This window comes from Microbispora sp. NPDC004025 (assembly GCF_053604425.1).
Genome location: NZ_JBSGHN010000001.1, coordinates 715,225 through 770,744 on the forward strand (window position 1 = coordinate 715,225; position 55,520 = coordinate 770,744).

Annotated in this window: 54 protein-coding genes and 1 riboswitch (2 of these 55 only partly in view); of the genes, 33 read left to right on the plus strand and 21 right to left on the minus strand. The window is 72.8% G+C overall.

Annotated elements, in window-relative coordinates; all coding sequences use genetic code 11:
• The 3 genes in view from qcrA to ctaE are tightly spaced (at most 17 nt apart) and all read right to left on the minus strand, a layout consistent with a single transcriptional unit that may run on beyond the window.
• Positions 1-200, minus strand: partial view of a cytochrome bc1 complex Rieske iron-sulfur subunit gene (gene qcrA / locus ACWEQG_RS03525; RefSeq protein WP_363470716.1) — the 5' portion only. It extends 880 nt beyond the left edge of the window; only the first 200 of its 1,080 coding nucleotides appear in the window; it begins with the start codon at positions 198-200; its stop codon lies beyond the left edge, outside the window.
• Positions 197-1,006, minus strand: coding sequence for a cytochrome bc1 complex diheme cytochrome c subunit (qcrC, locus tag ACWEQG_RS03530; RefSeq protein ID WP_452281391.1), 810 nt, complete (start codon positions 1,004-1,006; stop codon positions 197-199). The genes qcrA and qcrC overlap by 4 nt, the downstream gene beginning before the upstream one ends.
• Before the next feature lie 17 nt (positions 1,007-1,023).
• A complete protein-coding gene (ctaE, locus tag ACWEQG_RS03535; RefSeq protein WP_169978711.1) occupies positions 1,024-1,641 on the minus strand; it encodes an aa3-type cytochrome oxidase subunit III in 618 nt (205 codons plus the stop codon).
• Positions 1,642-1,803: 162 nt separating this feature from the next.
• Here ctaE and ACWEQG_RS03540 point away from each other — a divergent pair, with 162 nt between their 5' ends.
• The 3 genes from ACWEQG_RS03540 to ACWEQG_RS03550 all read left to right on the plus strand — a co-directional run bounded on the left by ACWEQG_RS03540 (position 1,804) and on the right by ACWEQG_RS03550 (position 4,596).
• A complete protein-coding gene (locus tag ACWEQG_RS03540; protein WP_169978709.1) occupies positions 1,804-2,199 on the plus strand; it encodes a response regulator transcription factor in 396 nt (131 codons plus the stop codon).
• Positions 2,200-2,638: 439 nt separating this feature from the next.
• The gene (trpD, locus tag ACWEQG_RS03545; RefSeq protein ID WP_363470721.1) at positions 2,639-3,688 is read left to right on the plus strand and encodes an anthranilate phosphoribosyltransferase; all 1,050 of its coding nucleotides are present in this window, start codon (positions 2,639-2,641) and stop codon (positions 3,686-3,688) included.
• Positions 3,689-3,786: 98 nt separating this feature from the next.
• The gene (locus ACWEQG_RS03550; protein WP_452281393.1) at positions 3,787-4,596 is read left to right on the plus strand and encodes a sensor histidine kinase; all 810 of its coding nucleotides are present in this window, start codon (positions 3,787-3,789) and stop codon (positions 4,594-4,596) included.
• Positions 4,597-4,604: 8 nt separating this feature from the next.
• Here the strand turns inward: ACWEQG_RS03550 and ACWEQG_RS03555 are convergent, their stop codons facing one another.
• The 3 genes from ACWEQG_RS03555 to ACWEQG_RS03565 form a co-directional block, all read right to left on the minus strand.
• Complete coding sequence (locus tag ACWEQG_RS03555) at positions 4,605-4,892, minus strand: Lrp/AsnC family transcriptional regulator (RefSeq protein WP_346225710.1); 288 nt, start codon at positions 4,890-4,892, stop codon at positions 4,605-4,607.
• A gap of 52 nt (positions 4,893-4,944) precedes the next feature.
• On the minus strand, positions 4,945-6,666 hold the full coding sequence (locus ACWEQG_RS03560; RefSeq protein WP_363470726.1) for a DEDD exonuclease domain-containing protein: 1,722 nt from the start codon (positions 6,664-6,666) through the stop codon (positions 4,945-4,947).
• Between the two features lie 78 nt (positions 6,667-6,744).
• Positions 6,745-7,314, minus strand: a complete 570-nt coding sequence (locus tag ACWEQG_RS03565; protein WP_452281395.1) for a GNAT family N-acetyltransferase — start codon at positions 7,312-7,314, stop codon at positions 6,745-6,747.
• A 322-nt stretch (positions 7,315-7,636) separates the two neighbouring features.
• Between ACWEQG_RS03565 and ACWEQG_RS03570 the strand changes: the two genes are divergently transcribed.
• From ACWEQG_RS03570 to ACWEQG_RS03590, 5 genes are all read left to right on the plus strand, one after another.
• A complete protein-coding gene (locus ACWEQG_RS03570; RefSeq protein WP_452281397.1) occupies positions 7,637-8,953 on the plus strand; it encodes an NYN domain-containing protein in 1,317 nt (438 codons plus the stop codon).
• Between the two features lie 135 nt (positions 8,954-9,088).
• On the plus strand, positions 9,089-10,051 hold the full coding sequence (locus ACWEQG_RS03575; protein ID WP_452281399.1) for an NlpC/P60 family protein: 963 nt from the start codon (positions 9,089-9,091) through the stop codon (positions 10,049-10,051).
• A 296-nt stretch (positions 10,052-10,347) separates the two neighbouring features.
• A riboswitch (cyclic di-AMP (ydaO/yuaA leader) is annotated at positions 10,348-10,506 on the plus strand.
• 121 nt (positions 10,507-10,627) lie between these two features.
• Entirely contained in the window at positions 10,628-11,152 is a 525-nt protein-coding gene (locus tag ACWEQG_RS03580; RefSeq protein WP_452281401.1) for a C40 family peptidase, read from the plus strand.
• A 103-nt stretch (positions 11,153-11,255) separates the two neighbouring features.
• A complete protein-coding gene (locus tag ACWEQG_RS03585) occupies positions 11,256-12,170 on the plus strand; it encodes a hypothetical protein (protein WP_452281403.1) in 915 nt (304 codons plus the stop codon).
• Positions 12,171-12,258: 88 nt separating this feature from the next.
• The gene (locus tag ACWEQG_RS03590) at positions 12,259-13,368 is read left to right on the plus strand and encodes a glycosyltransferase family 4 protein (protein ID WP_452281405.1); all 1,110 of its coding nucleotides are present in this window, start codon (positions 12,259-12,261) and stop codon (positions 13,366-13,368) included.
• 12 nt (positions 13,369-13,380) lie between these two features.
• On the opposite strand, the gene ACWEQG_RS03595 is transcribed toward ACWEQG_RS03590, so the two are convergent.
• From ACWEQG_RS03595 to ACWEQG_RS03610, 4 genes are all read right to left on the minus strand, one after another.
• Positions 13,381-14,676 carry an Nramp family divalent metal transporter gene (locus tag ACWEQG_RS03595; RefSeq protein WP_452281407.1) on the minus strand — a complete coding sequence of 432 codons (1,296 nt, stop codon included), beginning with the start codon at positions 14,674-14,676 and terminating at the stop codon, positions 13,381-13,383.
• 189 nt (positions 14,677-14,865) lie between these two features.
• Complete coding sequence (locus tag ACWEQG_RS03600; RefSeq protein WP_452281408.1) at positions 14,866-15,765, minus strand: manganese catalase family protein; 900 nt, start codon at positions 15,763-15,765, stop codon at positions 14,866-14,868.
• 251 nt (positions 15,766-16,016) lie between these two features.
• Entirely contained in the window at positions 16,017-16,850 is an 834-nt protein-coding gene (locus tag ACWEQG_RS03605; protein WP_452281410.1) for an SAM-dependent methyltransferase, read from the minus strand.
• Between the two features lie 303 nt (positions 16,851-17,153).
• The gene (locus ACWEQG_RS03610) at positions 17,154-18,953 is read right to left on the minus strand and encodes an AMP-dependent synthetase/ligase (RefSeq protein ID WP_452281412.1); all 1,800 of its coding nucleotides are present in this window, start codon (positions 18,951-18,953) and stop codon (positions 17,154-17,156) included.
• A gap of 237 nt (positions 18,954-19,190) precedes the next feature.
• Between ACWEQG_RS03610 and ACWEQG_RS03615 the strand changes: the two genes are divergently transcribed.
• The 7 genes from ACWEQG_RS03615 to ACWEQG_RS03645 all read left to right on the plus strand — a co-directional run bounded on the left by ACWEQG_RS03615 (position 19,191) and on the right by ACWEQG_RS03645 (position 25,112).
• The gene (locus ACWEQG_RS03615) at positions 19,191-19,958 is read left to right on the plus strand and encodes a metallophosphoesterase family protein (protein WP_363469408.1); all 768 of its coding nucleotides are present in this window, start codon (positions 19,191-19,193) and stop codon (positions 19,956-19,958) included.
• Positions 19,959-19,972: 14 nt separating this feature from the next.
• The gene (locus ACWEQG_RS03620; RefSeq protein WP_363469406.1) at positions 19,973-20,410 is read left to right on the plus strand and encodes an SRPBCC family protein; all 438 of its coding nucleotides are present in this window, start codon (positions 19,973-19,975) and stop codon (positions 20,408-20,410) included.
• Positions 20,407-21,567 carry an ArsA family ATPase gene (locus tag ACWEQG_RS03625; protein WP_452281414.1) on the plus strand — a complete coding sequence of 387 codons (1,161 nt, stop codon included), beginning with the start codon at positions 20,407-20,409 and terminating at the stop codon, positions 21,565-21,567. Before ACWEQG_RS03620 ends, ACWEQG_RS03625 begins: the two co-directional genes overlap by 4 nt.
• On the plus strand, positions 21,564-21,998 hold the full coding sequence (locus ACWEQG_RS03630; protein WP_452281415.1) for a hypothetical protein: 435 nt from the start codon (positions 21,564-21,566) through the stop codon (positions 21,996-21,998). Before ACWEQG_RS03625 ends, ACWEQG_RS03630 begins: the two co-directional genes overlap by 4 nt.
• Before the next feature lie 109 nt (positions 21,999-22,107).
• Positions 22,108-23,049, plus strand: coding sequence for an ROK family glucokinase (locus tag ACWEQG_RS03635; protein ID WP_452281416.1), 942 nt, complete (start codon positions 22,108-22,110; stop codon positions 23,047-23,049).
• 4 nt (positions 23,050-23,053) lie between these two features.
• Positions 23,054-23,782 carry an endonuclease/exonuclease/phosphatase family protein gene (locus ACWEQG_RS03640; RefSeq protein ID WP_452281418.1) on the plus strand — a complete coding sequence of 243 codons (729 nt, stop codon included), beginning with the start codon at positions 23,054-23,056 and terminating at the stop codon, positions 23,780-23,782.
• Positions 23,783-23,912: 130 nt separating this feature from the next.
• A complete protein-coding gene (locus tag ACWEQG_RS03645; protein WP_452281420.1) occupies positions 23,913-25,112 on the plus strand; it encodes a hypothetical protein in 1,200 nt (399 codons plus the stop codon).
• A gap of 15 nt (positions 25,113-25,127) precedes the next feature.
• On the opposite strand, the gene ACWEQG_RS03650 is transcribed toward ACWEQG_RS03645, so the two are convergent.
• Entirely contained in the window at positions 25,128-25,646 is a 519-nt protein-coding gene (locus tag ACWEQG_RS03650; protein ID WP_363469394.1) for a hypothetical protein, read from the minus strand.
• Between the two features lie 12 nt (positions 25,647-25,658).
• Positions 25,659-26,423, minus strand: coding sequence for an alpha/beta hydrolase (locus ACWEQG_RS03655; RefSeq protein WP_452281422.1), 765 nt, complete (start codon positions 26,421-26,423; stop codon positions 25,659-25,661).
• A gap of 119 nt (positions 26,424-26,542) precedes the next feature.
• Between ACWEQG_RS03655 and ACWEQG_RS03660 the strand changes: the two genes are divergently transcribed.
• Positions 26,543-27,241 (plus strand): lysophospholipid acyltransferase family protein, encoded by a 699-nt coding sequence (locus ACWEQG_RS03660; RefSeq protein WP_346225689.1) that lies wholly within the window; start codon positions 26,543-26,545, stop codon positions 27,239-27,241.
• Positions 27,242-27,520: 279 nt separating this feature from the next.
• On the plus strand, positions 27,521-29,059 hold the full coding sequence (locus tag ACWEQG_RS03665) for an MDR family MFS transporter (RefSeq protein ID WP_452281424.1): 1,539 nt from the start codon (positions 27,521-27,523) through the stop codon (positions 29,057-29,059).
• Positions 29,060-29,200: 141 nt separating this feature from the next.
• On the opposite strand, the gene mmuM is transcribed toward ACWEQG_RS03665, so the two are convergent.
• From mmuM to ACWEQG_RS03680, 3 genes are all read right to left on the minus strand, one after another.
• The gene (gene mmuM, locus ACWEQG_RS03670) at positions 29,201-30,055 is read right to left on the minus strand and encodes a homocysteine S-methyltransferase (RefSeq protein ID WP_452281425.1); all 855 of its coding nucleotides are present in this window, start codon (positions 30,053-30,055) and stop codon (positions 29,201-29,203) included.
• Positions 30,056-30,594: 539 nt separating this feature from the next.
• Positions 30,595-33,240: a VIT domain-containing protein gene (locus tag ACWEQG_RS03675; RefSeq protein ID WP_452281427.1), complete on the minus strand. Its 2,646-nt coding sequence runs from the start codon at positions 33,238-33,240 to the stop codon at positions 30,595-30,597.
• A gap of 4 nt (positions 33,241-33,244) precedes the next feature.
• Positions 33,245-34,354, minus strand: a complete 1,110-nt coding sequence (locus ACWEQG_RS03680) for a MerR family transcriptional regulator (protein ID WP_452281429.1) — start codon at positions 34,352-34,354, stop codon at positions 33,245-33,247.
• 371 nt (positions 34,355-34,725) lie between these two features.
• Here ACWEQG_RS03680 and ACWEQG_RS03685 point away from each other — a divergent pair, with 371 nt between their 5' ends.
• Positions 34,726-35,856: an alkaline phosphatase PhoX gene (locus tag ACWEQG_RS03685; RefSeq protein ID WP_452281431.1), complete on the plus strand. Its 1,131-nt coding sequence runs from the start codon at positions 34,726-34,728 to the stop codon at positions 35,854-35,856.
• A 184-nt stretch (positions 35,857-36,040) separates the two neighbouring features.
• On the opposite strand, the gene ACWEQG_RS03690 is transcribed toward ACWEQG_RS03685, so the two are convergent.
• Together ACWEQG_RS03690 and ACWEQG_RS03695 are read right to left on the minus strand one after the other, a co-directional pair.
• Positions 36,041-36,808: a trypsin-like peptidase domain-containing protein gene (locus ACWEQG_RS03690; RefSeq protein WP_452281433.1), complete on the minus strand. Its 768-nt coding sequence runs from the start codon at positions 36,806-36,808 to the stop codon at positions 36,041-36,043.
• A 30-nt stretch (positions 36,809-36,838) separates the two neighbouring features.
• The gene (locus ACWEQG_RS03695; protein WP_452281435.1) at positions 36,839-37,747 is read right to left on the minus strand and encodes a bifunctional helix-turn-helix transcriptional regulator/GNAT family N-acetyltransferase; all 909 of its coding nucleotides are present in this window, start codon (positions 37,745-37,747) and stop codon (positions 36,839-36,841) included.
• A gap of 261 nt (positions 37,748-38,008) precedes the next feature.
• Here ACWEQG_RS03695 and ACWEQG_RS03700 point away from each other — a divergent pair, with 261 nt between their 5' ends.
• From ACWEQG_RS03700 to thiI, 4 genes are all read left to right on the plus strand, one after another.
• The gene (locus ACWEQG_RS03700) at positions 38,009-39,034 is read left to right on the plus strand and encodes a 6-phosphofructokinase (protein ID WP_452281437.1); all 1,026 of its coding nucleotides are present in this window, start codon (positions 38,009-38,011) and stop codon (positions 39,032-39,034) included.
• Between the two features lie 288 nt (positions 39,035-39,322).
• Positions 39,323-40,585, plus strand: coding sequence for a MacS family sensor histidine kinase (gene macS / locus ACWEQG_RS03705; RefSeq protein ID WP_452281439.1), 1,263 nt, complete (start codon positions 39,323-39,325; stop codon positions 40,583-40,585).
• Between the two features lie 29 nt (positions 40,586-40,614).
• Complete coding sequence (locus tag ACWEQG_RS03710; RefSeq protein ID WP_363470610.1) at positions 40,615-41,271, plus strand: response regulator transcription factor; 657 nt, start codon at positions 40,615-40,617, stop codon at positions 41,269-41,271.
• A gap of 135 nt (positions 41,272-41,406) precedes the next feature.
• On the plus strand, positions 41,407-42,603 hold the full coding sequence (gene thiI / locus ACWEQG_RS03715; RefSeq protein ID WP_452281441.1) for a tRNA uracil 4-sulfurtransferase ThiI: 1,197 nt from the start codon (positions 41,407-41,409) through the stop codon (positions 42,601-42,603).
• 54 nt (positions 42,604-42,657) lie between these two features.
• Here the strand turns inward: thiI and aroF are convergent, their stop codons facing one another.
• Positions 42,658-43,698 (minus strand): 3-deoxy-7-phosphoheptulonate synthase, encoded by a 1,041-nt coding sequence (gene aroF, locus ACWEQG_RS03720; protein WP_363470583.1) that lies wholly within the window; start codon positions 43,696-43,698, stop codon positions 42,658-42,660.
• Positions 43,699-43,946: 248 nt separating this feature from the next.
• Here aroF and ACWEQG_RS03725 point away from each other — a divergent pair, with 248 nt between their 5' ends.
• Together ACWEQG_RS03725 and ACWEQG_RS03730 are read left to right on the plus strand one after the other, a co-directional pair.
• Entirely contained in the window at positions 43,947-44,567 is a 621-nt protein-coding gene (locus ACWEQG_RS03725; RefSeq protein ID WP_363470586.1) for a molybdopterin-dependent oxidoreductase, read from the plus strand.
• 27 nt (positions 44,568-44,594) lie between these two features.
• Positions 44,595-45,737, plus strand: coding sequence for a sensor histidine kinase (locus ACWEQG_RS03730; RefSeq protein ID WP_363470589.1), 1,143 nt, complete (start codon positions 44,595-44,597; stop codon positions 45,735-45,737).
• Between the two features lie 32 nt (positions 45,738-45,769).
• Here the strand turns inward: ACWEQG_RS03730 and ACWEQG_RS03735 are convergent, their stop codons facing one another.
• Positions 45,770-47,137, minus strand: a complete 1,368-nt coding sequence (locus ACWEQG_RS03735; RefSeq protein ID WP_452281442.1) for a sensor histidine kinase — start codon at positions 47,135-47,137, stop codon at positions 45,770-45,772.
• Between the two features lie 203 nt (positions 47,138-47,340).
• Between ACWEQG_RS03735 and ACWEQG_RS03740 the strand changes: the two genes are divergently transcribed.
• Positions 47,341-48,069: a LytR/AlgR family response regulator transcription factor gene (locus tag ACWEQG_RS03740; RefSeq protein WP_363470613.1), complete on the plus strand. Its 729-nt coding sequence runs from the start codon at positions 47,341-47,343 to the stop codon at positions 48,067-48,069.
• Between the two features lie 31 nt (positions 48,070-48,100).
• Here the strand turns inward: ACWEQG_RS03740 and ACWEQG_RS03745 are convergent, their stop codons facing one another.
• Positions 48,101-48,682 (minus strand): TetR/AcrR family transcriptional regulator, encoded by a 582-nt coding sequence (locus ACWEQG_RS03745; protein ID WP_452281444.1) that lies wholly within the window; start codon positions 48,680-48,682, stop codon positions 48,101-48,103.
• Positions 48,683-48,759: 77 nt separating this feature from the next.
• On the opposite strand from ACWEQG_RS03745, the gene ACWEQG_RS03750 reads away from it, so the two are divergent.
• Complete coding sequence (locus ACWEQG_RS03750; RefSeq protein WP_452281446.1) at positions 48,760-49,704, plus strand: ATP-binding cassette domain-containing protein; 945 nt, start codon at positions 48,760-48,762, stop codon at positions 49,702-49,704.
• Complete coding sequence (locus ACWEQG_RS03755; protein WP_452281448.1) at positions 49,701-50,528, plus strand: ABC transporter permease; 828 nt, start codon at positions 49,701-49,703, stop codon at positions 50,526-50,528. Before ACWEQG_RS03750 ends, ACWEQG_RS03755 begins: the two co-directional genes overlap by 4 nt.
• Before the next feature lie 467 nt (positions 50,529-50,995).
• Here ACWEQG_RS03755 and ACWEQG_RS03760 read toward each other — a convergent pair whose 3' ends face one another.
• Positions 50,996-51,835 carry a deoxyribonuclease IV gene (locus ACWEQG_RS03760; protein WP_452281450.1) on the minus strand — a complete coding sequence of 280 codons (840 nt, stop codon included), beginning with the start codon at positions 51,833-51,835 and terminating at the stop codon, positions 50,996-50,998.
• Between the two features lie 123 nt (positions 51,836-51,958).
• On the opposite strand from ACWEQG_RS03760, the gene uraD reads away from it, so the two are divergent.
• From uraD to ACWEQG_RS03790, 6 genes are all read left to right on the plus strand, one after another.
• The gene (gene uraD / locus ACWEQG_RS03765; protein WP_452281452.1) at positions 51,959-52,432 is read left to right on the plus strand and encodes a 2-oxo-4-hydroxy-4-carboxy-5-ureidoimidazoline decarboxylase; all 474 of its coding nucleotides are present in this window, start codon (positions 51,959-51,961) and stop codon (positions 52,430-52,432) included.
• The gene (gene uraH, locus ACWEQG_RS03770) at positions 52,429-52,776 is read left to right on the plus strand and encodes a hydroxyisourate hydrolase (protein ID WP_169944691.1); all 348 of its coding nucleotides are present in this window, start codon (positions 52,429-52,431) and stop codon (positions 52,774-52,776) included. Before uraD ends, uraH begins: the two co-directional genes overlap by 4 nt.
• Before the next feature lies 1 nt (position 52,777).
• A complete protein-coding gene (gene pucL / locus ACWEQG_RS03775) occupies positions 52,778-53,650 on the plus strand; it encodes a factor-independent urate hydroxylase (protein WP_452281454.1) in 873 nt (290 codons plus the stop codon).
• 3 nt (positions 53,651-53,653) lie between these two features.
• On the plus strand, positions 53,654-54,511 hold the full coding sequence (locus tag ACWEQG_RS03780) for an FAD binding domain-containing protein (protein WP_452281456.1): 858 nt from the start codon (positions 53,654-53,656) through the stop codon (positions 54,509-54,511).
• A complete protein-coding gene (locus tag ACWEQG_RS03785) occupies positions 54,511-54,987 on the plus strand; it encodes a (2Fe-2S)-binding protein (protein ID WP_363472922.1) in 477 nt (158 codons plus the stop codon). Before ACWEQG_RS03780 ends, ACWEQG_RS03785 begins: the two co-directional genes overlap by 1 nt.
• A 93-nt stretch (positions 54,988-55,080) precedes the next feature.
• Positions 55,081-55,520, plus strand: partial view of an 8-oxoguanine deaminase gene (locus ACWEQG_RS03790; RefSeq protein WP_452281653.1) — the beginning only. It continues 904 nt past the right edge of the window; the window shows 440 of its 1,344 coding nt (coding positions 1-440); its start codon is at positions 55,081-55,083; the stop codon falls past the right edge of the window.

A 55,520-nucleotide genomic window follows, 5' to 3' on the forward strand; every position in this document is an offset into this window, starting at 1 on the left:
GCCAGGAAGGCGACCAGGAACAGCAGCGCGACGAGGCGCTCGGCCTTGCGGGCCTTGACGGGGTCCTGCGGGATCACGCCGGGAACGCCCTCGGGCGCGCGGATCGGGTCGGTGTCGGCGATCGGCGCGTCGGCGGGCGGCGTGCCGATGACGCGACTCGGCACCCGTCCGCTCTCGGGGTACTCGTTCTGCTCTGTCATGCCGCCCGTCGCTTCTTCGCTGTGATCCAGATGGAGGCCAGGACCAGGAGGCTGATACCCGCGATCCACGCTACAAGGCCCTCGGTGACGGGTCCGATACGGCCCAGACCCGAGCCGCCGGGGTCGACCTGCGACCGCACGTGGGTGATGTAGGCGATCATGTCACGCTTCTGCTCCGGCGTGATCGTGGAGTCGTTGAACACCGGCATCGCCTGCGGGCCGGTGGCCATCGCCTCGTAGATCTGCGTCGGCGTCGCCGGGTTCAGCGACGGCGCGTACTTGCCGTAGGTCAGCGCGCCGCCGGCGCCCACGAAGTTGTGGCACTGGATGCAGTTGGCGCGGAAGAGCTCGCCGCCCTTGGCCGGGTCGCCCTTGGCCGGGTCGACCTGCTCGGCGCTGGGGACCGTCGGACCGCCGCCCAGCGACTGGACGTACGCCGCGAGCTGGTTGACGGCCTCGTCGGTGGCCCACTCGGGGCGCGGCTTGCGCGGAGCCTGGGGACCCGCGTCGGCGGCCGGCATGCGGCCGCTGCTCACCTGGAAGTCCACGGCGGCCGCCCCGACGCCGATGAGCGTCGGAGCCTTCTTGGTGCCCTCGGCGTTCATGCCGTGGCAGCTCGCGCAGTGCGCCACGAACAGGCTCTTGCCCTGCGCCACGTCGTCGGCCTTGCCGGACGCGATCGCGGCGTCCGCGGTGCTGCCGTTCGGCGCCGCGAGCGCGTAGCCGCCGCCGAGCAGGCCCAGCGCGAGTGCCACGACGGCGACACGCGCGAGGGGATGGCGCCGTCGGGCGGTGATGGAGTTCACCGAAATCCCCGTTCCGATCATTTGATGATGTAGATGGTCGCGAAAAGGCCGATCCAGACCACGTCGACGAAGTGCCAGTAGTAGGACACGACGATCGCGCTGGTCTGCTGCTCATACGTCAAGCGCTTCGCGGCGTACGTGCGTCCCAGGATGAACAGGAACGCGATCAGACCACCCGTCACGTGCAAGCCATGGAAGCCCGTGGTCAGGTAGAACACCGAGTCGTACGGGGAGTGCGAGAGGACGTGGCCCTCACGCGCCAGGTTCCCGTACTCGTAAAGCTGTCCGCCCACGAAGAAGGCGCCCATCAGGAAGCTTACGACATACCAGAATCGCAGCTTCTTGACCTGGCCTCGCTCCACAGCCCACACGCCCAGCTGGCACGTGACACTCGACAGGACCAGAACGGTCGTGTTGAAGGTCGCGAACGGGACTTCGAGGTGCGCCTCGGGCCAGTGCGTGCCCTGTCCGAGGCTGACCGACCGGATGGTGAAGTACATCGCGAACAGCGCCGCGAAGAACATGAGCTCAGAGGACAACCACACGATGGTGCCGACCTGAACCAGGTTCGGCCGGCTGGACCCGTGCGGTCTCGTCGTCGTAGTAATTGCGGATGCTGTCGCCACGCCCAGCATTATTGCGGCTCCCCAGGTCGGGTCGCCCCACGACCCCCCGCTAGGGTCCACCCGCGCTCACGAAACGGGCATGTCACGGCAATCGCCCCGGGGCTGCGAGTCCTGCAGCCACGCCGGTAGCATCACGATGACCATACCCCGCGATTCGACAGTGAGCGTGAAATGAGGGTTCTCGTCTACAGCGACGATGCAGGCACCCGGGAGAAGGTGCGGCTGGCCATCGGGCGGCGCCCCGCCGCGGACGTGCCCCTCGTCGAGATCGTCGAGTGCGCGACCCAGCCGGCCGTGATCAAGCATCTCGACTCCGGTGACATCGACGTCGCCGTCCTCGACGGCGAAGCGCAGCCGGCCGGCGGAATGGGGGTCAGCCGGCAGGCCAAGGACGAGGTGCACAACTGCCCCCCGATCCTGCTGCTCATCGCCCGCAGGGATGACCGCTGGCTGGCCAACTGGTCCCGCGCCGACGCCGTCGTCGCGCAGCCCATCGACCCCGTCGTCCTCGCCGAGGCCGTGGCCGACCTCATGCGGCGCCGCCTCAGCCTCACCCAGGCGCACTGAGACCGGGCGCACTGGGACCGGGCGCACTGGGACCGGGCGCACTGGGACCGGGCGCACTGGGACCGGGCGCACTGGGACCGGGCGCACTGGAATCGGGCGCACCGGTACCGGGCACTCGCCGGGCGCCATGGCACCGGGCGTGCGCCGGGTTCCGGCGCCGCGCCCGGCCCTGCGCGCACAGCGGTGCCGGAACCCACAGCGGTACCGGAACCCACAGCGGTGCCGGCGCCCGTCTCGGGCGGGCCCACCGGACGCCGGCTCACCGGACCCCGGTACCCGGGACCCTGGTGACCGGACCCTGGTGACCGGACCCGGTCAGCCGCGCTCCGGCCCGCACGTCACCGGGGCCACCAACGAACGGGGCGTCCGAACCGCCCGGGCGCACACCGCGCCACACCATCCGCCGACCCGACCGCACATCGACCCCGCGGAGCCCACCATGGACACGCGCACCACCTGGCCCTCGACGCTGAACGCCCTGCTCGCGGGGGAGAACCTGACGGCCGACGAGACGGCCTGGGTAATGGGGGAGATCATGTCGGGGGCGGCGACCCCGGCGCAGATCGCCGCCTTCGCCGTCGCCCTGCGGGCCAAGGGCGAGACCGTCGCCGAGGTGACGGGCCTCGTCCGCACCATGTTCGAGCGCGCCACCCCGCTCACGGTGGAGGGGCCGGTGCTCGACATCGTCGGCACCGGCGGCGACCGGGCGCACACCGTCAACGTCTCGACGATGGCCGCTATCGTCGCGGCGGCGGCCGGGGCGCGGGTCGTCAAGCACGGCAACCGGGCGGCCTCCTCGCTGTGCGGCGCGGCCGACGTGCTGGAGCACCTCGGCGTCGCCCTCGACCTCGCGCCGGAGGCCACGGCCAGGGTCGCGGTGGAGGCGGGCATCGCCTTCTGCTTCGCGCCCGTCTACCACCCCGCGCTGCGGTTCACCGGCCCGCCGCGCAAGGAGATCGGCGTGCCGACGGTGTTCAACTTCGTCGGGCCGCTGGCCAACCCGGCGCGCCCCGCCGCCCAGGCCATCGGCGTGTTCGACGCGCGCATGCTGCCGGTCATGGCCGGCGTCTTCGCCGAGCGCGGCGTGTCGGCGCTCGTCTTCCGGGGCGACGACGGCCTGGACGAGCTGTCCACCGCGGCTCCGTCGGCGGTCTTCGTCGTCCGGGACGGCACCGCCACCCAGACGACGGTCGACCCGGCCGACTTCGGCATCCCCCGGTCCCAGCCGGGCGACCTGCGCGGCGGCGACGTCGAGTTCAACGCGGCGGCGGTCCGCGACCTGCTGGGCGGCAAGACCGGGCCGGTGCGCGACGCGGTGCTGCTGAACGCGGCGGCCGGGCTGGTCGCCTACGACGGCCCGGGCGACGACCTGGTCGGCGACCTGCGCGCGGCGTACGCCCGCGCGGCCGAGGCGGTCGACTCGGGCAGGGCGGCGCAGACGCTGGAGCGCTGGGTCGAGATCAGCCGTGCGCTCGGCGGTAAGGCCTGATCGTCTTCCCGGTCCGGTTCGCCTCCACCGCTGGAGGGATCAGGCGTCCTCCTTCATGGGGACGTGCCGGGTTCGGCCCGAGCCGTACCGTTCCCGCCATGATGCGCCTGTCCGCCCTTCGCGTCATCCACCGCTGGGCCGCGTTCGCCCGTGCCGGGATGGCCCTGTTCGCCGCCGGTCTCCGCGGTGTGCCCCACGCCGGTTCCCGCTCTGGCGCGGTCGTCTCCCCGGGACCGGACCGCGGCAGGGGCGGCCGGCCGTTCCCGGCGGCGGGCGCCCCGGGCGGGCGCCCCAGGCGTGCCTATGACGACGCCGACGAGGACGACGTCCTCGTCCGGGAGCGCCTGCGGATCGCCTCGGAGTTGCACGACCTGGTGGCGCACGACCTGAGTGTGATGACGCTCGGCGTGGGAGCGGGCCGCGTGATCATGGACAAGGACCCGGAACGTGCGCGGCAGACTTTCCGCGAGGCCGAGGAGTCGGGCCGGCGGGTCCTGTCCGATCTGCGCCGGATGATGGGCCTGCTGCGTATGGACGGGCAGCGGCGCGGCCCCCAGCCGGGCCTGGGGGACCTGCCCGGCCTGCTCGACGACTTCCGCGCGAGCGGGCTCGCCGTCTCCCTCAAGGAGGCCGGCATCCGGGGCAGCGGCCCCACTCTGGAGTTGTCGGCCTACCGCATCGTGGAGGAGGCGCTGGGCAACGCCCTGTGGTACGGCATGGCCCGCACGGCGACCGTCACGCTGCGGTGGCTGCCCGCCGTCCTGGAGGTCGTCGTCCACGACGACGGGCTGCCCCGCGACCGGCTCATCAGCACCTGGGAGCGGGCGGCGTTGTTCGGCGGCTCGGTCGCCGCGCACCCGTTACCCGGCGGGTTCGAGGTCCGCGTCCGGCTGCTGCGCCCGGCCTGATCGCGAAATCAGTCCGCGTCGGCGAGGCCGATGGAGAAGGCCGCCTCCAGGTCGTGGCGGGAGTAGGTGCGGAAGGCGATGTGCGTCTCGGTGTGGCGCACGCCGGGCACCTTGTTGACGCGGCCGGGCACGACCTCGGCCACCTCCTCGTACCGGCCGACCCTGACCATGGCCAGCAGGTCGAACTCTCCGGTGATCGAGTACACCTCGCTGACGCCGGCGATCTCGGCGATGGCCTCGGCGACCTCGGGGATCCGGTCGACATCCGCCTTGATGTGGACGATCGCGGTGACCATGCGCGTCTCTCCTGCTGTTCCCGGCTTCGGCTTGTCGCCCCAGAGACTAGCGTCACCGCAGCGGCCGTCCCTCACGGCGGTCGCTCCGCTGGTGCCGGTAGGCGCGCTCGATGCGCTCGATCAGCCGCCCCGCGCCGTACGCGGGGAGACTCCAGGCGCCGTCCACCTGGACGAGGCGCACGCCGGGGGAGTCGAGCCAGCGCAGCACGCACTCGGTCTCCTCGGCGCTCGCGGCCGGTGTCGGGCCGGGACCGGGGACGACGGTCTCCGCGGTGGCGACCAGCGCGTCCACGTAGGGAGTGGGATGAGCGCCCCGGGGCATCACCCCGGCCGCGGTGAGCCTGCCGTACCGGATGACGTGGATGTCCCAGCCGCCGTCGAAGGCGGGGCTGGCCGCGACCATCTGCGGGATGCCCGTGAGGGAGCGCAGGCGCTGCATGCGCGCGGCGGTCCTGACGTAGGCCGCGAGCCGGTCGCGGTCGACGGCCGCCTCCTCGTATCGCTGCTCGGCCGAAAGGCGCCGCATGCGCGCCTCCATGGCGGAGAACACCGCCTCGGCGTCCTGCTCCATGGCGTGCCGGGCGCGGCGCACGTGCCGGGCGTAGCTCTCCTCGCTCTCGCGGCCCTCGCAGGGCGCGCCGCAGCGGCCGATCTCGGCGAGCGCGCAGGCGGGCCGTCGCACGCGGGCCGAGATCCGTTCGGTGCACTGCCGCAGCGGCAGCGCCTCGTGCATGGCCGTCCGCGCGTCGTCGGCCGTGCGGCTGCTGCCGAACGGGCCGAGATAGGCCGCCCCGTCGTCGCGGACCTCCCGCACGACGCTGAGGCGAGGGAACGGCTCGTCGGTCAGCTTGAGCCAGACCGCCCGCTCCGGGAAGCGGGACCGCCTGTTGTAGCGGGGCTTGGTCGCTCCGATCATCCGCAGCTCGCGGATCTCCGCCTCCAGCGCGGTGGCGCAGACGATCGTCCTGACCCGCTCGGCGATGCCGACCATCTCGCGGATGCGCGAACGGGTCTCGCTCGCGGTGAAGTAGCTGCGCACGCGGTTGCGCAGGTTGGAGCTCTTCCCGATGTAGAGCGCCTCGCCCCTGGCGTCCTCGAAGACGTAGACGCCCGGCGCGCCGGGCACCCCGTCGGCCAGGTGGCGCTTGCGCTGCTGCTCCGGGGTGGGGGCGCGCACGAAGCCGCGCAGGTCCTCCAGCGTGTGCACACCGAGCGAGCCGACCCGCGCGATGAGGCCGTGCAGCACGTCGACCGTGGCCCTCGCGTCGGCCAGCGCCCGGTGGCAGGGCTCGGTGGAGCTGCGGAAAATTCGGGCGAGGGTGGCGAGCTTGCAGTTGGGGGTCTCGTCGCGGGTCAGCACCCGGCGTGCGAGGTCGGCCGTGTCCACCACCGGATTGGCCGGGGGCGGATACCCGTTGGCCTGGCAGGCCGCCTTCAGGAACGACATGTCGAACGGCGCGTTGTGCGCCACCAGCGCCGTCCCGGCGACGAACTCCAGGAAGCTCGGCAGCACCTCCGAGAACTTCGGCGCGGCCACGACCATCGCGTCGGTGATGCCGGTCAGCACGGAGATGAACGGGGGGATCGGTCCGCCCGGGTCGACCAGCGTGGCGAACTCGCCGATCACCTCGCCGCCGCGCACCTTCACCGCGCCGATCTCGGTGATGGCGTGTTCCGCGGCCGAGCCGCCGGTGGTCTCAAGGTCGAAGACGACGAACGTCACCTCCCGCAGGGGAGTGCCGAGCTCGTCCAGCGTGCCCTGTACCGCATCCACGCCCAAGACCATAGAGACGCCGACCGACAATTGCCGTACCGGCCCCATGCGACGGTAAAGGAACGGCCAGGTGGGGAGCTACGCGGACGCCGCCCCGGCGTGCCATTCGCGGGCCAGCATCGCGTAGATCAGCTCGTCGCTCCACGCGCCGGCGAAGAACTCGTTCTCCACCAGGTGGGCCTCCTTGCGCATGCCGAGCCGCTCCATCAGGCGGGCGGAGGCGGTGTTGCGCGCGTCGCAGTTGCCGTGGACGCGGTGCAGCCCGAGACCCTCGAACCCGATGCGCAGGATCTCGCGGGCCGCCTCGGTGGCCAGCCCGCGGCCCTGGCAGGCCGGATTGAAGACGAAGCCGATCTCACCCTGGCGGTGCTCCCGGCTGCGCAGGAACAGCGTGAGATCGCCGATCACCGGCCCTCCGCCGGCCAGTGCGGCGGCCACGCTGAGCACGTCGCCGTCCTCCCCGAGCGACGCGCACGCGATCTTCCGGTCGAGCGCGGCCTTCGTCTCCTCCCGCGTACGGGCGTCCCAGTACAGGTATCTGGTCACCTCCGGCAGGGAGTGGAAGGCGTGCAGGTCGTCGAGGTCGGCCTCGGCGAAGGGGCGCAGGACCAGCCGGGGGGTCGTGATCGGGTACGGCGGGGTGAACACGCCGCCAAGCGTACGGACGGGTGCCGGGCGCCCGCCGACGGGTCGTCCGCGCCGGGCCGCACCGCCGGCGGCCCGGTGACAGATCATGAACGCGGCATGGACACGGTGCGACGGCCGTACCCTTGGAAGGGACAAGAACAAGGGAGTGTCTCGCAGATCTTGCCGTGTGAGGGCGGCCCGGTGGGCGCGCCGCGAGGCTCACGTCTCGCGGCGGCGGGCATCGGGGGGCGTTCTCGCACTCGGGGGCGACAGCACCGCGAGGCGCCGCCGGGGCGACCGCAGTGAGCAGAAGATCTGTAGGACACGGCCGAGGAGCGACGAGATGAGTTCAGCCGGAGAAGGCCTGTCTCGTCCGTTGCCCGAGCAGGTCCGCTTACATGTGGTGGAGGTCGCGGCGCAGGTGCTGGGCTCGATGCCCGCCGCCGCCGTGCCGCCGCCGTTGCGCAACATCGCCAAGTTCGACCCACGCAAGCGCGCCCGTCTGGGCAGCGCGCCCATCGCGGCCCAACTGGAGAACGACAAGGAGTTCCGCGAGCGGGTGGCCGAGACGCTGGAGGCGGCCTGGCCCGAGCTGGTGGCGAGCCTGGCCGAGGGTACGGTGCCCCCCGCGGCCGAGCCGGTGCTGGTCGCGGCGGCGGCCTACCTGACCCGTCCGCCCGGCTGGCCGGACCTGGTCGAGCAGGCGCGGGCCGACCTGGAGCAGGCCGCCGCGGCGGGCAGCCAGCGGGAGCAGGCGGAGACGCGGCTGCGCGAGCAGCTCGCGGCGCAGCGAGCCTCCGCCAAGGAGGAGATCGACCGGGTGCGCGAGCAGCTCAAGGCGGCCCGCGCGGAGAACTCCGACCTGCGGCGCAAGCTGCACGAGGCCCGTGAGCGGGTCAGGGCCGCCGAGACCAGGGCGGCCGAGCTGGAGGCGGAGACGGCCGAGGCGCGGGCCAGGGTCGCGAGCGCCAACGGCGCGGCCGAGACCGAGCTGCGCCGGCTCAAGGAACGCCTGGCGGACGCCGAGCGCCAGCTGGAGGCGAGCCGCAGGGCCGCCCGCGAGGGCCGCAGCATCGAGGACGCCCGGGTCCGGGTGCTGCTGGACGCGCTGCAGGACACCGCCGCGGGGCTGCGCAAGGAGCTCGGCCTGCCCACCACGATCAGCAGGCCGGCCGACTACGTGACCGCCGTCGTGCCGGGCGAGCCGGGCGTGACGGCCGTGCCCGCGCGGGCGCTGGCCAACGACGACCCCCAGCTGCTCGATCAGCTCCTGGCCCTCCCTCACCTGCACCTGATCGTCGACGGTTATAACGTGACCAAGACCGGCTACCCCTCGCTGACCCTCGCCGACCAGCGGGCCCGGCTGCTCACCGGGCTCGGCGGGCTCGCCGTCCAGACGCGGGCGGAGGTGACGTGCGTCTTCGACGGCGCCGAGCTCAACGGGCCCGTCCAGGTGTCCGCGCCGCGCGGGGTCCGGGTGATGTTCAGCGCGCCCGGGGAGATCGCCGACGACCTCATCCGCACGCTGGTGCGGGCGGAGCCCTCGGGGCGGGCGATCGCGGTCGTCTCCTCCGACCGGGAAGTGGCCGAGTCGGTGCGCCGCATGGGCGCGCGCCCGGTGCCCTCGCTCCTGCTGCTGCGCCGGCTCGGCCGCGGTTGAGCGCCCGTACGCACGCTCCGGACGCGCCTGGTCGCCCTGTGTCATGACCGCGGCGAATACCTGCGACCAGGTTGAAGCTTCATGATCGCCTGGATAGAGTCGCGCGCAGGTTTCGTAGATCTAAAGGGGGCCTCAGTGCGAGGGCGTGTGCCGGTGGCCGCCGGTTTGGCCGCCGTGGTCCTGCTGATGCCGGTGACGGGCGCGCAGGCGGATCCGAAGCCCACTGTCGCGCAGGCCAAGGCGAAGCTGAACAAGCTCAACGAGCAGGCCGACAAGCTCGTGGACCGCTACAACGCGGCCAACGAGAAGTGGAAGAAGGCGAGGCGGAAGTACCTCGCCGTCAACGAGGACTACAAGAAGCACAACGTCCGGGTGGAGGAGCTCCGCTCCGGGCTGGTCACGATGGCCGTCAACAGCTACCAAATCGGCGAGATGGGCTCGTGGGGCGGCGTCTTCTACAGCTCGAACCCCGACTCCATGCTCAGCGGCCTCGCCACGTTCAACCACATCTCGGCCGAGCGCGCCGGGCGGCTCCGGGAGTACGAGAGCGCCATCCAGGGCCTCAAGGACCGCCGTGACCAGAGCAAGGCGTCCTACGACGAGGCCGCCGACGTCAGGAGCGAGCTCGCCGACGAGAAGGAGAAGGTCGACAAGCTCGTCAGGGAGCAGATGAAGCTGCTGCGCTCGCTCGGGACGTACAACCCGGGCAACCCGAACAGCGCCGGCATCGTCTACACCGGGCCGGCGTCGGGCAACGCGCTGGCGGCGCTCCAGTTCGCCTACAAGCAGGTCGGCAAGCCGTACCGCTACGGAGGCACCGGGCCGGACTCCTGGGACTGCTCGGGTCTCGTGCAGGCCGCCTGGTCGGCCGCGGGAGTGACCCTGCCCCGGACGAGCTACGAGCAGTGGGCCTGGGGTGCGAGCCGCAGGGTCTCGCTGGACGAGCTCCAGCCGGGCGATCTGCTCTGGCACGCCGGGTACGGGCACGTCGGCATCTACGCCGGCGACGGCAAGGTCGTCCACGCTCCGCAGACCGGAGATGTTGTGAAAGTTGTCACACTCGCCGAGTATCGCGCCATCGGCGCCGTCCGTCCCTGACGTCTCGCCGTGCTGTGAGGCTGTGGCTCAAGTGACCGAATTGAGCGTCTGTGGCGGGACTGTGAGTAGAGTCACATTTAGCCAACCGTGCTGCGGGTAAGCTGCGGTTTCTTCTCCGCGGCCTTCGTTATCCGATCTTTATCCGGCGGCGGGGCTTTGCCGAACACGCCGGGTCCTGGGTAGCTTCTGGGCCGCGGCGAGCACGCCTCGCCGCCGCGAACCGGTCCGGCCGGCCGGTAGCGAAACAATTCCACCGTCATCGGCGCCCCCAACACCCCCCTCGCGGGATCCCCGGCGCCGGTGGCCTGCCGAGTCCGTGCAGTCAGGAGGCACGGAGCCGGGGAACCATCGACCTTCACGCGAAGGTCCGGGGTGAATCGGCGCATCGCGCGCCGTAGGGCGGCTTCCCAGCCCGAACCCGTCAGCTAACCCGGTAGGCGTTTGCGGAAGAGCCGAGGAGAGATCCTGTCTACCACCCCCGCTAGCCTGTCCCGTATTGCCCGAATTGCCCTTGGAAGTGCCGCTCTGACGGCATCCGTAGGGGTCGCCGGTGCGCATCCGGCGGCGGCCGACACGGTGACGGTCACGGTCGTCAAGACAGCCCCCGAGACGAAGACGGCCCCGAAGACGGCCACGGCGACCGGTGCGAACACCACCGCCCGCCAGGCCGCGGCGAAGAAGCAGGCGACGAAGAAGAAGTCCGCCGCCAAACGGAAGGTCAGCAGAAGCGCGCTCCAGCGGGCCAAAGCCCTGCGCGCGGTGCAGACCGCCAGGAAGCAGATCGGCGACCCCTATCGCTACGGGGCCACCGGACCGGGCGCGTTCGACTGCTCGGGCCTGGTCCAGTACGCCTGGCGCAAGGCGGGCGTACGGCTGCCGCGCACGACGTGGTCCATCCGGGGCGCGGTCAGGAAGAAGGTGTCCTGGGGGCACTTCAAGCCCGGTGACCTGATCTTCACCAGCGGCGGCGGCCACGTCGGCATGTACGTCGGGCACGGCAAGATGGTCCACGCTCCGCACAGCGGCACGCGGGTGCGGATCGACAAGCTGGACGCCTACCGGAGGAGCACCTTCGTGGGTGCCGTCCGTCCGGGCGTCTGAGGGCGCCGGTCACCAAGCCCCCTCGACCGGTGCCGTCCTTGCGGCCCCGTCCACCTCGCCGAGGTGGACGGGGCCGTGGCATGCGCTGGCTACCATGCACGGCGTGACTGTCACGAGCGGCGTGCCCGGGGGCGTGCCGGGCGTGCGCGCCGAGGCCGACCGGCGCCGGCCCGCGAATCCGTCCCACGGAGTCCGTCCCCGCCGTGCCGCGGCCGTGGCCGTCGCGCTGGCCGCGCTGCTGGCCGGGCCGGAGGCCGCGGCCGCGCCCGATCCACTGCTCGCCCTGCGGCTCGACGCCCGCGCCGCCGTGCGGGAGCATCCGGGCATGTGGACCGGCGCCTCCGTCGCCCGCGGCGCGCGCGCTGTCGTCGTCGGGTCGCCCCGGCCGCTGGTCGCCGAGATCGCCGAGCTGGCCGATCGTGCGGACCGTACGGTGCGGAGGATCTGGGGCGGGTACGGCGGCGCGGTGGTCCTCGTGCCCCGGGGCGAGGAACAGACCGCCGTGCTGGCCGCGCCGGCGAAGGTGGAGGGCCTGGCGGCCGTCGCCACCGGCGGCCGGGTGATCGTGCAGCCGGCCGCGTTCGCCCGCCTGTCCGCGACCGGCCGCCTGGTCGTCGTGACCCATGAGCTGACGCACGTCGCGACCGCCGGCCCCCGCGCCGTCCCGATGTGGCTCATGGAGGGCTTCGCCGACTACGTGGGCTACCTGGACAGCGGACTGCCGGTCCGCACGGTGGCCGCCGAGCTGGCCGCCGACGTGGCCGCCGGCAGGCCGGCGCTGCGGGAGCTGCCGGGGCCCGGCGACTTCGCCGCCAGGCCCGCCCAGGCGTACGAGGAGGCGTGGCTGGCCTGCCGCTACATCGCCGCCCGGTTCGGCGAGCGGAGGCTGGTCGCCCTCTACCGCGCCGCGCGGCGCGAGGAGATCGGCGCCGCCCTGCGGGAGGTGCTCGGGCTGACCCCCGGCCGCCTGACCCTCGAATGGCGGGCGTACGCGCGCGGGCAGCTCGCCCGGTCCTGATCGGGTTTCCGCGGAGGGACCGCCGCGGCTGCGACAATGCCTTCTCGGGCGGCGCGGGCGGACCGCGCGTGGCACGCCGGGGGTGAGGATGACGAAGCGGACGCTGATCGTCACGAACGACTTCCCGCCCAGACCGGGCGGCATCCAGGCGTTCGTGCACGGCCTCGCCTCACGCAGGCCGCCCGGCTCGGTGGTCGTGTACGCCCCGCGCTGGAAGGGGTGCGAGGACTTCGACGCCCGCCAGCCGTACGAGGTGGTCCGCCACCCCTCCTCGCTGATGCTGCCGACGCGCTCGGTGGCGAGGAGGGCGGCGGCGCTGGTCGAGGACGGCGCCACCGTCGTGTTCGGCGCGGCGGCGCCGCTGGGGCTGCTCGCCCCCGCCCTGCGCGCCGCGGGCGCGGGCCGGGTCGTCATGCTCACCCACGGGCACGAGGCGTCCTGGGCCCGCCTGCCCGGCGCGCGCGCCCTGCTGCGCCGCATCGGTGCGGGAGCCGACGTCGTGACCTACCTCGGCGACTACACCCGCCGCCGGATCGCCCGGGCCGTCCCCGACTCCCGGCTCGTACGGCTCGCGCCGGGCGTGGACACCGCCGCCTTCCGTCCCGGGGCGGGCGGCGACCGGGTGCGGGCCTCGCTCGGCCTCGGCGACCGGCCGGTCGCCGTGTGCGTCTCGCGGCTGGTGCCGCGCAAGGGCCAGGACGTGCTGCTGCGGGCCTGGCCGCTCGTCCTGCGTCGGGTCCCCGGCGCGGTCCTGCTGCTGGTGGGCGGCGGCCCCTCACGGCGGTCGCTGGAGCGCGGCGCCGCCCGGGCCGGCCTGCGCGGCTCGGTGGTCGTCACCGGGTCCGTCCCCTGGGCGTCCCTGCCGGCCTACTACGACGCGGGCGACGTGTTCGCCATGCCCTGCCGCAGCAGGTTCGCGGGCCTGGACGTCGAGGGCCTCGGCATCGTCTACCTGGAGGCGTCGGCCACCGGGCTGCCGGTGGTCGCCGGGTCGTCCGGAGGCGCCCCCGACGCCGTACGGCACGGCGAGACGGGCCTGGTGGTCGACGGCACGTCGCACACGGCGGTGGCCGACGCGCTGTGCGACCTGCTGACCGACCCGGCCCGCGCCCGCGCGATGGGCGAGCGGGGCCGGGCCTGGATCGAGGAGGAGTGGCGCTGGGACCTCGTCGCGGCCCGGTTCGCCGCGCTGCTGTGACGGGAGGCCGCCTCAGCCGGTGAACACCTCCATGAGCAGGAAACCGTTCAGCGCGCTGATGACGGCGGCGACGGCGACGCCGGCGACGGTGGTGACACGGCGGTTGACGAGGTCGCCCATCAGTTTCCTGCTGCTGGTGAACGCCACGAGCGGGACCAGGGCGAAGGGGATGCCGAAGGACAGCGCCACCTGGCTCAGGACGAGCGCCCGCGTGGGGTCCACCCCGGCGGCCAGGACGGCCATGGCCGGGAGGATCGTGACCAGGCGCCGCGCCAGGAGCGGCACGCGGCGGCGCAGGAACCCCGCCATGATGATCTGCCCGGCGTAGGTGCCCACGCTGGAGGAGGCCAGCCCGGAGGCGAGCAGGGCGAGCGCGAACGCGACCGCAGCCCCGGGCCCGAGCACCTGCCCGAGACCGGCGTGGATGGCCTGCAGGCTCCCGGGATCGCCGCCGCCGAAGGTGGCGGCGGCCACGGTCAGCATCGCCATGTTCACCAGCCCGGCGGCGCCGAGGGCCACGCCGATGTCCATCCGGCTGGCCCGCACCGCCTCCCTGCGCACGTTCTCCCCGGCCCCGCCCGGCACGGCTTGGTGCTGGGTGAGGGCCGAGTGCAGGTAGACGACGTGGGGCATGACCGTCGCCCCGATGATCCCGGTGGCCAGCAGCAGGCTGTCCGGCCCGGCCAGGCGGGGCACGAAGCCGCCCGCCACGCCCGCGAGGGACCCCGACAGCAGCACCTGGTAGGCGAAGCCGGCCAGGACCACGGCGAGCAGCGCCGCGACGGTCGCCTCGAACCGGCGGCGTCCGCGCGGCGCGAGCATGAGCAGGATCGACGAGACGACGGCCGTGATGGCGGCGGCGGGCAGCAGCGGCACGCCGAACAGCAGGTTCAGCGCGATCGCCCCGCCGATGAACTCGGCCAGGTCGGTGGCGGCGGCGACCAGCTCGGCCTGCACCCACAGCGGCAGGCTCACCCGCCGCGGCAGGTGGTCGCGGCACAGCTCGGGGAGGTTGCGCCCGGTGGCGATGCCGAGCTTGGCCGACAGCGCCTGCACGAACATGGCCAGCACGTTCGCGACGGCGATCACCCACAGCAGCATGGTGCCGTACTGCGCGCCGCCCGCCATGTTGGTCGCGAAGTTGCCGGGATCGACGTACGCCACGGAGACGACGAACGCGGGACCGCACAGGCCGGCCAGCCGCGCGAAGCGGCCCGGTGCCGCCCGCCCGGCGGCGGAAGAGGCGGCGGGGGAGGCGGTGGGAACGGCGGGCGCACGCCCGTCGGAGGGGCGGCGGGAGTCGAGCACGAGAGCCTCACAGGACAGAGGTCTGGACGGGCGGCAGACCCGGACCCGGTGCGGCGCGGCTCGTGGCCGGGCGGCACCGGGCGCCGGGACGCGGTACGGCACGCGCGCGGAGCGGCGCGAGGGCCGAGGAGTGCGTGGACGATCGGTGAAAGGACGGACGGGGCTCGGCGGAGGCCGGTCAGGTGCCGGTCAGGTGAGCTTGTCCTTGAGCTTGCCGATGGGGCCCACCTCGGTGCCGAGGGCGGGGCCCTGCGGCTCGCCCATGCTGCCGTCGTAGGTGTCGTACAGCTTGGGGTCGGGCGGCGGCGCCATGGCGGGCCCCCCGAGCGGCTCCGGGTTGAGGAGATAGGCGAACTGGTGGCGGCCGTCCGGCTGCGGCCCGCCGGCCCAGCCGCCCGACTGGGCCTCGGTGCCGTCGGAGAGGTCCCAGATCGTCTCCGCGTGCTCGGCGTGCTCCTCGTCGAACAGCGCGTTGGGCACGACGACGTCCTCCAGGCCGTCCGTTCTGAGTTCCTCGATCGCCTTGAGCCACAGGTTCTGGTGCAGGGTGTCGCGGGCGAGGTTGAACTTCAGCATGTCCTTCACGCCGCGGTCGTCGGTCATGTGGTACAGCCGGGCGGTCTGCAGCCGGCCGTGCGCCTCGGCCGCGACGTTGGCCTGGAAATCCGCCAGGAGGTTGCCGCTGGCGACGATGTAGCGGCCGTTCCAGGGGTATCCGTTGCTGTCGGCGGGCATGGGGCCGCCGCCTCCGACGATGGCCTGCTGGGGATCCATGCCGCCCAGCACCGCGCCGAGCACGGGATCGGCGGCGGCCATCTTCGTGACCGTCGTGGAGGGCGCGCCCTCGAGGAGGCGGGCGACCATCGTGGCGAGCATCTCGACGTGCCCGATCTCCTCGGTCGCGATGTCCATGATCAGGTCTTTGTACTTGCCGGGCATGCGGCAGTTCCAGCCCTGGAACAGGTACTGCATCGTCACGGTCATCTCGCCGAAGGCGCCGCCGATGAGCTCCTGGAGCTTGCGCGCGTATACCGGGTCGGGCTTTTCGGGCTTGGCCTCGAACTGGAGCCGACGGGTGTGCCGGAACATATGACTCCTCGCGTAGGAAAACCACAGGGAGCCGCAGGCCTTACGCGGGCTAAGGGCGCGACCCCACTGGTGCGTGTGGTGGGGGGTCACGCATAAATCCCAACACGTGGCGCAACGGGACCACAGGAGCGACACCTAACGAAGGGCCCAATGGTTGGACAGGCGGGCGCGGTGGACGTCTCACTCCCGGCACCGCCGGGAACGGACCCTTCGCCGGGTGTCGCCCCGGTGGCCGGATCGCGGCCGTATGGTCAGGGTTTGCGGCCGACGCCGCCGGCGACGCAGATGCCGCCGAGGTCGAGGGGATAGCGCACGGGTTCCTCGGGACGCCACTCGGGCACGTGCACGACGCCGGGCTCGACCAGGTCGAGGCCGTCGAAGAACCGCACGATCTCGGGCATGTCCCGGGCCCTGCCGGTGCCGAGCATCTGCAGCAGCACGGCCTCCAGCTCGCGCATCTCCGGCGCGCAGGAGCAGAAGTGGGTGAGCTGCATGTAGCTGCCCGGAGCCAGGCGGGCCTTGTAGGCGTCCACGAGGCCGTTCGGGTCCTCCGCGTCGGCGAGATGGTGGACCACGGCCACCAGCAGCAGGCCGACGGGACGGGAGAGGTCGAGGAAGCCCTCGACGTCGGGGTGGTTGAGGATCACCTCGGGTTCGCGCATGTCCGCGGTGATCACGCGGGTGCGCTCGTCGGTCTGCAGGATCGCCCGCGCGTGGGCCAGCACGATGGGGTCGTTGTCGACGTAGACGACCTTCGCGGCGGGGTTGATGCGCTGCGCGACCGAGTGGGTGTTGTCCATCGTGGGCAGGCCCGAGCCGATGTCGAGGAACTGGTCGATGCCCTGCTCGGCCATGTACTTCACGCCGCGGAACAGCATGGCGCGGTTGTTGCGGGCCCCCTCACCGCGGTCGGGGAAGTGCCGCATGCCCTCCATGGCGACCGCGCGGTCCACCGCGAAGTTGTCCTTGCCGCCCAGGAACGCGTCGTACACCCGCGCGATGCTGGGCTTGGTCGTGTCGACCTCCGGGGGGAGATAGTCGGGATCGCGGTGCGTCCAGTTCCAGCCGCCGACCCTGTCACCCATCGCCCGTCCCTCTCCAGTCGCCGATCATGGATGCGTTGGGAGCATAACCAGGCGAAGCGCAACATTGCGATGTCGGCGCGATATTTTTCGGCGCCCCGCACCGGACGCCGTGAACGGCTAGTCGTAACGAACTCCTGGAAAGCCTGTTCGGCATGCCTTTCGTGCCGGTTCCGGCTGTCCGAAAGTTTCAGCGCCCGGCCGCCGTGCCGGAGAACTGGGGCGCCGTACGTCGCCCGACTCACCCGTGGACGCGTCGTGCGCGACGACCCGGCCGCGGCGTCCGCGGCCGGGCCACCCCCGAGGTCAGCCGCCGTACAGCTCGTCGATCTGCTTGGCGAAGTCCCGGGTCACGACGTGCCGCTTGATCGACTGCTTCGGGGTGACGTGGCCGGTCTCCTCGCTCAGCTCGATGTCGAGGATGCTGAACTTCTTGATCTGCTCGGCCTTGGAGACCATCCGGTTGGCGTCGTCCACGGCCTGCTGCACCTCGGCGACGACGCCGGGGTCGGAGCAGAGCTCGGCCATGGAGGCGCCGGAGCGGCCGTTGGCCTGCTTCCACTGCTCCATCGCCTCGTGGTCGAGGGTGATGATCGCGCCGATGAACGGCTTGTCGTCGCCGACCACCATCACCTGGCTGACCAGGCGGTGCGCGCGGATGGCGTCCTCGAGCGGCGCCGGCGCGACGTTCTTGCCGCCGGCGGTGACGAGGATCTCCTTCTTGCGGCCGGTGATGCTCAGGTAGCCGTCGTCGTCGAGGCTGCCGACGTCCCCGGTGTGGAACCAGCCCTCGGGGTCGACGACCTCCTTGGTCGCGCGCTCGTTGTTCCAGTAGCCGTCGAAGACGTGCCGGCCCTTCACCAGGATCTCGCCGTCGTCGGCGATGCGGACGCTCACGCCGGGGAACGGCTTGCCGACCGTGCCGATCTTGTTGGCGCCGGGGATGTTGACGGTCGAGGGCGCGCTGGTCTCGGTCAGCCCCCAGCCCTCGAACACCTCGATGCCCACGCCGCGGAAGAAGTGGCCGAGCCGCTCGCCGAGGGCCGAGCCGCCGGAGACCGCCGCCGTCAGCGCGCCGCCGGTGGCCGCCCGCAGCTTGCCGTACACGAGCTTGTCGAAGGCCGCGTGCTTGAGCCGGGCGCCGAGACCGGCCCCGCCGGAGCTCTCGGCCTTGCTCCAGTCGATCGCGGCCCGGACGGCGGCGTGGAAGATCTTGCCCTTGCCCTCCGCGGTGGCCTTCTGCTCGGCGGCGTTGTAGACCTTCTCGAACACGCGGGGCACGCCCAGCAGGAAGGTGGGCTGGAACTCCCGCAGGTCGGGCGCCACGTTCTTCATGTTCGGGCTGTGCGCGAGCACCGTCTTCGTCTCGATCAGGACGACCTGGATGATCCGGGCGAAGCTGTGCGCCAGCGGGAGGAAGAGCAGCGCGGCCCGGCCCTCGACGTCGAACAGCGACTCCAGCGGCCCGAGGGAGACGTTGCGCGCGGTGAACAGCAGGTTGTCGTGGGTGAGGCGGCAGCCCTTAGGCATGCCGGTCGTGCCGGAGGTGTAGATGATCGTGGCGAGGTCGCGGCCGCCGCGGCTCGCCCTGCGCTCGGCCAGCGTGTCGTTGCCCACCTCGGCGCCGAGCCGCTCAAGCTCGGCGAGCCCGCCGTCGTCGATCCCCCACAGCAGCGGCAGATCGGGCGCGGCCTCGCGCACGGTCTCCTCGTGCGCGGCCGTCTCCACGATCACGGCCTTGGCGCCGCTGTCGCTCAGGATCCACTTCACCTGGTCGGCGGAGGAGGTCTCGTAGATCGGCACCCCGACCGCGCCCGCGGCCCAGATGGCGTAGTCGGCGACCGTCCACTCGTAGCGGGTGCGCGACATCAGCCCGACCCGGTCGCCTGGTTCGATCCCGGCGGCGATCAGTCCCTTGGCGGCGGCCGCCACCTGGTCCCTGAACTGCGCGGCCGTGACCGGCGTCCACGGTGCGCCCGGATCCTCACCCTCCTTACGGCGGATGACGACGGTGTCCGGTTCGTCCACGCCGCGCTGGAACACCACGTCGGTGCAGTTCGCGGATGGAGGCACGTCCACCAGCACGGGAACGCTGAACTCGCGCACGGGTCACTCCTTCGCGCACGGCCGCGCGGCCTCCGGAGCGCCGTGCCGGGACCGCGTTGCGGGCATCACTCTTCGTGTCTCACTGGACGCTACCGTGCAAAGTTACGCACGGGTAGAGCCGTCACCCAGGCGTTATCCAGGGACAAATCGACGCTATCAGTGTCCCCCGGGCGGCGAGGGCGACACCTTTCCGTGACCCAAGCGGGTGCTAGGTAAAGCGGCCGTTACGATGTGCGCATGCGCATCCACGTGGTCAGCGACGTCCACGGCCGGGCCGACGCGCTCGCCCGCGCGGGTGACGGGGCCGACGCCCTGATCTGCCTCGGCGACCTGCTTCTGTTCATCGACTACGCCGACCACTCGCAGGGCATCTTCCCCGACCTCTTCGGCGCGGACAAGGCGAGCGAGTACGTGGGCCTGCGCGCGGCGGGCCGCTTCGGCGAGGCGCGGGAGCTGTCGGCCGGTCTGTGGGCCTCCCTCGAGGGCGACCCCCGCGACGTCATGGAGGCGGCGGTCCGGCGCCAGTACGAGCAGATCTTCTCCGCCATGCCGACGCCCGCCTACCTCACGTACGGCAACGTGGACCTGCCGCGCCTGTGGGCGGACCACCTGCGGCCCGGGCAGCGGGTCCTGGACGGCGAGGTGGTGGAGATCGGCGGGCTCACCTTCGGGTTCGTCGGCGGCGGCCTGCGCACGCGCTACCGCACGCCGTACGAGATCGACGACGAGGAGTACGCGCGCAAGGTAGAGGCGGTCGGCGAGGTGGACGTGCTGTGCTGTCACATCCCGCCCGCCATCCCCGACCTGCTGTACGACGTGGTGGCCCGGCGGTTCGAACGGGGGAGCGAGGCCACGCTGGAGGCGATCAGGAGAACGCAGCCCCGTTTCGCGCTGTTCGGCCACGTTCACCAGCCGCTGGTCAGCAGGACCCGTGTGGGGCGCACGGAGTGCGTCAACGTCGGCCATTTCCGCGGCCGTGGCACGCCTTTCGCCCTGGAATGGTGAAGTACGGTTGGCGCATGGCTGATCGCACTTCGTCGAGCATCACGATCGGCGCCGGCCGGTCGACAATCATGGCCGTCATCGCCGATTTCCCGGCCTATCCGGAGTGGGCCGGCCAGGTGAAGAAGGCCGAGGTCCTGGAGACGGGCGCGGACGGCCGCGCCACCCGGGTCCGGTTCGTCCTCGACGCCGGAGTGATCAGCGACGAGTACGTCCTCGGGTACGACTGGGACGACGACGCGGGCGTGAGCTGGCGCATGGTCGACGCCGGGCGGATGCTCTCGGGCCTGACCGGCAGCTACCGCCTGACCGAGAACGGCGGCGGCACGGAGGTCACCTACGACCTCGCCGTCGACCTGAAGGTCCCGATGATCGGCATGATCAAGCGCAAGGCCGAGAAGGTCATCGTCGACACGGCGCTGAAGGGGCTCAAGCGGCGCGTCGAGGGCCGATGAGGGTCCTCCTCTTCACGGGGAAGGGCGGGGTCGGCAAGACCACGGCGGCCGCCGCGACCGCCACGCTCGCCGCCGGGCGCGGCAACAAGACGCTGGTCGTGTCCACCGACACCGCGCACTCCCTCGCCGACGCGCTCGGCGTGCCGCCCTCGGCCGAGCCGGTCGAGGCCGCGCCCGGCCTGCACCTGCAGCAGGTGGACACCCAGAAGTCGCTGGAGCGGCACTGGGGCGAGTTACGCGACTACGCCGGGAACGTGCTGGCGGAGCTCGGCCTCGACGAGGTCACCTCCGAGGAGATCACCGTCCTGCCGGGCGCCGAGGAGATCCTCGCCCTGCTCGAACTGCGCGAACAGGCCCGCACCGGCCGCTGGGACGTGATCGTCGTCGACTGCGCCCCGACCGCGGAGACGCTGCGCCTGCTCGCCCTGCCGGAGGCGCTCGACTGGCACGTCAACCGTCTGCTCCCCGTGGGCAGGCGGGTGCTGAGAGCGCTGTCACCGGTCATCCGGCACGTCGCCAAGGTGAGCGTGCCCGAGGGCGAGGTCGTCTCGGCAGGGGAGCGGCTGCACCGGGACCTGCTGGAGGTGCGCGCGCTGCTCACCGGCGACGACGCCTCCGTGCGGCTCGTGCTGACCCCCGAGGCCGTGGTCGTCGCCGAGGCCCGCCGTACGCTCACCTCGCTCAGCCTGTACGGCTACCGCGTCGACGCGGTGATCGCCAACCGGGTCTTCCCCGCGGAGGGCGCCGACGAGTGGCGGCTGGGCTGGGTGGAGGCCCAGGCCAGGCAGCTCGCCACGGTGCACGAGTCGTTCGCGCCGCTGCCCGTCCTCACCGCCCCCTATCTTCCGGCGGAGCCGGTAGGGACGGCCGCCCTCGCGGACCTCGCCGCGAGGATGTACGCAGACCGGGATCCCTTCGCCCGCCCGGACGCCGAACCGCCGCTGAGGTTCACCGCCGACGAGCTGACGCTGTCCCTGCCGCTCGCCGACCGCGACGACCTCGACCTCGCCCGCAAGGGGGACGACATCATCGTCACCGCCGGGTCCTACCGGCGGGTCATCGCCCTGCCCGCCGCCCTCGCCCGGCGCCAGATCTCCTCGGCCGCGCTCCGGGACGGCCGGCTCCGGGTACGGTTCGAGGCAGGAGGGGCGATATGACGGATTCCAACGACACCAACCCCCGCAGCCAGGACCCGCTCGGGTCGGCGGCGGAGGAGGCGATGAAGCTGCTGGACGCGGTCCAGCGGCGGATGGGCCGCGAGTTCGGCAAGGGGATGGTGAAGGGCGGCGTGAGCGGCTTCGGGGCCGCCTTCGGCGGTGGCGGCGCGGGCGGCCGGGGCGACGACGTGTGGAGCGAGGCCGTCTCCGACGACCACGACGAGTACGTCTGCCGGGCCTGCCCGGTGTGCCGGGTCATCGCCGCGCGCCGCGAGGCCGGCGGCGACGTCACCGGCCATCTGGTCGCGGCCGGCGGAGAGCTCTTCGCGGCCTTCCGGCAGGCGGTAGACGCCCTGCAGCGCCCCTCGTCACGCCCGGCGGGGGAGCGCCGGCCCGGCGACTCCACGGTGGAGCACATCGACCTGGGATGACGAGCCGGTCGCGCGCGGGTGCCGGTGGGATTGCCACAACCCGGCTTGATCGGCTTCAATCGGCGCGGCGTCGCTCGCGAGTGAGCGGTTCGGGCGGAAGGAAGACAGCATGGCGCTGACCATCGGCGTGGACGTGGGCGGTACCAAGATCGCGTACGGGGTCGTCGGGGACGACGGCGCCATCATCGAGCGCGGCCTGCGGCACAGCCCGGCGGGCAGCCCCGAGAAGATGGCGCTCACGATCGCCGACGCGGTGACCGAGCTCGCCACGCGGCACGAGGTCGAGGCGGTCGGCATCGGCGCGGCGGGCTTCGTCGACGAGACCCGGTCGGTCATCCGCTTCGCCCCCAACCTCGCCTGGCGTGAGGAGCCGCTGCGCGAGAAGGTGGGCGAGCTGGTCGGTCTGCCGGTCGTCGTCGAGAACGACGCCAACGCCATGGCCTGGGGCGAGTACCGCTTCGGCGCGGGCCGGGGCGAGAGCCACGTGGTGTGCGTGACCGTGGGCACGGGCATCGGCGGCGGCATCGTGCTGGGCGGGCAGCTCTACCGCGGGCGGTGGGGGATGGGCGCCGAGCTCGGCCACATGCAGGCGGTGCCCGGCGGCCGTGCCTGCGGCTGCGGCAACAGCGGCTGCTGGGAGCGGTACGCCAGCGGCAGCTCGCTGCTGATGGAGGCCAAGGAGAACGCGCAGGCCGATCCCGAGGGCGCCGAGCACCTGCTGCGGCTCGGCGGCTCGGTCGAGGGCATCCAGGGCGAGCACGTGACCGAGGCGGCGCGCCGCGGCGACCGGGCGGCGCTGGCCGCCTTCGAGTCGCTCGCCGGGTGGCTCGCCCAGGGCCTGGCCGACATGGCCGCGGTCCTCGACCCCGGCTGCTTCATCATCGGCGGCGGCGTCTCCGGCGCGGCGGACCTGTTCGTCGACCGGGTGCGCGAGGAGTTCGCCGCGCGGCTCACCGGCCGCGGCCACCGCCCGCTCGCCGAGATCAGGGTGGCCGAGATGGGCCCGTCGGCCGGGCTGGTGGGAGCCGGCGACCTCGCCAGGCTCCGCTGACGGCGTGCTACGGGTCGCGACCTACAACGTCCGGGGGCTCAGGGACGACCGCGGGGCGCTGGTCCGGGTGATCCGCGCCCTGCGGCCCGACGTGCTGTGTCTGCAGGAGGCGCCGCGCCTGCCGGGCTGGCGGCGGCAGCGGCGGGCGCTGGCCCGCGCCGCCGGCCTGTCCGTGGCCGCCGGAGGCCGGGTGGGCGGGACCGCCGTCCTCACCGCCCCGGCCGTACGGCTCCTGCGCGGACGCGGGCACCGCCTGCGGTGGTTCGCCGGGCTCGAATGGCGCTCCGTCGCGCTCGCCGTGGTGGAGAAGGACCGCGAGAGATACGCCGTGTGCTCGGCCCACCTCGACCTCATGGCGGGGGCGCGCCTGAGCCAAGCGGCCCAGATCGTGCCGCTCCTGGAAGGCGCCGCCCGGGAGTTCGGGGCCGCGCCGGTGCTCGCCGGCGACCTCAACGAGACTCCCGAGGCCCCCGTCTGGCGCCTTCTGGGCGGCCGCTACACCGACTGCTTCGCCGCCGCGGGCGGCCCGGCGGGGTGGGGGGACGACGGTAGGGCGGGTGCGACGTTCCCGGCCCGCGATCCCCGCGTGCGGATCGACGCGATCTTCGCGGGCCCGGGCCTGAGCATCGTGTCGTGCGGCGGCGCGGACGCCCCGCCCGGCGACCTGGCCGCGGCGAGCGACCACCGGCCGGTCGTCGCCGAGCTCGTGCCGACGCCGTCCGCCGGGGCCTGACGCCGGGCCTGACGTTGGGGTCTGGCGGCGGGGCCGGGAGACGCGCCTCCCCTCCGGCGCACCCCGCCGCCGGTGATCGGATTCGCCGGCTGTGTGACGGGGAGTGCCCGGTCACCCGTACGATCGTTTCATGACCCGCCGCCTCATACGGCGTGCGGTGCCGTTGTGTGTGCTGTCCGCCGGCCTGGTGGCCGGGCTCCTCCCGCGCGCCACACCGGTCGCGCACGCGTACACAGGGATCGTCCGCGCACAGGCGGAGCGCGGCCCGTCGGGGGACGAGCTCGCCCAGGACGCCGGCTCCTCCACGGGACGGCTCCAGGCCGACGGCTCGCTGTCCGACGTCGCCGGCCTGTCGGCCAGGGACATCTGGGCCGTGGGCCAGCAGAACGCCTGGGACTTCTGGCGCAACCAGGGCGTCATCACCCACTGGGACGGCTCCTCCTGGAACGAGGTGCCGATCCGGGGTGACGCCACCGGCGCCGGTCACCTGCGGTCGGTCGCCGCCGCCTCCGCCACCGAGGTCTGGACGGTCGGCGACGGCCACGACGGCCTGCCGTACGTGGCGAAGGGCACCCGCGACGGGTTCGACCGCGTCGGCGTGCCGCAACTGCGCACGGGGGACTGGCTCGGCGGGGTCGCCGCCTCCTCCGGCCGGGTGGTCGCGGTCGGCAGCCGGGACGGCAGGGCGTTCCTGCTGAGCAGCGGCGGCGCGGCCAAGGGCGCGACCTGGAAGACCGGTCAGGGCCCCGAGGGCGCGATGTACGGCGTGGCGCTCGCGGGCCGGTCGGACGGCTGGGCGGTGGGCGACTCCGGCTCCGGGCCCCTGGCCATGCGCCTGACCGCGGCCGGGTGGAAACAGACCGGCCTGCCGGAGATCAAGGGCGGATTCCTGCGGGACGTGTACGCCGCCGGCCGCAAGCACGCGATCGCGGTCGGGGGCGTCTACCAGGGCGACGGCGGCATCTCCCCGCTGGTCCTCCAGTGGGACGGCAGGCACTGGAAGCGGGTGACGCCGCCGGAGCGGCGCGCCGAGCTGTACGCCGTCACCGGCGACGGCGACGGCGTGTTCTGGATCTCCGGGTACGACCCGGGGCACGAGGCGGAGGGCTTCCTGCTGCGGTACGACGGATCGCGCTGGACCACGCTGCGCGGCCAGGCGGCCACCGAGGACCGCCGGGTGCGGCTGCAGGCGGTCGCGCACGTCGGCGACCTCACCATGGCCGTCGGCCACATGCTGGACGGCAAGGGCCGCTACACCGACCTCGTCGAACGTTTCGGCCCGCCTCCCGCCGGTGACACCGCCTTGAAGGCGGCCCCGCCGGCCGAGTGAGGACGCGCGCCCGCGTCAGACGACCGCGCCGTCGTCCCACCCGGAGTCGGCGGGCGGGCCGTCGCCCATGCGTACGACGAGGATGACGAACCCCGCGATGAACGCCGACACCGCGGCGAACACGATCCACCCGTCCATGGGCCAGTCCAGCAGCGCGGCCAGGAGCAGGTAGGCGGGGCCGCCGAACAGCGCCAGCCAGGAGAGCCGGCTCAGCGCGTCCCCCGGAGGAAGAGGCGGCGGGGGCGGCGGGACGTAGTGGTCGTCGTCGCCGGCGGGGGCGGGAGCACGGCCCTCGCCCGGCTCGTCACCGGAGCCCGTGTCGTCGGGCCCCGTGTCGTGGGGACCCGTGTTGTCGGCAACTGGGCCGCCGGGGAACCTGTCGCCGGGGGCGCCGTCGGCGGTGTTCGCGCCGGTCTCCTCGGTGACGTTCTCGCGGTCAGGCCATGGCTGTTCCGCCGAGGAGTCCTCGGCTGTCTCGTTGAACGAGGCGACGATCTGGCGCCAGACCTCGTCCTCGTCACTTTGCGGCGTCACGTCGATCCCGGGTCACAAGTCCTTGGTCAAGGGTACCGAGGCGTGGGAGCGGATGAACTCCAGACTCCCTTCGAAGATCACAGGCGCGTCGTTGTCGAGAGTGGCGACGTGGTAGCTGTCCGCCAGCTCTCTGACCTCCAGATTGTTTCCCATCCTCGCCTGCAGGAACGCGACGCTCCCCGGCTTTACCACATGGTCGTCCCGGCTGTGGAACACCAGCACCGGCTGGGTCACCTTGGCGATGTCGGACTGGACGAGCCGCCACAGCCGGGGCAGCGTGGCGGCGGCCCGGACGGGCGTCCGCGCGTAGCCGAGCTCGCTCGCGCCCTCCTTCTTGATGTCACCCGCCACCCCCGGGATCGAGCGTACGACGTGCTTGAGCACCGGGGCCAGCCGCAGCAGCGGCACGTCGTTGACCACGGACGGGTTCACCACGACGGCGCCCGTGACGGCGTCTCCGTGGACCTCGGCCAGGCGCAGCGCCATGCAGCCGCCGAGGGACAGGCCCATCACGAACGCCTGCGCGCACCGGCCGCGCAGGTCGGCGAACGCCTTGTCCAGCTCGGCGTACCAGTCCTCCCAGCGGGTGCGGCTCATCTCCTGCCACGTCGTGCCGTGGCCGGGCAGGCGGGGCAGGGACACCGTCAGTCCCGCCCGGGCCAGATGCTCACCCCACGGCCTCAGGGATTGCGGCGAGCCCGTGAATCCGTGGCAGAGCAGGACGCCGATCTCACCGCCCTCGTGGTGGTACGGCTCCGCACCCGGCAGCACTGGCATGGGAGACCTCCGCGAAACGGTGGCGTGTTCCGCCCGATACTCCCACGTTGGTCAGCGTTAGTGCGAGAGGGCTGGGCGTGCGAAGATGACTGCACATCTGAGCCGAGGGGGGTGCCCGAGTGTTCTACTGGGTGGTCAAGGCCATCATCTGGCCGATCCTCCGCTTCGTGTTCCGCCCCTGGGCAGAAGGGGTGGAGAACGTGCCTAAGGAGGGTCCGGTCATTCTGGCCGGCAACCACCTGTCGTTCGCCGACCACTTCTTCGGGGCCGGATTCCTGCCGCGCAAGGTCATCTCATTGGGCAAGGCCGAGTACTTCACCGGCCGCGGGGTGAAGGGGCTGGTGAGCCGAGCCTTCTTCTCCGGCGTCGGCACCGTGCCCATCGACCGCTCCGGCGGCAAGGCGAGCGAGGCGGCGCTCCGCACCGGCCTGCGCATCCTCAAGGAGAACCAGGTGCTCGGCATCTACCCGGAGGGCACCCGCTCGCCCGACGGGCGTCTCTACAAGGGGAAGACCGGCGTGGCGCGGCTCGCCCTGGAGTCCCGCGCACCGGTGATCCCGTGGGCGATGGTCAACACGTTCGAGATGATGCCCCCCGGCCGCCCGATTCCCAAGTTCGGCATCCGCCCCGGCGTCCGGTACGGCAAGCCGCTCGATTTCTCCCGCTACTACGGCATGGAAAACGACCGCCTGGTGCTGCGCGCGGTCACCGACGAAATCATGTACGCGCTGATGGAGCTGTCGGGCCAGGAGTACGTCGACAAGTACGCCGCGGCGGCCAAGACGGAAATGACCAGGGCAGCTCGCGAGAATTCCTAATACTTCCGGACCGGACGGGTAACGTGGCGTTGTCCGCCGCGCACGTAAAGACACGTCGTTCGGATCGGAAGGCGTACAGCATGCCAGCACGCAGGAACCGCACATGGGCCCCGCCCGGCGCCGCGACGCGCCCGTGCACGCCTCTTGGAAGACGCCGGATTCCCGGCACCGGCGAGTGCGCCGCATGAGCGAGCGATTCGGCGGGCGCAGCGCGTTCCGGCCGGCTCACCTGCGCGCCTCCGGCGCGACGCGGCCCGAGCCGTGGGGGGAGGGGGCGGCATGAGTGTCCGGGAGGAACGGCAGGCCGCTCCCGGATACCTGCCGCACCGCCAGATCCTGGTCGTGCTCTCCGGGGTGGCCGCCGGGATGCTGCTGGCCGCCCTCGACCAGAGCATCGTCGGCACGGCCCTGCCGCGCATCGTCAGCGAACTCGGCGGCCTCGACAAGTTGTCGTGGGTGGTCACCGCCTATCTGCTCACCTCGACCGCGGCGACCCCGCTGTGGGGCAAGATCTCCGACCTGTACGGCCGGCGGATCATCTTCCAGACCGCCATCGGCATCTTCCTGCTCGGCTCGGTGCTGGCCGGGCTGAGCCAGGACATCGGCCAGCTCATCGGGTTCAGGGCCGTCCAGGGCCTGGGCGGCGGCGGTCTGATGGCACTGGCGTTCAGCATCATCGGCGACGTCATCCCGCCGCGTGAGCGCGGCCGCTACCAGGGCTACTTCGGCGCCGTCTGGGGCACCTCCAGTGTCGCCGGGCCGCTGCTCGGCGGTTTCTTCACCGACGGGCCCGGCTGGCGGTGGATCTTCTGGATCAACCTGCCGATCGGGCTGATCTCGCTCGTCGTGACCTCCATGGCGCTGCGGATCCCCTTCACGCGCCGCAGCCACCGCATCGACTACCTCGGCGCGGCGCTGATCGTGGCCGGCGTGTCGTGCTTCCTGCTCTACCTCGACTGGGCGGGGGGCGAGTTCGGCTGGACCGCGCCCGGCTCGCTGGCCATGCTCAGCGGGTTCGTGGCGTTCGCGGCTCTGTTCGTGTTCGTCGAACTCCGGGCGGCCGAGCCGATCCTGCCGATGCGGCTGTTCCGCAACAAGATCTTCAGCGTCGGCAACAGCTTCGGCTTCCTGTCGGGCCTGGCGATGTTCGGCGGCATGATCTTCCTGCCGGTCTATCTCCAGGCGGTCCAGGGCATGTCGCCGACCGTGTCGGGCCTTGCGCTGCTGCCGGCGGTCTTCGGCATCTTCTCCACGTCGATCGTCTCCGGGCAGATGATGAGCCGCACGGGCCGATACAAGATCTTCCCGATCCTGGGCGGGGCGGTCCTCCTGGTGGCCATGTGGCTGCTGTCCACGATCAAGGTGGACACGCCGTACTGGCAGGTGGCGGTCTACGCGTACCTCTTCGGCGCCGGGCTCGGATTCACCATGCAGACGATCGTCACGGCGATCCAGAACGCCGTGGCCCACGGCGACATGGGCGTGGCCACGAGCTCGGCGACGTTCTTCCGCATGATGGGCGCCGCCATCGGCACGGCGATCATGGGTGCCGTGCTCACCAACCGGCTCGCCCATCACCTGGCCGCGGAGTTCGGCGGCAGGATGCCGCCGGGGCGCGTGGACGCCAACAACGTGCAGGCGATCCAGCGGCTGCCGCAACCGGTCAAGGACCACGTGCTGGTCGCGTTCACCGGCGCGATCGACGACGTGTTCCTCGCCAGCCTGCCCTTCGTCGCCCTCGCGCTGATCGTGGCACTGTTCCTCAAGGAGATCCCGCTCGCCTCGCGGAGCACCGAGGGCCCGGCCGCCATGGGCTGACCGCCGTCCGCCGGCGCGGCTGCCCGATCCGGACGGGCTCGCGGCAGCCGCGCTCGAGCGGGGTGTCCCCAGCCGGAGTGCCTTCAGGCGGGGTGTGCTCAGGCGGGGTGTGCTCAGGCGCGGTGGGTCGGCGGAGCGCGTTCAGCGGAGGTGTGCGCGGATCTCGCGGATGTGGGCCGGGGTGGTGCGGCAGCAGCCGCCCACGTAGCGGGCGCCGAGCGCGGCCCACCCGGCCGCCGCCCTGCCGAACTCGACGGGATCGGCGAGGCCCAGCCAGCGCCGGTTCGCGGCGTCCCAGGTCTCGCCGGAGTTCGGGTAGACGATCGACGCTCCGTGCTTGATCAGCTCGGGTACGAACCGCGGCGCGGTGCAGTTCACGCCCACGGCGACCACCTGGGGGAGGTCCGCGAAGACCGCCGCGCACTCCTCGAACGGCGTTCCGTCGCTGACGTGCTCGCCGTCCCGGCAGGAGAAGGTGACCCACGCCCGTACGGACGGCGTCTCGCGCAAGAGCCTCGCGAGCGCCCGTGCCTCGGCACGTGAGGGGATCGTCTCGCACGCGAGCAGGTCGGCCCCGGCCTCGGCGAGGAGCTCGAACCGTTCCCGGTGCCAGCGGGCCAGGCCGTCCTCGTCCAGGTCGTAGTCACCGGTGTACTCCGCGCCGTTGGCCAGGTAGGCGCCGTACGGCCCCACGCTCGCGGCGACAGATCCCTGCCCGGCCTCGTCCCTCGCCTGCACGGCGAGCCGCACCGACAGCCGGATGAGATCGCGGGCCTCCCGGGGCGTGAGACCGTGCCGCACGAACCCGGGGACGCTCGCCTGGTAGCTCGCCGTGGTGGCGACGCCGGCCCCGGCCAGGAAGTAGTCGAGATGCGCCTGACGGATGACGCCGGGGTCGTCGGCGAGCAGCCGTGCCGACCACAGGTCGTCGCTCAGGTCACAGCCGAGTGTCTCCAGGTGTGTGGCGAGACCGCCGTCAATGACGATTGGGTTCATATCGGGCAACACTACGTGTTCGGGCAGGCGACGGCCTGCCCGAGCCGGGTGACGGCCGCCGATTACCAGCGCTCACGATCCCCTGCGCATGCTCTCGTCGTCGAAACGCCCGGACTGGCACGCCGGGAGGCGCTCTCGCAGGTGCCGGGCCGGGGTGCCGGGTCGCGCTCGCCCGCCTTCCGCGCCAGCAGTCGCCGGTCGGGGGCGAGGCCGCGGACCGGCGAGGAACCGATCGGCGGCCTCGTGCGTTGGCGGCACATGGGGCTCAAAGGGCTCGTCAAACGGTTGCTGCACCGCCGGTCTCCCGTCCCCGCAGGTGGACGCGACGACCGGCCCGAGACGGGAGGGGTGAGGGAGCCGCGGCGTCCCGCGCCCACCCCGCCGTCCGACGTCATCCGCCTACCCGAACCTTCCTGAGGGCTGCGCCCAGGGCGAACCCGAACCGATGCGGCCGGGACCGGCTTCCCCGCCGGTGTCCCGGCCGCACCGTATTCTTCCCCTCGGTCTCTTCCCGCCGGGTCATCCCACCGGGCGCCGTCTCACGATCGCTTCCAGAAGGGACGCCGGCCTTCCTTCGCGCCGGAAGCGGAGCCGGGAGGCGCGGAATCCGGGGATACGGAGCCCGGGGGCGTGGACCCGGTGCCGATGGTCAGAGCGGTCAGCAGGTCGGCCGCCCGCCGCCAGAGGTCGCCGAGGGAGACCTCGGCCCACTCGGCCCTTTCCAGGTCGTCGGCGAGCGCGGCGAGATCCGCGTGACCGCCCGCCATCTGGACGACGACGCGCAGCCGGCTGGCGAGATCCGCGAGATAGCGCCGCCGTTCCCGCTCGGGGAGCGACTCCGCCTGGCGTAGTTTCGCGAGCTCTTCCGACAGCAGGGGCCGGATCCCCTCGAAGTCCGTGACCGGTGCCCTTCCCTCGCCGGGATGCGGGAGGAACGCGCCGGGGGAGAACCCGCGCGAGCCGCCGGCGGAGAACCCGCGCGGCGCCCGGCGCGGCGGTGCGGGTGCGGCGGCGTAAGGCGGGGCGGGAGGCGCACCAGGCGGCGGGGCCGCCGCGACGGGCCGGTCCGCCACCGAGCCGGGGGCGGTCTCCGGTCCGGCCGTGAAGGCGGCCATCCTCGCCATCATCGGCGCGCCCGCGGCCATCATCGGCATCGCGGTCGGCATTTCCCAGCCGCTCGGGGGTTCGACCGGCTGGATCACGCGATGCTCCGGGCCGCCCTCGCCGGTGACGTGGGTGTCGACGGCCACAAAGGCGGTGAAGCGGCACAGCACGCCGAAACGCAGCGACGTGTCGACGATCCGCTGTTCGAGGGAGTGGTCACCCGTGGCGTACCGGTCTTCCAGGGCGCGCAGATGGGCCCGCGCCCACACGGCCCGGGCGGCAGGGTCGTGGGCGCGGTGGCCCTCGATCCGCTCCTCCCAGGGGCGGCCGTCGGCGGTGCGGCCGTGCACGGTGAGGGCTCCGGCGGGCCGCCGTCCCCGGTAACGCCCGCTCACCACCAGTGGAACGCCCGGGTAGAGGGAACCGGCATGCGTGACGGTGTCCGGCACGAGATCCATGCCCTCCGCCCGCACCGTGACGTCCGTCACCAGCGGCGAGCCGATGCGGCGGTGGATGTGCTCCATCGCCGCGTCGAGCCGGTCCTCCGACTCGACCAGTTCGCACCGGCCCGAGCCGAGCAGGGCCAGCCGCCCGAGGAATCCCGCGTTCACCGCCCGGTCGATGCCCACGGTGTGCACACGGATGCCGTGCAGCCCGGCGCCGACGCGTTCGAGGATCTCGTCCTCGTTGCCCACCTGGCCGTCGGTCACCAGGACGAGCACCCGATCGCGCGCCGGCCCGCCGGACCGGCCGGATTCGCCGGGCCGCTCGTCCTCGCGGGGCCGGCCGTGGTCGCCCGAGCCCGGGCCGCTGGCCTGTCCGGGAGCGGGCGAGCCGCGCCCGTCGAGCAGCCGCAGCGCCTCCTCCAGGGGCGCGAGCATCTCGGTGCCCCCGCGGGCGTCGAGCCTCGACAGGTGCTCGACGGCGCGGTACCGGTTGCGGTCGCTCGCGTCCACCAGGCCGCCGGAGAAGGCGCGCTCCACCACGGAGTCGAACGAGAGCACCGCGAACCGGTCGTGCCTGGTCAGCGTGTCGACGATCCGCGCCGCGGCGCGCCGTGCGGCCACCATCTTCCAGCCCGTCATGCTGCCGGAGCGGTCGAGCAGCAGGACGACGTCCCGGGGCGCGCTCCGGGTGGCGTCCTGCGGCGGCAGCAGGGTCAGCACGAAGGTCCCGAGGGCGTCCGCCGCGTCCGCCGCGGGTCCCCGCTCGCCGCCGGTCGTGCCTTCGCCGGCCGGACCGGCGTCCGTGGCGTTGTCCAGGGCGTCGTCCGTGCCGTCGGGGACGAGCGCGAGCGACGAGGAGGCGTCGAACGCCAGACGCAGGATGAAGTCGCGGTCGAGCCGCTCGCCGGGCCGCACCCTGATCGTGTCGCCCTCCCGGTCGATCTCGTGCAGGCTGGAGCGGACCTCCCGCAGGCCGAGACCGGCGGGGTCGATCGTCGTCGTGAGCGAGAGCCGTACCGGATAGGGGAAGCCGGGAAGCAGGACGGGCGGCGTGATCCGGGAGGCGTCGGGCACGGAGCCGGTGTCGGGAGACACGCCGTCGCCGGCCGCGGGTCCGGGCAGCGGAGCTCCGGGAATGTAGCGGGGCGCCACGACCAGCGGGAAGCGGAACTCCGCGGCGCCGTCCTCGAACGGGAGGGGCTGGCTCAGCGTGAGACGGACGACCACCCGCTCTCCGGGAACGATGTTGCCGACCCTGATCGTGAACACGTCGGGCCGGTCTTCCTCGGCGATCGCCGCGCGCCTGCCCTCGGCGAGCGCGCGGTCGTAGTCGGCCCGTGCCTGCCCGCGCTCCTTGAGCACACCGTCGATCACCCGGTCGTCGGCCTCCATCCGGAAGGCGGTGACCGCGGCCCGCGGCGGCAGCGGAAAGACGTACGTCGCCTCCAGCGACACGTCGAAGGGGTTGCGGAAGGTCTGGACGACCTCGACGCCGGCCACCAGCCCGGTGAGGTGGGCGGCGACGTCCACGTTCTCCAGCGGAAGGTTGCCCTTCTCGGTCTCCAGCGCGCCGAGCCCGGCGTCCGGCACGGGGCGGCATTCCTCCGGCCGCAGAGGTGTGATGGGAACGGTCATGACGTCATCCCTCCAGCGCGTCGGAAGCGCGTGAATCGAAGGCGGCGGTGTCGTCGGGGAGGTGGAACGGCCCGGCCAGGCCGAGCGTGGCGAGCGCCGTGAGGAGTGGCGCGGCGGCCCGGCGCAGCGCGGCCACCTCGTGTCCGTCCGGCGCCCGGTGAGCCGGATCGAGCAGGACCGTCACCCCGGGTGCGAGCCGTACGCCGTGCACGACGTCCGGGAGCGCGGTGCCTGGAACCACGGTGTCCGGAACCACGGTGTCCGGAACCACGGTGTCCGGGAACACGGTGGCAAGGTGCGTGGCAGCGGGATCCACGGTGCCGGCGTGCGCGGTGCCGGGATCCGTGGCGTCGGTGTGCGCGGTCCTGGGGCCACCGGCGTCTGCGGGAGCGGAGCCGCTGCTGTGTGCGGTGCCGGGATTCCTGGGGTCGGTGCCCCTGGGGCCGGTGCGCCTGGGGTCGGTGTGCCTGGGGTCGGTGTGCGGGGTGCCGGAGTGACCGGAGGCCGTCGTGGCGGCGGACGAGGCCGGGCGTGCCCAGAAGCGGTCGCGCGCCGCGGGCCGTGCGACGTCCGGTGTCGCGGGGACGGTGCCAGGCTCCGGCCGCGTCCCGCACCAGCCGGGCGCCGGTGCCGCGGGCGGGGGAGAGGGCGGGCCCAGCGGCCGGGGCAGCGGCACGGGCGGCGGCTCGGCAGGCGGCACGGGTGGAGACTCGGGCGGCGGTCCGGCGAGCCCGGCGACGCGCTGGAGCATGGCGTCGGTCGCACCCGTCAGCTCCGCCTGGATGGCGGCGATGGACAGGCCGTCCGCCTGACGGCGCTTCACGGCCACTAGCTGGAGCAGGTGGCGGCGGCCGTAGAGAGCCACCCGGCCGCGCCTGCCCAGTGGAGGGTCGAGCAGCCCGATCGTCGTGTACCAGCGGATGAGCCGCTCGTTGGGCACCTCGCGGACCCTGCCGTTGCCACGCTGCTCTGGGCCGTCCGGGCGCTGCTCTGGGCCGTCCGCGCGCTGCTCTGGGCCGTCCGCGCGCTGCTCCTGGCCGTTTACGCGCGGCGCCACGCCGAGCAGGGCCGCCGCCCGCTCCGCCAGCTCGCCGATCGTCCAGGTGTCGCTCATGCCACCACCATGACACTGTCACAATGACACTGTCAACATTGTCTCCCTCATTGCGGTGTCACGGTTCCCGAAGTGTTCGTCTCGGTGAGGCATGCCGCTTCTCGCGCCGTTCACACGAGACGGGTCGACTGGGCGCCGCGACGTGCGGCCGCTCGACACGACGCGGGACCAGCGCACGCGGCACGAAAGGACGCGGCACGAAAGGACGCGGCGCAGGAGGACCGGGACGGAAAGACCCGGTCGGATGCCGCCGGGTGGGTAAGGGGAGCGGAGCGGTCACGCCCCCGGCCCGGGCGACGGCCGCGCGGGAACGAACGGCCCGCCGGGGGCGGACCGGCACGACCAGGGGCAGGTCGAGGAGGCGGTAAGCGGTGCAGGGGACTTCCGTCCGTTCGGCGGAGCTCTCGGTGCTTCCGGGAGCGGTGTGGCGCGCGGCGTTCGCCCATGACGACGGGCGTGAACCGCCCGGGCGTAGCGAGCCGTGCGCACAGGGTGATCCGGGCGGCCCGTCTCCGCCCGAGGTGCTTCGGGCCCTGCCACCGGGCTTCACCTGCCGGGTCGTGGCGCGGTCGGGGGAGCGCGCCGGGGGAGTCGTCTGGCACGCCGCCCCGGACGGCGGCGGGTGCTTCCCCGACGGGGACGGCTGGATATACGTGTCCAACTGCGCGCTGCCGCTGCTCGGCGGCGTTACGGCGCTGCGCTTCGCCCCGGACGGAACCCTGCGCGACGGCTACCGCGTCCTGTCCGGAGCCGACCGCAGCGGGGCCGGCGCCGTCACACCGTGGAACACGTGGCTGTCGGGTGAGCGGACGCCGTACGGACGGGTCTTCGAATGCGACCCGTACGGCCTGCGCGCTCCCAGGCCCCGGCTCGCGATGGGCCTGTTCCGCCATGGCGGTGTGGCCTGCGATCCCGACCGGGGCGTCGTCTACCTCACGGAAAACGAGCCGGACGGATGTCTGTACCGGTTCCGCCCGGACGATCGGGACGACCTGACCACAGGGGTGCTCGATGTGATGATCGGCGCGCCCGGCGAGGAGGCGGTGGCCTGGGAGCGGGTGCCGACCCCGGCCACGGCCCAGGTGCTTTTCGGCGAGCATGTGCCCCTCGCTGGGCACATGCCGCTGCGCGAACAGGTGAAAGGAGCCAGGAGGTTCGCGCGCGGCGGTGACTGCCACTACCGCGACGGCCTGCTGCGGTTCGTCACCGAGGGGGGCGGCCGGGTGTGGGCGTACGACGCCGCCCGCGAGCGTCTGACGCCGGCGCACGACACCGGCGGCCGGTCGGGCGGCGGGGAAGACGGCGAGATCACTCTCGTCGGAGGGGACCGGGCGGTGCCGTTCCTGCGCGTCACGGGCGGCTGGACCGTCGCCGGCCCCTCGATGTCACCGGCCGGCGACAGGCTCTACTTCTCCTGCCGTCCGCCACACGATGCGCGGCCCGCTCCGGCCTCCGTGACCGTCGAGGTCCGCGGGCCCTTCCGGGACCTCGCCGGCGCCTGAGCCGGCCACGGCTCGCGAGGGCCCGGCGCGGACGTCCGGCGGCCCGCCGGCGGTGGGAGACGTGGGTGCGGATCACCCGGATCTCCCGACGGAAAGCAGGCCGCAGGCGGTGGGAGGTGTGGATGTGGATCAGCGGGTCCCCGCTTCCTCGGAGCGGGGCGCCGCTGCCGGCGTTCGAGGGCTGTCAGTCGCAGGGGTCGTGCGGCACGGTGGCGGTGGCCCTCCTGCCGGTCGCGGCGACCGTCTCGAGCTGCGCCGCGGTGAGGGCGTAGCCGACGTCGGCCATGTCCGTGGCCACTGCGAAGATCATCCCCATTACCTGGTCTTCGCCGGCGATGAGCGGAGCGCCCGACATGCCGGGCGTGATGGCCACACCCTGGAGACGGTGGATCCGCAGCGAGACTTTGTCGCGGTTATATATGTCGTAGGACTCGGCGGGCTGGTCCGGCCGCACCCTGGCGGGAAGCGCGACCGGGACGGTGGTGCCCTTGGGATAGCCGACGACCACGGCGCTGGTCCGCTCGTCGCGTGTCAGCCGCAGCGGCCGGGCGGTGAGCCCGGGCACCCGCAGGACGGCGGCGTCGACCTTCGGGTCGAAGGCCACCACCCGTGCCGCGAACCGCCGCCCGTCGTCGAGGACGACTTCCAGGGCGCGGTCCACCCCCGCGACGACATGGGCGTTGAGGAGGACCCTCTCCGGCGCGTAGACGAATCCGGTCCCTTCCAGCCGTTTCCGGCAGGAGGAGGCGACTCCCCGGACCCGCACCACGCTGTGCGCGGCTTCGGACACCGCCGTGGCCTCGGCCGTAGGGGCGGCGGGCAGTGTGAGTTCACGCGCGACCGCGCACCCCGCCGCGCTCCCCGCCATCAAGACCGCCGCGCACATCACGAGAGCGATCGCTCCCGCGCTCTTGCGCGCCGCTCCCGCGCTCCGCCGCGCCGATCCCAGCATGCAGGTCATGGTAGGGGGCGGCCCGGAAGGTCACAGGTCCCTGGCCCATACCTGCTCGTTGACGGGAATCCCGGACTCCTCACCCGGGTACTGCTCCAGCAGTTCGAACCCCGCGGCCTGGTAGATCCGGCGCGCGCTCGCGAGCACGTCGCGGGTCCAGAGCATGATCCGGCGGTAGCCGGCCGCCGCGGCGAAACGCAGGCACTCCTCGACCAGCCGCCCGCCGATGCCCATGCCGCGCGCGGACGGCTCGACCAGCAGCAGGCGCAGCTGGGCCGTCGTGTCGTCCTTGCGCACGCAGAAGACGGACCCCACCGGCTCGCCGCGCACCTCCGCGATCCAGCAGCCCTCCCGCCGGGGGTCGTGGTCCTCGACGTAGTCCGCGACGATCCGCGCGACCAGGGCCTCGAACGCCATGCCCCAGCCGTACTCCTGGCCGTAGAGGGCGCCGTGCCGGTGCACCACCCAGCCGAGGTCGCCCGCCCGCGGCGGCCTGATCACGTACGGCTCGCGCCGCTCGGCCGGCTCGAGCAGGCTCCGTACGGTGGCCATGGCGGACACGAGCCGCCGGCGTTCGGGGTCGGTCAGCTTCGCGAGCAGGGTCTCGATCTCGGTGGCCGAGCGCCGGTCGAGCACGGCGAAGGTCTCGCGGCCCTTGGGCGTGAGCCGTACGACCTGGCGGCGGGCGTCCTCGGCGGACCGCTCGCGGGACACGAGCCCGTCGGTCTCGAACCTGGTCAGGATGCGGCTCAGGTAGCCGGCGTCGAGACCGAGCATGCCCCTGATGCCGGCGGTGTCGGCCGCCTCCCGCGTGCCGAGTTCGAACAGCACCCGCGCCTCGGTCAGGGAGTAGGGAGTGTCGTGCATTCCCGCCCCGAGCACCCCGATCACGGAGGTGTAGAAGCGGTTGAACGCACGCACTTCCGGCACGATGTCCATATGTTCCTTGCCTGTCTCAAGGAAATGCTTGACGGAGTCAAACATAAGGCCGTGGCGGCCCGTTGGGAAGACGCTCTCTCACGACGCGCGGTCTCGCCGTGCGAGACTGAGTTGGTCTGGTCGGCCAGGTGCCGTAGCCTCTTCTTTTGGTCTAGACCATTGTGCGGGGCTGGGGCAGAATGCGGTGCCGTGGAGTGCCGGGGTCTGCGTCGGGCCGGCCACGCCATTCCACGCGTAATCCCAGATGGAGGAAAACCCGTCATGCGTATTGGAGTCCTCACCGGAGGCGGCGACTGCCCCGGCCTGAACGCGGTCATTCGCGGCGTCGTCCGCAAGGGCGTCGGCGTGTACGGGCACGAGTTCGTCGGATTCCGGGACGGCTGGCGTGGCCCTCTGGAGGGCGACACCATGCCGCTCGACATCCAGGCCGTGCGGGGCATCCTGCCGCGCGGCGGCACGATCCTCGGCTCCTCCCGCACGAACCCGATCAAGATCGAGGGCGGCGTCGAGCGGATCAAGGAGAACCTCGCCGCGCAGGGCGTCGACGCGCTCATCGCCATCGGCGGTGAGGACACGCTGGGCGTGGCCAAGCAGCTGTTCGACCGTGACGTGAAGGTCGTCGGCGTGCCCAAGACGATCGACAACGACCTCAACGCCACCGACTACACCTTCGGCTTCGACACCGCGGTCAACATCGCGATGGAGGCCATCGACCGGCTGCACACCACCGCGGAGTCGCACCACCGCGCGCTGATCTGCGAGGTCATGGGCCGCCACGCGGGCTGGATCGCGCTGCACGCCGGCATGGCCGCCGGCGCCAACGTCATCCTCATCCCGGAGAAGCCGTTCGACATCGAGAAGGTCTGCGCCTACGTCGAGTCGCGGTTCAAGACCCGCTACGCGCCGATCATCGTCGTCGCCGAGGGCGCCCACCCGCTCGAGGGCCAGATGGCGCTGCAGGCGGGCGAGCTCGACGCGTTCGGCCACGTGCGCCTCGGCGGCATCGGCGAGGTCCTCGCCAAGGAGATCGAGAAGCGCACCGGCAAGGAGGCCCGCACGACGGTCCTCGGCCACATCCAGCGCGGCGGCACGCCGACCGCCTACGACCGGGTTCTCGCGACCCGCTTCGGCCTCGGCGCGATCGACGCGGTGCACGAGGGCGACTTCGGCAAGATGATCGCGCTGCAGGGCACCGACATCGTGCGCGTCGCCCTCGCCGAGGCGACCGCCGAGCTCAAGACCGTGCCAGCCTCCCGCTACGAAGAGGCCGAGGTCTTCTTCGGCTGATCGGACGCGGGCCCGTCACCACGGCCCGCGCACGATCCCGTACGGCTCCCGCGACGCCCCGCGGGAGCCGTACGCATGCGAGGCCCCCGACGAGGCCCCCGACGACGCCCCGGCCGGGGGCCCCGGACACGGAGACCGCGGGCGCTCTCCGGCGGCCGGCCCGGTCCCTCGCCGCCGCGATCCGCCGGAAGATCGAGGCGTAGGCGCGGCGGTTGCCCGAGTATGTGAGCGGTCCGAGTATGTGAGCGGGAGGGCGCGGCACGCCCTCCCGGCTCGATCATCAGGAGAGTGCGCCACGCGATGGGCATCGAGGGACCGTTCTGGCGGGCGATCGCGGTCTTCCGGCTGGCGTCGCTCGCGTACGCGGCGCTGCTCGTGCTCAGGGCCGGCGGCTACGCCCATCCGGCGGTGACCTGGGCCGTCGTCGGCGTGATGGCCGCCTGGACGGCCGTCACCCTCGTCCTCTATCCGGCCGTGCGGCGCGGGCCGCTGCTGGCGGCCGACCTCCTCGTCACGGTGGGCTGCCTGCTGGCCACGCCGTTCGCGCAGAGCCGCGTCGACGTGCTGGCCGGTGCGATGCCGATCACCGCGACCTGGGTGGCCGGGCCCGTCCTCGCGTACGGGGTGGCCCGGGGACGCCGTGCGGGCGCGCTCGCCGCCGCGGCGGTGTCGGCGGCCGACCTGTGGCTGCGCAGCGCCGGCGGGGTCGACCTCGCCTCGTTCCCGGTGAACGGCGCCGTGCTCATATTCATGGCCGGGGTCGTCGTCGGGCACGTCGCCCGGCTCGCGCGCGAGGCCGAGGAGCGCATGCGGCGTGCCGAAAGGATCGAGGCCGCCGGCCGCGAGCGGGAGCGGCTGGCCCGCGGCATCCACGATTCGGTGCTGCAGGTGCTGGCGCTCGTCCAGCGCAGGGGCGCGGAGATCGGCGGCGAGGCGGCCGAGTTGGGCAGGCTCGCGGGAGAGCAGGAGTCGGCGCTGCGGGCGCTGGTGCAGGCGCCGCCCGTCGCGCGGCCGCCGGGCACCGCCCCGCCGCCCGGACTCCGCGGCCGGTTCCGATCGCCGGCGCGCCCTCGCCGTGCCCCCGCCCGTGAAGGGGACTCCCGCCATGTGACCGACACCACGGCGGAGCCCGAGGCCGACCTCCGCGACCTGCTGCGGCCGTACGGCACGGCGCGCGTGACCGTGTCCGCGCCCGCGACACCGCTGCCGCTGCCGGCCGAGAGCGCGCGGGAGGTGGCGGCGGCCGTCGGCGCGGCCCTCGACAACGTCGTACGGCACTGCCCCGAGGGCGCCCGCGCGTGGATACTCGCGGAGGAGGACGGCGGCGCGGTCGTCGTCACCGTCCGCGACGACGGGCCGGGCATCCCCGAGGGGCGGCTCGAACAGGCCGCGCGCGAGGGGCGCATGGGCGTGGCCCGGTCGATCCGGGGCCGCGTGGCCGACCTCGGCGGCACGGTGACGGTCACCTCGTCGCCGTCGGGGACGGAGATCGAGCTGTCGGTCCCGGCGCGGACGCCGCGACCGGGCGAAGGGGGCGGGAGGCGCTCGTGAACGAAGGCGGACGGCCGCCGGTGCGGGTCATGGTGGTGGACGACCATCCGATGTGGCGGGAGGCGGTCGCCCGCGACCTGACCGAGGCCGGGTACGACGTGGTCGCCGCCACCGGTGAGGGCCGCCAGGCGCTGCGCGTCGCGGCGGCCGTACGGCCGGACGTGGTGGTGCTCGACCTGCGGCTGCCCGACCTGGCGGGCGTGGAGGTGGCCCGGGGCCTCGGCGCGTCGGCGGCTCCGCCGCGTGTGCTCGTCCTGTCGGCCAGCGCCGAGGAGGAGGACGTGCTCGAAGCGGTCAAGGCCGGCGCCTCGGGATATCTGGTGAAGTCGGCGAGCCGGGAGGAGTTCCTGGACGCGGTCCGGCGGACCGCCCAGGGCGACGCCGTCTTCACTCCCGGCCTGGCCGGGCTGGTGCTGGGGGAGTACCGCAGGCTCGCCCACCTGACACCGGACCGGGGCGGGGACGCCGAACGGGACGGGCCCCGGCTGACCGACCGGGAGACCGAGGTGCTGCGCATGGTCGCCAAGGGCCTGACGTATCGGCAGATCGCCGGACGGCTGGTGCTGTCGCATCGCACGGTGCAGAACCACGTGCAGAACACGCTGAGCAAGCTCCAGCTCCACAACCGGGTGGAGCTGGTCCGCTACGCGATCGAGAAGGGCCTGGTCGAACTCGACGGCGGATAATCGGCGTTGTCACGGCGGCGGCATTACAGTGGGGAAGCCCGCATCGCGGTGACGCGTTGTCTTTGGCGTATGTTCCCCCGGCCGTGCCCTCCCCGGTGTGACGGCCGTCCCTGTCCGTCCGGAGGTTTTCCACAGATGACCATGACCGCCCTCGGAGAGCCCTCGGTGCTGCTCAAGTTAGGCGAGGTGGTCCTGAAGGGCCGGAACCGCGAGATCTTCGAGATGCGCCTGCGGGCGAACATCAAGCACGCGCTCAAGGGCCACCGGGTCGACATCCGCCAGCGGCACGGGGTGATCGCCCTGTTCCTGCCCGCGGGAACCGAGGTGGAGGAGGCCGAGACGGTGGCGGCCCGCGTGGCCGACGTGCCCGGGATCGTGCTGGTCCATCTCGCCTGGCGGGTGCCGAAGGACCCGGACACGATCACCAAGGCCGCCATCGAGCTGATCAGGGACAGCGACGAGGTGGCCCGCAAGGCGCGCTTCGCCGTACGGTCGCGGCGGCGCGACAAGCGCTTCCCGCTGCGCTCGAACGAGCTGGACCGCGTGGTCGGCGGGGCGATCAACGACACCTTCGGGCTGCCGGTCGACCTGAGCAACCCGGAGCTCACCGTGCACATCGAGGTGGACAAGGACGAGGCGTTCCTGTTCACCGGGGGCCGGCCGGGCCAGGGCGGCCTGCCCGTCGGCTCCAGCGGCCGGGCGCTGGCGCTGCTGTCCGGCGGGATCGACTCCCCGGTCGCCGCCTACCGCATGATGCGGCGCGGCCTGCGGGTGGACTTCCTGCATTTCTCCGGCATCCCGTTCACCACCTCGGAGTCGATCTACAAGGCGTACGCGCTGGTGCGCAACCTGGACAAGTTCCAGGGCAAGTCGCGGCTGTGGGTGGTGCCGTTCGGCAAGGCGCAGCAGTCGATCAGGAACTCCGGCCAGGACCGGCTCGCGGTGATCGCGCAGCGGCGCCTGATGCTCAAGACGGCCGAGGAGGTCGCCCACCGCATCCACGCCGAGGCGCTGGTCACCGGCGACAGCCTCGGCCAGGTCTCCTCGCAGACCCTGGCCAACATCACGGCCCAGGACCACGCCGTGGACCTGCCGATCCTGCGCCCGCTGATCGGCCTGGACAAGACCGAGATCATGGCCGAGGCCCGCCGGATCGGGACGCTGGAGATCTCCGAGCTGCCCGACGAGGACTGCTGCACGCTGCTGGCGCCGCGGCAGGCCGAGACCCGCGCGAAGATCGAGGATCTCAAGCAGATCGAGAGGCGTCTCGACGCCGAGGACCTCGCCGCCCAGCTGGCCGACTCGATCCAGCCGTACAAGCTCGACGTCTGAGCCGGAGCCCGGGACCGCCGGACGCGGTCCCGGGGCCCCGGCCCGGTGAAACGGTCAGGCCGGAACGAGGGACGCGGCCGTGGTCGCGGTGCGGCCCAGCAGCGGGGGGAAGTCGCGCAGCACGGCCGCGAGGTCGTCCAGGTCGCCGTCGACCAGGGCCTGCGGTCCGTCGCAGAGGGCCTGCTCGGGGTGCGGGTGCACGTCGACGATCAGGCCGTCGGCCCCGGCCGCGATCGCGGCCCGGGACAGCGGCAGCACCAGGTCGCGCCGGCCGCCGGAGTGCGACGGGTCGACGATCACCGGCAGGTGCGACAGCCGCTGCACGATCGGGACCGCCGAGACGTCGAGCGTGTTGCGGGTGGCGGGCTCGTAGGTGCGGATGCCGCGCTCGCACAGCACGATGTCGAGGTTGCCGCGCTGGGCGATGTACTCGGCCGCCATCAGCCACTCCTCGATGGTCGCCGTCATGCCCCGCTTCAGCATGACCGGCTTGCCCGCCGCGCCCACCGCCTGCAGCAGCGCGAAGTTCTGCGCGTTGCGGGTGCCCACCTGCAGCATGTCGGCGTACGACGCCACCAGCGCCACGTCGTGGGCGTCCACGACCTCGGTGACGATCGGCAGCCCGGTCTGCTCGCGCACGTCGGCCAGGATGCGCAGGCCCTCCTCGCCCAGGCCCTGGAAGGCGTACGGCGAGGTGCGCGGCTTGTAGGCGCCGCCGCGCAGCAGCGTCGCGCCCGCCGCCTTGGCCATCAGCGCCGCCTCCAGCGTCTGCCGCGGCGTCTCGACCGCGCACGGGCCCGCGATCAGCGTGACGGTGTCCGGGCCGATCGGCACGCCGCGCACGGTCACCGTGGAGCGTTGCGGATGGTTCTCTCTGCTCACGAGCTTGTACGGCGTGGAGACCCGCACGACCTCCGCGACGCCCGGCATGCCGTGCAGATTCAGTGTGGCGTACTGCTCCACGTCGCCGATGATGCCGACGATCGTGCGGTTCACGCCGCGGCTCGCGAACGCCTCCCCTCCGGCCGCGGCGACGAGGCCGGTGATCGCCTCGATGTCGTCCTGGGTCGCTTCCGGGGTCATGACGATGACCATGGTGACTCCTGTCAGGGTGAACGGTACGGGTCCGGAAAACGACGAAGGCCCCGGGTCCTAGGGACCCGGGGCCTTCGTTCGCCTTGGCTGTCAGCGCAGCGCTTGGAGGCGATCGGTCCTCACGGGTCCGTCGCCATACCAAAACGACCAAGCGGTACGCATGTGACGCAATATAGCGCACGATTCCTTGATCGTGCCGCACTGCGCGTCAGGGGGCCGGTGCGGTCGCCCTCGAGGCGGATGGCAGGATGGCCTGCGTGCCGGAGAAACCTGAGGAGGAGACGCGCCTGCCACCGGGCCAGTACGTCCCACGTGGACAGCCCGTCGTCCACTACGGGAGGGTTCCGGGGTTCCGCCCGGAGACGTGGCGTTTCCAGGTGTTCGGCGCCACGGCCTCGGGCCGGGTCCACGACTTCTCGTGGGAGGAGTTCTCCTCCCTGCCCACGGCGACGGTCGTGGCGGACTTCCACTGCGTCACCAAGTTCTCCGTCATGGGCAACGAGTGGAGCGGCGTTCCCACGTCGGCGCTGCTCGAACGCGTCCCCCCGGCGCCCGGCGTGCGCCACGTCATGGTCTGGGCCGAGTACGGCTACAGCGCCAACCTGCGCCTGTCCGACTTCGACCGCCCGACCACGCTGTTCGCCACGCACCTCGACGAGAACCGGCTGTCCCCCGAGCGTGGCTACCCCGTACGGATCGTGGTGCCCCACCTGTACGCCTGGAAGAGCGTGAAGTGGGTGCGCGCGGTCGAGTACCTGACCGAGGACCGGCGCGGATTCTGGGAGGACCGCGGCTACCACAACGTGGCCGACCCCTGGAAAGAGCAGCGCTACTCATACCAGGAGGACCCGGGCGACGGCCCGCCGTGAGGCCGCCGAGCGGCTACGGTGTCCGGCGTGTCTTCAGCCGTCTGGGTCACGCTGTGCGCGATCTGCGGAGTCTGCGGCGGCGCGCTCGGCCGCGCCCTCGCCCGCCGCGGGCCGTCCCCCGGTGAGCCGCCGGGCGAGGCGACGTTCCTCGCCCTGCGCGTGGCCGGGCTGGCCGCGGGCTCGCTGCGCGCCGGGCTCACCAGGGGCGCCGCCCGCCGGTCCGTACGGCACCTGCGGGCGTTGCTCGGCGCCGACGGCCTCGCCGTCGCCACCGGCGACCGGGTCCTGGCCACGGACGGCACGGGGGTGCCGGCGGACGAGACGGTGCTCGCCGAGGCGCGCGCGGCCATGGCGACCGGCAGGCCGCGCGTCGTCCCCGCCCGGGGGGACGACCGGCACGGCGTGGTGGTCCCCCTGACCGTGGAGGACCGGGTGGTGGGCGCGCTCGCGGCGTACGACGCGGAGGCCGGCGCCGCCCTGCTGCGCACGGCGGCCGAGGTGGGCCGCTGGATGTCCGGCCAGCTCGAACTCGCCGAGCTCGACGCCTCCCGGAGGCGGACGCTGGAGGCGGAGGCGCGGGCCCTGCGGGCGCAGATCTCGCCCCACTTCGTGTACAACTCGCTGACGACGATCGCGTCGTTCGTCCGGACCGAACCCGAACGCGCCCGCGAGCTGCTGCTCGACTTCGCCGACTTCATCCGGTACGCGCTGCGCCGGGCGGCCGACTTCACCTCGCTCGCCGACGAGTTGGGCTGCGTGGACCGCTACCTGCTGCTGGAGCAGGCGAGATTCGGCGACCGGCTGCGCTTCACCGTGCAGGTCGCGCCGGAGGTGCTGAAGGTCGACGTGCCGTTCCTGTGCCTGCAACCCCTGGTGGAGAACGCCATCAAGCACGGCATGCCCGGCGAGGTCCGGGTCGTGATCAGGGACGCGGGGCAGGAAGCGCACATCTGGGTCGAGGACGACGGCGTCGGCATGGACCCCGAGCATCTGCGGGCCGCGCTCGCGGAGGAGAGCACCGGCATCGGGCTGAGCAACGTGGACCTGCGCATGCGCCACCTCTACGGCCAGGACTACGGGCTCAAGGTCGAGACGGCGCCCGGCAAGGGAACCCGCATCCGGCTGCGCATCCCCAAGAGCCGTCCTCGCGCCGTCCCGGCCCGCTCCTGAACCCGCCGCCGCGCGCACACCCCGCCGGACGCTCAGCCGGTCAGCAGCGGGAGCCGGAGGACGAACCGGGCGCCGCGCGGGGAGTCCTCGACGCGCAGGCTGCCGTCGTGCGCCGCCGCGATCGCCCGGCACAGGGCCAGGCCGAGACCGCTGCCGCCGGGATCCAGGCGGCGTCCCGCCTCCAGCCGCATGAAGGGTTCGAAGATGCGCTCCCTGTCCTCCTCCGCGACGCCGTCGCCGTCGTCCAGCACCACCACCAGCGCCTGGGCGCCGTCGCACCCGGCGGTCACGTTCACCTGGCCGATGGCATGGCGCTGGGCGTTCACCAGCAGGTTCGTCACGATGCTGGCCAGCTGCACGCGGTTGCCGACGACCCGCACGCCGGGCTCGGTGGTGGCGTACACCGGCACGCCCGTCGTGCGCGCCGCCGCCTCGGCGCGTACGAGCGCCCCGAGGTCGACCTGCTCGGACGAGCACGGCGTGTTGCGAAGCCGGGCGAAGGCGAGCAACTCGTCGATGATCTGCTGCATGCGGTCGGCGGCCGGCAGCGCCCTGGCGATCGCCTGCCGCGCGTCCGTCTCCCGGTAGAGCAGCGCCTCCTCCAAGCCCGTGCGCAGGCCGGTGAGCGGGGACTTGAGCTCGTGGGACACGATGGCGGCGAACTCCCGCTGCCGTGTGACCGCCGACTCCAGCCGGCCGAGCGTCTGGTTGGCGGCACAGGCCAGCTGTGCGATCTCGTCCCGGCCGGACGGCTGCGGCACCCGCAGGGACAGGTCGTTGGCGTTGATCTCCGACATCCGCTGCCGGATCGCGTTGATGGGGCCCAGGATGCGGCCTGCCGCCCGCCAGGTCGTCCACGTCCACAGGGCCGCGAGCAGCAGCCCGCCGGCGCCGATGAGCAACTCCAGCCGGTGCCCGCGCAGGGCGGGCGGCTGGTCCGTGCCGGCGTAGACGAAGTGGGGCTCACCCTGCCAGAGCTCCCAGGACTGCAGCGACGGGACCCGGCCGGCGGTGAGCAGGACGCACCGCTCGCTCTCGGGGCACTCGGTCACGTCGCGGAAACGGTCCTCCTCCGTCGGCCGGACCGTGCTCAGCGGCCGGTCTCCGGCCATGGGCCCGGCCGCCGTCACCCGGCCCCGCGAGTCGACGAGCTGGACGAGGGGGACCCGCGCCGTCGGCGTCGGCGGCGGAACCTGCCCGCGTTCCATCAGGCCGATCCACTCAGTGGCGACGCGGCGCGTCTCCCTGAATATCTCGCTCTCGACCCGGTTCCGGATCAGCAGGCACAGGCCGATGCCGATCACCGTGGCGACGAGCACGGACACCGCTGCCACGGTCAGCGTCACCCGTGCCCGGATGGAGTCGGAGAGGGGAAGGAACGTGCCCGGCCTGATGCTCATCCAAGTTCCTCGCTGGGCCTGGTCTCCTCCTCACGATAGACAACCCTGAGGGACAAAGGGCATTTTAGGGGACAAACAGCTAATAGCTCTACCTACTCTTGGTGCGGCATGCGCGAGCGATCGTGGCGGAGGGTAGCGGGAATGTCACCTACCGCTCGGTCACCCCTTGCGTGGAGGGCGGCACACGCGGCACGGTGTACGCCATGCTGCGTGTCCTCGCGGTGGACGACGAGGTCCCCGCCCTGTCCGAGCTCGCCTTCCTGCTCCGTCAGGACGCCCGGGTGGAGCACGTGAGGACGGCGACCGACGGCGGGGCCGCCCTGCACGACATGGTCCAGATGATCGCCGACGGGGAGCGCCTGGACGGCGTCTTCCTCGACGTGCGCATGCCCGGACTCGACGGCCTGGACCTGGCCCGGCTCATCGGCGGGTTCCCCGCGCCGCCCCGTCTGGTCTTCGTCAGCGCGCACGACTGCGCCGTCCAGGCCTTCGAGCTGGAGGCCGTCGACTACCTGCTCAAGCCCGTACGGCCCGAACGCCTGGCGGAGGCCGTACGCCGTCTCTCGGCCGCGGTGGCGCCTCCCGGCGCCGAGGAGGACCTGGAGACGATCCCGGTCGAGCTCGGGGGCCGCACGAAGTTCGTGGCGCGGCAGGACGTGTGCTACGCCGAGGCCCACGGCGACTACGTCCGCCTGCACACGGCCGGCGCCGTCTACCTCGTGCGGATGTCCCTCGCGGCGCTGGAACGCCGCTGGGCGGGCGCCGGCTTCGTCCGGGCCCACCGCAGCACCCTGGTCAACGCCCGGCACGTGAGCGAGCTGCGCTTCGACGCCGGTCGGGTGGTCCTGCAGGTGGGAAGCGAGACGCTGCCGGTGAGCAGGCGGCACACCCGCCAGGTGCGCGAGCAGCTCGTCCGCCAGTTCCGGCCCTGAGCCTGCCCGATCACGTCGCGGCCGCGGCGCCTCAGGAGCGGGCCGGAGACACGACCACGCCGCTCTCGAACGCGCGGGTCACGGCGGCGGCGACACCGTGGCGGGGGAGCAGCCCCTTCTCGGCCGCCTCCCAGCCGGTGTAGGTGAGGGCCCACAGCACCTGCTGAATCCACTCGGCGCTGACGCCCGGGTCGAACACGCCCTCGGCCTGGCCGCGCTCGATGAGGCCGACGGTGGTCGGCACCGACAGGTCCGGTTCGAAGCAGTCCGTGAACTCCTCGAGCACCCGGGGGTCGCCGAACAGGAACGCCAGGCGGTCCCCGGCGTCCACCAGGGCGGCGATCAGCCTGCGCATCGCCTCGAGCGGCGGGCCCTGGTCGATGGCCGCCCCGGCCGTCGACCTCTCCACCACGCGGAAGGAGTCGACGACCGCCGCGTTCACGAGGTCCTGCCGGTCGGAGAAGTAGCGGTGCAGCGTGCTGCGGCCGATCTGGGCGGCCGCGGCGATGTCCGCGAGCGTCGCGCCGCGGTCGCGGGCGAGGACCGAGGCCGCCGCGGCGAGGATGGCACGGCGCGTACGGCTGCGCGTGCCCGATTCCCTGGTGTCGGTCACCTCCGGAAGGCTAGCAGCGCCTCCAATAGGAGACGGTCATGGTTGATAATGAGACATACAAGTCCCATTATGAGGCTATGAACTCTTACTCCATCGTCGCCGAGGGGCTGGGCAAGCGCTACGGCGACACCAGAGCCCTGGGCGGGTTCGACCTGAGGGTCGCCGGCGGGAGCGTGTGCGCGCTTCTCGGCCCGAACGGCGCGGGCAAGACCACCGCCGTACGCGTGCTGACCACGCTGGCGCGGCCGGACTCCGGCCGCGCGCTCGTGGCCGGGTTCGACGTCGCGCGGCAGCCGGCCGAGGTGCGCCGCCGCATCGGGCTGGCCGGGCAGGAGGCGGCCGTGGACGAGATCCTCACCGGACGGGAGAACCTCGAGATGTGGGGGCGGCTCCACCACCTCGGCGCGGCGGTGGCGCGCCGCCGCGCCGACGAGCTACTGGAGCGGTTCGGGCTGTCCGAGGCGGCGGGCCGGCGGGTCAAGAACTACTCCGGCGGCATGCGGCGCCGTCTCGACCTGGCCGCCGCGTTCATCCAGGCTCCGCGCGTGCTGTTCCTCGACGAGCCGACCACCGGTCTCGACCCCCGCAGCCGCACGGAGGTCTGGCGCACCGTGCGCGGCCTCGCCGACGGCGGCAGCACCGTGCTGATGACGACGCAGTACCTGTTCGAGGCCGACCAGCTCGCCCGGCAGATCGCGGTGATCGACGGAGGAAAGGTCATCGCGGACGACACCCCCGAGCGCCTGAAGTCGCTGATCGGCGGCGACCACCTCGACCTCGTCGTGCGTGATCCCGCCCGCCTCGGCGACGCCGCCGCGGTCCTCGCGGGCGTCGCGCAGGCCGAGCCCGTCGCCGACGCGGACACGCGCCGCCTGACCGCCCCCGTACGCGACCGCGTCGGGGCGCTCACCACGGTCGTACGCGAGCTGGAGCGGCGCGGCATCGAGGTCGAGGACGTCTCCCTGCGGCGTCCGACACTGGACGAGGTGTTCCTGAGCCTCACGGCGGAGGCGGCCGCGTGAGCGCTCTCGCCACTCCGGACGCGCCCCCCGGGTGGGGCGAGCGGCTGCGCTGGACGCTGTCGGACGCGTCGGTCATCGCCCGCACCAATCTCAAGCACTGGGTCCGCAACCCGGCCGCGGTCCTCAACCTGACGCTGTATCCGATCGTCATGGTCGTCCTGTTCGGCTACGTCCTCGGCAGCGCGATGAACGTCGCGGGCGGCGGCGACTACCGGGAGTTCCTGATGCCGGGCATGTTCGCCCAGACGATGGCGATGGGTGTGATGACCACGATGACGGTGGTCAGCCTGCAGACCGCCCGCGGGGTGACCGACCGCTACCGCTCGATGCCGATCTCGCGGCCCGGCGTGGTGCTGGGGCGCGCGTTCGCCGACATCGTCAACTCGGTGCTCGAACTGCTGGTCCTGCTCGCGTGCGGCCTGGTCGCCGGATGGAGCCGGCACCGGGGGATCGGCGACGCCCTGGCCGCCGTGGGCCTTCTCCTGCTGCTGCGCTTCGCACTCGTCTGGGTGGGGATCTACCTCGGGCTGGCGCTCACCCCGGAGGCGGCGGGCGCGGCCTGGCTGCCGCTGCTGCCGCTCACGATGCTGGCCAACACCTTCGTGTCCCCGGCGCTCCTGCCGGGCTGGCTCGGGGCGATCGCGGAGTGGAACCCGCTGTCGGCGACGGTCGCCGCGTGCCGGATGCTGTTCGGCAACCCCGGCTGGCAGGGCGGCTCCTGGGCCGCCGAGCACGCACTCGCGCTGGCGATCGGCTGGCCGCTGCTGATCACGCTCGTCTTCCTGCCCCTGTCCGTCCGCCGCTACCGCCGCCTCGGCGGCTGAGCTTCGCCCGTTCGCCGGGGGCGCGCGGCCGGGCCGGAGGGCGTGTTCACACGCCCCGATCTACCGCTCGTCGCCTCCGGAGGCCCGCTCGTCGTGCGGGAGCGGGCCGCATGGCGCTAACTAGAGACCGCTCGTCCGAACGTCCATCCCCCCGCCCGACTACACCTCGTAGTCTTTCGCACGTCGCAAGACACGCGGGGTAATCACAAAGTGAGCAGGTTGTCACCGGTTGGTTACCAAGCGGGGCCCTACTCGGGGGGGAAGGGCCCCGCCGACGCGTATCGGGGGGGTGCGCGGCGATCCGGCCATACGGGGGCCCGGATCGCCGCGAACGCCCGCTCCCGCCTGCCCCACGAGGGCAGCCACGTCCGGACGCCCGGTAAGGGCCGGGAAGGCCGCGCCGGACGCCCGGTATCGCCGGGAGAACCCGCTGCGGCGCGGTGACCGGTGCCCCGGGGACGCGCCGGTCAGTCGCCGCGCAGCTGCTTGAGCAGCTCGACGTCCTCGCGGTGCTTGTCCACCTTGCCCGGGGTCTCGATGCAGAACGGCACCCCGGCGGCCGTGGGATGGCGCATCAGCTCGCCGAACGCCTGGGCGCCGATGTGCCCCGCGCCGATGTTCTCGTGCCGGTCCCGCTTCGAACCGCAGGGGTCCTTCGAGTCGTTGGCGTGGATCAGCCTGAGCCGCCCCGGAGCCACCTCGTTCAGCGCGTCCATCATCTCCTTCACCCCGCCCGGCGCGGCCAGGTCGTGCCCCGCGGCGAAGGCGTGGCAGGTGTCGAGGCACACACCGACCTTGGGGTGGTGGTCGAGGGCCTCCAGATAGGGCCCGAGGTCCTGCACGGTCGCGCACAGCATCTGGCCCTGGCCGGCCATCGGTTCGAGCAGCAGGTCGGGGCCGTCGTCGGGCAGCTCGTCCAGCACCGGCAGCAGGCGCTCGTGGATCTGGCGCATCGCCGCCTCGCGCGACTGGCTCACGGCCGAGCCGGTGTGGACGACCACACCGAGCGCGCCGGTCTCGACGCCCCTGCGCAGAGTGTGACGGATGACCGCGATCGAGTTGTCCAGGGTCTCCGGGGTCGGCGACCCGCAGTTCACGAGATACGCGGCGTGCAGGAAGACCGGGACCCCCGACTCGCGCAGCTTGGCGTCCTCGGCGGGGTTCCCCTCGCTGAGCGCCCAGCCGCGCGGGTTGGTGACGAAGACCTGGATCATCTCCGCGCCGATGTCGGCCGCGTACTTCAGCCCGCCCTTGGCCAGGCCGCCGGCGACGAAGACGTGTCCGCCGATGAGATTGGAAGGAGTCATGATGACCTCCAGGCTAGTGCCGCCCCCTTTGTCACAACGTACAAAGCGGCCCCCGGAGCAGGGCGCGCGGTTCGGACTTCGCGCCGCTGGATCCCGCCGCGGCCCGGCGGTTGACTGACGGGCATGCGCGAACTCAGCCGGGAGGACCTGCGGTCCTGCTGCTCCTGCGCCACCTGGGTGGCGCAGGTCGCCGCGCGCGGGCCGTACGAGGATCTCGACGGGCTCCGCCGCGCGAGCGAGTCGGCCGTCGCGGCGCTGGACTGGGACGACGTGCTGGAGGCGCTGGCGGCGCATCCGCGCATCGGCGAGCGCCCCGACGGCGCGGGACGCGAGGCCGCGTGGTCGCGCGCCGAGCAGGCCGGGACCGCGGACGCCGGGCGGGACGTCCTCGGCGCGCTCCGCGAGGGCAACGCCGCCTACGAGAGCCGCTTCGGCCACGTCTACCTGGTCTGCGCCGCCGGACGGACCGCCGGCGAGATGCTGGCGCTGCTGCACGAGCGGCTCGGCCACGACGAGGAGACCGAACGGAAGGTCGTCCGCGAGGAGCTGGCGAAGATCGTCGATCTACGGCTGGCCAAGCTCTGGGAGGGCCGGTGAGCCTCTCGACCCACGTGCTCGACACCGCCGCCGGGCGGCCGGCCAAGGACGTGTTCGTACGGCTGTCGCGGCGCGCCGCGCACGGCTTCGTGCCGGTGGCGGAGGGCCGCACCGACGGCGACGGCCGCATCCGGGAGTGGACCCCGCTGGGCCGGGAGTGGGATCCGGCCGGGGACCCCCGCCCGGGGACCTACCGGCTCGTGTTCGACACCGGCGCCTACCTGGGGGACGAGGCGTTCTTTCCCGAGGTGAGCGTCGTGTTCGCCATCAGGGAGGCCGGCGAGCACTACCACGTGCCGCTGCTGCTGAGCCCGTTCGCCTACTCGACCTACCGGGGGAGCTAGCGTGGCCGTTCTGGGGCCCAACAGGTACGGCAAGGCCGAGACGAGGGTCGTGCGGGTGACCCGGCACGGCGACGCCCACCGGATCAAGGACCTCACGGTCAGCACGGCGCTGTCGGGCGACATGACCGAGGTCCACCTGAGCGGGGACAACTCCGCCGTCCTGCCCACCGACACGCAGAAGAACACGGTTTTCGCGTTCGCCAAGAAGCACGGCGTCGGGGCGATCGAGGACTTCGCGCTGCTGCTGGCGCGCCACTTCACGGACTCCCGGCCCGCGATCCACCACGCGAGGGTCGCGATCGAGGAGCACGCCTGGGAGCGCAACGGCGCGTTCGGGCACTCCTTCGTCCGTTCCGGCCGTGAGGTCCGCACCTGCGTGGCCCACCACGACGGCACGCGGTCATGGGTGGTCTCCGGGCTGCGCGACCTCGTCGTGCTGAACACGACCAACTCGGAGTTCTGGGGCTTCGCCAAAGACGAGTACACGACGCTGCCGGAGACCCGCGACCGCGTCCTCGCCACCGCCGTGGACGTCGCGTGGCGGCACACGGACGTCTCCCGGGACTGTTCCCAGGACTGGGACAAGACGTATGAGAACGCCCGGGCCGCTCTGCTCACGGCATTCGCCGACACCTACAGCCTGTCGCTGCAGCAGACGCTGTACGCGATGGGCACCCGGGTGCTGGCCGAGTGCCCGGGGGTCTGCGAGGTGCGGCTGTCACTGCCGAACAAGCACCACTTCCTGGTGGACCTCGCGCCCTTCGGCCTGGACAACGAGGGCGAGGTCTTCTTCGCCGCCGACCGGCCGTACGGGCTGATCGAGGGCACGGTCCTGCGCGAGGACGCGCCTGTCGCCGGCCCGGCCTGGGAGTAGCCGATGGACTTCCTGCGACCGCGGACCTGGGCGGAGGCCCTGGCGATGAAGGCCGAGCGGCCCGAGGCCACGCCGATCCAGGGCGGCACCGACGTCATGGTGGAGATCAACCTCGACAAGGGCCGCCCGGCCGCCCTGCTCGACCTCACGCCGATCCCCGAGCTCCGGGAGTGGTCGCGGGAGGGTGTCGAGATCCGGGTGGGCGCGGGCGTGACCTACTCCCGGCTGATCGCCGAGCTCGGGGGCGTTCTGCCCGGTCTGGCCCAGGCGTCCCGTACGGTCGGGTCGCCGCAGATCCGCAACCGGGGCACGGTCGCGGGCAACCTCGGCGCGGCCTCGCCCGCGGGCGACAGCCACCCCCCGCTGCTGGCCTGTGGCGCGGTGGTGGAGGCCGAGTCGGTGCGCGGCGCCCGGCTGATCCCGATCGGCGAGTTCTACACCGGCGTGAAGCGCAACGCGCTCGCGCCCGACGAGCTGATCCGCGCCGTGCGCGCCCCGGCCGCCACCGGCCCGCAGTACTTCTCCAAGATCGGCACCAGGAACGCCATGGTGATCGCGGTCTGCTCGTTCGCGACCGCCCTGGACGCGGGGGAGCGGCGGGTGGGCACCGGCATCGGTTCGGCCGCGCCGACCCCGCGCCGCGCCCCGGCCGCCGAGGACTTCGCGTCCGGCGCGCTGGACTGGGACGGCCGCGGGCCGCTCGACCCCGGTGTGGCCCGCCGGTTCGGTGAGCTCGTGGCCGCCGCCGCCGCGCCGATCGACGACGTGCGGGGCCGCGCCGCCTACCGCACGCACGCGCTGGCCGTGATGGCGCGCCGCGCGCTGGGCTGGGCCTGGGACGACTTCAGGGGGAGCGCGTGATGAGGGTGAACGTGACCGTGAACGGCCGCCCGATGACGGCCGACGGCGTGTGGGAGGGCGAGAGCCTGCTGTACGTCCTGCGTGAGCGGCTCGGCCTGCCGGGCGCCAAGAACGCCTGCGAACAGGGCGAATGCGGCTCCTGCACCGTCTATCTCGACCGTACGCCGGTCTGCGCCTGCCTGGTCGCCGCCGGTCAGGCCGAGGGCCGCGAGGTGGTGACGGTCGAGGGCCTGACCGCCGGCGGCGGGTTGCACGAGGTGCAGCGCGCGTTCGTGGACGCGGGAGCCGTGCAGTGCGGGTTCTGCACCCCCGGTCTCGTCGTCCAGGCCCACGCGCTGCTCGCGGGCGCGGACGGGGTGCCGCCGGACGCCGACATCCGGGAGGCCCTGGCCGGCAACCTGTGCCGCTGCACCGGATACGAGAAGATCCTCGACGCCGTCCGCCTCGCCGCCGCCCGCCGCCACCCCACGCCGTGATCGTGGAACCTGCCGCCCCCACCGATCATGCGGGAATCATGGCCCTACCACCTGACCTGGGAGTCTCCATTGCGTGATCGCGCACCACGGCGAATGGTCATCGAGAACGCCTACCTCGTCCCGGTCGTGGGAGAGGAGATCCCGTCCGGTCACGTCGTCGTGGAGGACGGCCTGATCACGGCGGTCGGCCCCGGCCCGGCGGCGGACGTCCCCGAGGGGGCCGAACGCGTCGACGGCGCCGGCTGCCTGGCCACCCCCGGCCTGGTCAACACGCACCACCACCTCTATCAGTGGGCGTCCCAGGGGGTGACGCCGGACGGGACGCTGTTCGAGTGGCTGGTGGCGAGCTATCGGCTGTGGGCTCGCATGGACGCCGAGGTGGTGGCGGGGGCCGCGACTGCGGGGCTGGCCTGGCTGGCCCTGTCGGGCTGCACGACCTCCACCGACCACCACTACGTCTTCCCCAAGGGCAGGGGAGACCTGTTCGAGGCGGAGATCGAGGCCGCGCGCCGGGTCGGGCTGCGCTTCCACCC

Excerpts from the sequence above, each read along its gene's own strand:
- ctaE (WP_169978711.1), bottom strand. The coding sequence starts at position 1,641 with ATGCTGGGCGTGGCGACAGCATCCGCAATTACTACGACGACGAGACCG.
- ACWEQG_RS03540 (WP_169978709.1), top strand. The coding sequence starts at position 1,804 with ATGAGGGTTCTCGTCTACAGCGACGATGCAGGCACCCGGGAGAAGGTG.
- trpD (WP_363470721.1), top strand. The coding sequence starts at position 2,639 with ATGGACACGCGCACCACCTGGCCCTCGACGCTGAACGCCCTGCTCGCG.
- ACWEQG_RS03550 (WP_452281393.1), top strand. The coding sequence starts at position 3,787 with ATGATGCGCCTGTCCGCCCTTCGCGTCATCCACCGCTGGGCCGCGTTC.
- ACWEQG_RS03555 (WP_346225710.1), bottom strand. The coding sequence starts at position 4,892 with ATGGTCACCGCGATCGTCCACATCAAGGCGGATGTCGACCGGATCCCC.
- ACWEQG_RS03570 (WP_452281397.1), top strand. The coding sequence starts at position 7,637 with ATGAGTTCAGCCGGAGAAGGCCTGTCTCGTCCGTTGCCCGAGCAGGTC.
- ACWEQG_RS03590 (WP_452281405.1), top strand. The coding sequence starts at position 12,259 with ATGACGAAGCGGACGCTGATCGTCACGAACGACTTCCCGCCCAGACCG.
- ACWEQG_RS03600 (WP_452281408.1), bottom strand. The coding sequence starts at position 15,765 with ATGTTCCGGCACACCCGTCGGCTCCAGTTCGAGGCCAAGCCCGAAAAG.
- ACWEQG_RS03605 (WP_452281410.1), bottom strand. The coding sequence starts at position 16,850 with ATGGGTGACAGGGTCGGCGGCTGGAACTGGACGCACCGCGATCCCGAC.
- ACWEQG_RS03615 (WP_363469408.1), top strand. The coding sequence starts at position 19,191 with ATGCGCATCCACGTGGTCAGCGACGTCCACGGCCGGGCCGACGCGCTC.
- ACWEQG_RS03620 (WP_363469406.1), top strand. The coding sequence starts at position 19,973 with ATGGCTGATCGCACTTCGTCGAGCATCACGATCGGCGCCGGCCGGTCG.
- ACWEQG_RS03625 (WP_452281414.1), top strand. The coding sequence starts at position 20,407 with ATGAGGGTCCTCCTCTTCACGGGGAAGGGCGGGGTCGGCAAGACCACG.
- ACWEQG_RS03630 (WP_452281415.1), top strand. The coding sequence starts at position 21,564 with ATGACGGATTCCAACGACACCAACCCCCGCAGCCAGGACCCGCTCGGG.
- ACWEQG_RS03635 (WP_452281416.1), top strand. The coding sequence starts at position 22,108 with ATGGCGCTGACCATCGGCGTGGACGTGGGCGGTACCAAGATCGCGTAC.
- ACWEQG_RS03645 (WP_452281420.1), top strand. The coding sequence starts at position 23,913 with ATGACCCGCCGCCTCATACGGCGTGCGGTGCCGTTGTGTGTGCTGTCC.
- ACWEQG_RS03655 (WP_452281422.1), bottom strand. The coding sequence starts at position 26,423 with ATGCCAGTGCTGCCGGGTGCGGAGCCGTACCACCACGAGGGCGGTGAG.
- ACWEQG_RS03665 (WP_452281424.1), top strand. The coding sequence starts at position 27,521 with ATGAGTGTCCGGGAGGAACGGCAGGCCGCTCCCGGATACCTGCCGCAC.
- mmuM (WP_452281425.1), bottom strand. The coding sequence starts at position 30,055 with ATGAACCCAATCGTCATTGACGGCGGTCTCGCCACACACCTGGAGACA.
- ACWEQG_RS03675 (WP_452281427.1), bottom strand. The coding sequence starts at position 33,240 with ATGACCGTTCCCATCACACCTCTGCGGCCGGAGGAATGCCGCCCCGTG.
- ACWEQG_RS03680 (WP_452281429.1), bottom strand. The coding sequence starts at position 34,354 with ATGAGCGACACCTGGACGATCGGCGAGCTGGCGGAGCGGGCGGCGGCC.
- ACWEQG_RS03690 (WP_452281433.1), bottom strand. The coding sequence starts at position 36,808 with ATGCTGGGATCGGCGCGGCGGAGCGCGGGAGCGGCGCGCAAGAGCGCG.
- ACWEQG_RS03695 (WP_452281435.1), bottom strand. The coding sequence starts at position 37,747 with ATGGACATCGTGCCGGAAGTGCGTGCGTTCAACCGCTTCTACACCTCC.
- ACWEQG_RS03700 (WP_452281437.1), top strand. The coding sequence starts at position 38,009 with ATGCGTATTGGAGTCCTCACCGGAGGCGGCGACTGCCCCGGCCTGAAC.
- ACWEQG_RS03710 (WP_363470610.1), top strand. The coding sequence starts at position 40,615 with ATGGTGGTGGACGACCATCCGATGTGGCGGGAGGCGGTCGCCCGCGAC.
- thiI (WP_452281441.1), top strand. The coding sequence starts at position 41,407 with ATGACCATGACCGCCCTCGGAGAGCCCTCGGTGCTGCTCAAGTTAGGC.
- aroF (WP_363470583.1), bottom strand. The coding sequence starts at position 43,698 with ATGGTCATCGTCATGACCCCGGAAGCGACCCAGGACGACATCGAGGCG.
- ACWEQG_RS03725 (WP_363470586.1), top strand. The coding sequence starts at position 43,947 with ATGGCCTGCGTGCCGGAGAAACCTGAGGAGGAGACGCGCCTGCCACCG.
- ACWEQG_RS03735 (WP_452281442.1), bottom strand. The coding sequence starts at position 47,137 with ATGAGCATCAGGCCGGGCACGTTCCTTCCCCTCTCCGACTCCATCCGG.
- ACWEQG_RS03740 (WP_363470613.1), top strand. The coding sequence starts at position 47,341 with ATGCTGCGTGTCCTCGCGGTGGACGACGAGGTCCCCGCCCTGTCCGAG.
- ACWEQG_RS03750 (WP_452281446.1), top strand. The coding sequence starts at position 48,760 with ATGAACTCTTACTCCATCGTCGCCGAGGGGCTGGGCAAGCGCTACGGC.
- ACWEQG_RS03760 (WP_452281450.1), bottom strand. The coding sequence starts at position 51,835 with ATGACTCCTTCCAATCTCATCGGCGGACACGTCTTCGTCGCCGGCGGC.
- uraD (WP_452281452.1), top strand. The coding sequence starts at position 51,959 with ATGCGCGAACTCAGCCGGGAGGACCTGCGGTCCTGCTGCTCCTGCGCC.
- ACWEQG_RS03780 (WP_452281456.1), top strand. The coding sequence starts at position 53,654 with ATGGACTTCCTGCGACCGCGGACCTGGGCGGAGGCCCTGGCGATGAAG.
- ACWEQG_RS03785 (WP_363472922.1), top strand. The coding sequence starts at position 54,511 with ATGAGGGTGAACGTGACCGTGAACGGCCGCCCGATGACGGCCGACGGC.